Annotated in this window: 55 protein-coding genes (2 of these 55 cut by a window edge); 22 read left to right on the top strand and 33 right to left on the bottom strand. The window is 70.9% G+C overall.

Annotated features, from left to right (window positions below; all coding sequences use genetic code 11):
* The 4 genes in view from DEJ21_RS01660 to DEJ21_RS01645 are tightly spaced (at most 43 nt apart) and all read right to left on the bottom strand, a layout consistent with a single transcriptional unit that may run on beyond the window.
* Positions 1 to 63 carry the 5' end (the start) of a zf-HC2 domain-containing protein gene (locus DEJ21_RS01660; protein ID WP_071404492.1) on the bottom strand. The gene continues 645 nt to the left of window position 1, outside the view, so 63 of the gene's 708 nt are visible here — the first part of the coding sequence; the start codon lies at positions 61 to 63; its stop codon lies beyond the left edge, outside the window.
* Positions 60 to 575 carry a sigma-70 family RNA polymerase sigma factor gene (locus DEJ21_RS01655; protein WP_071404491.1) on the bottom strand — a complete coding sequence of 172 codons (516 nt, stop codon included), beginning with the start codon at positions 573 to 575 and terminating at the stop codon, positions 60 to 62. Before DEJ21_RS01655 ends, DEJ21_RS01660 begins: the two co-directional genes overlap by 4 nt.
* Positions 572 to 1261, bottom strand: a complete 690-nt coding sequence (locus tag DEJ21_RS01650) for a YceI family protein (RefSeq protein WP_111057259.1) — start codon at positions 1259 to 1261, stop codon at positions 572 to 574. The genes DEJ21_RS01655 and DEJ21_RS01650 overlap by 4 nt, the downstream gene beginning before the upstream one ends.
* Positions 1262 to 1304: 43 nt before the next feature.
* Positions 1305 to 2366 carry a TerC family protein gene (locus tag DEJ21_RS01645; RefSeq protein WP_110863587.1) on the bottom strand — a complete coding sequence of 354 codons (1062 nt, stop codon included), beginning with the start codon at positions 2364 to 2366 and terminating at the stop codon, positions 1305 to 1307.
* A gap of 163 nt (positions 2367 to 2529) precedes the next feature.
* On the opposite strand from DEJ21_RS01645, the gene DEJ21_RS01640 reads away from it, so the two are divergent.
* Positions 2530 to 3201, top strand: coding sequence for an HAD family hydrolase (locus DEJ21_RS01640; RefSeq protein WP_111223501.1), 672 nt, complete (start codon positions 2530 to 2532; stop codon positions 3199 to 3201).
* On the opposite strand, the gene DEJ21_RS01635 is transcribed toward DEJ21_RS01640, so the two are convergent.
* The 3 genes from DEJ21_RS01635 to DEJ21_RS01625 all read right to left on the bottom strand — a co-directional run bounded on the left by DEJ21_RS01635 (position 3190) and on the right by DEJ21_RS01625 (position 5568).
* On the bottom strand, positions 3190 to 3717 hold the full coding sequence (locus DEJ21_RS01635; RefSeq protein ID WP_111028743.1) for an AAA family ATPase: 528 nt from the start codon (positions 3715 to 3717) through the stop codon (positions 3190 to 3192). The two genes, DEJ21_RS01640 and DEJ21_RS01635, sit on opposite strands and share 12 nt — an antisense overlap.
* A gap of 101 nt (positions 3718 to 3818) precedes the next feature.
* A complete protein-coding gene (locus tag DEJ21_RS01630; RefSeq protein WP_111223500.1) occupies positions 3819 to 5183 on the bottom strand; it encodes a hypothetical protein in 1365 nt (454 codons plus the stop codon).
* A 52-nt stretch (positions 5184 to 5235) separates the two neighbouring features.
* Complete coding sequence (locus DEJ21_RS01625; protein WP_111028745.1) at positions 5236 to 5568, bottom strand: hypothetical protein; 333 nt, start codon at positions 5566 to 5568, stop codon at positions 5236 to 5238.
* 72 nt (positions 5569 to 5640) lie between these two features.
* Between DEJ21_RS01625 and DEJ21_RS01620 the strand changes: the two genes are divergently transcribed.
* The gene (locus DEJ21_RS01620) at positions 5641 to 6498 is read left to right on the top strand and encodes an NAD-dependent epimerase/dehydratase family protein (protein WP_111223499.1); all 858 of its coding nucleotides are present in this window, start codon (positions 5641 to 5643) and stop codon (positions 6496 to 6498) included.
* Between the two features lie 20 nt (positions 6499 to 6518).
* On the opposite strand, the gene DEJ21_RS01615 is transcribed toward DEJ21_RS01620, so the two are convergent.
* Positions 6519 to 7484, bottom strand: coding sequence for a DNA-3-methyladenine glycosylase (locus DEJ21_RS01615; protein WP_111223498.1), 966 nt, complete (start codon positions 7482 to 7484; stop codon positions 6519 to 6521).
* A 73-nt stretch (positions 7485 to 7557) separates the two neighbouring features.
* Here DEJ21_RS01615 and DEJ21_RS01610 point away from each other — a divergent pair, with 73 nt between their 5' ends.
* The 6 genes from DEJ21_RS01610 (at position 7558) to DEJ21_RS01585 (ending at position 13652) form a co-directional block, all read left to right on the top strand.
* Positions 7558 to 8586 carry a 6-phosphofructokinase gene (locus tag DEJ21_RS01610; protein ID WP_027467034.1) on the top strand — a complete coding sequence of 343 codons (1029 nt, stop codon included), beginning with the start codon at positions 7558 to 7560 and terminating at the stop codon, positions 8584 to 8586.
* A 427-nt stretch (positions 8587 to 9013) separates the two neighbouring features.
* A complete protein-coding gene (locus tag DEJ21_RS01605; RefSeq protein ID WP_111223497.1) occupies positions 9014 to 9991 on the top strand; it encodes an MDR family oxidoreductase in 978 nt (325 codons plus the stop codon).
* 92 nt (positions 9992 to 10083) lie between these two features.
* Positions 10084 to 10752, top strand: coding sequence for a GntR family transcriptional regulator (locus DEJ21_RS18075; protein ID WP_111022391.1), 669 nt, complete (start codon positions 10084 to 10086; stop codon positions 10750 to 10752).
* 3 nt (positions 10753 to 10755) lie between these two features.
* Complete coding sequence (locus tag DEJ21_RS01595) at positions 10756 to 12078, top strand: hypothetical protein (RefSeq protein WP_111223496.1); 1323 nt, start codon at positions 10756 to 10758, stop codon at positions 12076 to 12078.
* Positions 12075 to 12872 carry an ABC transporter ATP-binding protein gene (locus tag DEJ21_RS01590; protein WP_111223495.1) on the top strand — a complete coding sequence of 266 codons (798 nt, stop codon included), beginning with the start codon at positions 12075 to 12077 and terminating at the stop codon, positions 12870 to 12872. The genes DEJ21_RS01595 and DEJ21_RS01590 overlap by 4 nt, the downstream gene beginning before the upstream one ends.
* A 99-nt stretch (positions 12873 to 12971) precedes the next feature.
* The gene (locus DEJ21_RS01585; protein WP_111223494.1) at positions 12972 to 13652 is read left to right on the top strand and encodes a hypothetical protein; all 681 of its coding nucleotides are present in this window, start codon (positions 12972 to 12974) and stop codon (positions 13650 to 13652) included.
* Between the two features lie 48 nt (positions 13653 to 13700).
* On the opposite strand, the gene hemL is transcribed toward DEJ21_RS01585, so the two are convergent.
* The 11 genes from hemL to hemE form a co-directional block, all read right to left on the bottom strand.
* A complete protein-coding gene (gene hemL, locus DEJ21_RS01580) occupies positions 13701 to 15032 on the bottom strand; it encodes a glutamate-1-semialdehyde 2,1-aminomutase (RefSeq protein ID WP_111223493.1) in 1332 nt (443 codons plus the stop codon).
* Positions 15029 to 16084, bottom strand: a complete 1056-nt coding sequence (hemB, locus tag DEJ21_RS01575) for a porphobilinogen synthase (protein ID WP_258374827.1) — start codon at positions 16082 to 16084, stop codon at positions 15029 to 15031. Before hemB ends, hemL begins: the two co-directional genes overlap by 4 nt.
* Positions 16081 to 16662 carry a uroporphyrinogen-III synthase gene (locus tag DEJ21_RS01570; RefSeq protein WP_258374826.1) on the bottom strand — a complete coding sequence of 194 codons (582 nt, stop codon included), beginning with the start codon at positions 16660 to 16662 and terminating at the stop codon, positions 16081 to 16083. The genes hemB and DEJ21_RS01570 overlap by 4 nt, the downstream gene beginning before the upstream one ends.
* A gap of 258 nt (positions 16663 to 16920) precedes the next feature.
* On the bottom strand, positions 16921 to 17973 hold the full coding sequence (hemC, locus tag DEJ21_RS01565) for a hydroxymethylbilane synthase (RefSeq protein ID WP_258374824.1): 1053 nt from the start codon (positions 17971 to 17973) through the stop codon (positions 16921 to 16923).
* On the bottom strand, positions 17970 to 19202 hold the full coding sequence (locus DEJ21_RS01560) for a ferrochelatase (protein ID WP_110863600.1): 1233 nt from the start codon (positions 19200 to 19202) through the stop codon (positions 17970 to 17972). The genes hemC and DEJ21_RS01560 overlap by 4 nt, the downstream gene beginning before the upstream one ends.
* The gene (hemQ, locus tag DEJ21_RS01555; RefSeq protein ID WP_175330816.1) at positions 19199 to 19966 is read right to left on the bottom strand and encodes a hydrogen peroxide-dependent heme synthase; all 768 of its coding nucleotides are present in this window, start codon (positions 19964 to 19966) and stop codon (positions 19199 to 19201) included. Before hemQ ends, DEJ21_RS01560 begins: the two co-directional genes overlap by 4 nt.
* A gap of 68 nt (positions 19967 to 20034) precedes the next feature.
* Positions 20035 to 20265 carry a DUF3618 domain-containing protein gene (locus DEJ21_RS01550; protein ID WP_027467026.1) on the bottom strand — a complete coding sequence of 77 codons (231 nt, stop codon included), beginning with the start codon at positions 20263 to 20265 and terminating at the stop codon, positions 20035 to 20037.
* Positions 20266 to 20306: 41 nt separating this feature from the next.
* Positions 20307 to 20765, bottom strand: coding sequence for a phage holin family protein (locus tag DEJ21_RS01545; protein ID WP_111223491.1), 459 nt, complete (start codon positions 20763 to 20765; stop codon positions 20307 to 20309).
* A complete protein-coding gene (locus tag DEJ21_RS01540) occupies positions 20762 to 21016 on the bottom strand; it encodes a hypothetical protein (RefSeq protein WP_017887727.1) in 255 nt (84 codons plus the stop codon). The genes DEJ21_RS01545 and DEJ21_RS01540 overlap by 4 nt, the downstream gene beginning before the upstream one ends.
* 100 nt (positions 21017 to 21116) lie before the next feature.
* Complete coding sequence (locus tag DEJ21_RS01535; protein ID WP_220036544.1) at positions 21117 to 22433, bottom strand: NAD(P)/FAD-dependent oxidoreductase; 1317 nt, start codon at positions 22431 to 22433, stop codon at positions 21117 to 21119.
* A complete protein-coding gene (gene hemE, locus DEJ21_RS01530) occupies positions 22430 to 23566 on the bottom strand; it encodes a uroporphyrinogen decarboxylase (RefSeq protein ID WP_111028758.1) in 1137 nt (378 codons plus the stop codon). The genes DEJ21_RS01535 and hemE overlap by 4 nt, the downstream gene beginning before the upstream one ends.
* Before the next feature lie 38 nt (positions 23567 to 23604).
* Between hemE and DEJ21_RS01525 the strand changes: the two genes are divergently transcribed.
* Together DEJ21_RS01525 and DEJ21_RS01520 are read left to right on the top strand one after the other, a co-directional pair.
* Entirely contained in the window at positions 23605 to 24927 is a 1323-nt protein-coding gene (locus tag DEJ21_RS01525) for a glutamyl-tRNA reductase (protein WP_110863603.1), read from the top strand.
* A gap of 35 nt (positions 24928 to 24962) precedes the next feature.
* Entirely contained in the window at positions 24963 to 25361 is a 399-nt protein-coding gene (locus tag DEJ21_RS01520; RefSeq protein WP_083404464.1) for an NUDIX domain-containing protein, read from the top strand.
* Between the two features lie 3 nt (positions 25362 to 25364).
* Here DEJ21_RS01520 and DEJ21_RS01515 read toward each other — a convergent pair whose 3' ends face one another.
* Both DEJ21_RS01515 and DEJ21_RS01510 read right to left on the bottom strand, forming a co-directional pair.
* Complete coding sequence (locus DEJ21_RS01515) at positions 25365 to 26633, bottom strand: Fic family protein (protein ID WP_220036543.1); 1269 nt, start codon at positions 26631 to 26633, stop codon at positions 25365 to 25367.
* Between the two features lie 69 nt (positions 26634 to 26702).
* On the bottom strand, positions 26703 to 26978 hold the full coding sequence (locus DEJ21_RS01510; RefSeq protein ID WP_111022401.1) for a hypothetical protein: 276 nt from the start codon (positions 26976 to 26978) through the stop codon (positions 26703 to 26705).
* 99 nt (positions 26979 to 27077) lie between these two features.
* On the opposite strand from DEJ21_RS01510, the gene DEJ21_RS01505 reads away from it, so the two are divergent.
* Genes DEJ21_RS01505 through DEJ21_RS01495 form a run of 3 tightly spaced genes read left to right on the top strand, consistent with a single transcriptional unit; the run spans position 27078 to position 29606 of the window.
* Complete coding sequence (locus DEJ21_RS01505) at positions 27078 to 27764, top strand: DUF4232 domain-containing protein (protein WP_111223490.1); 687 nt, start codon at positions 27078 to 27080, stop codon at positions 27762 to 27764.
* Positions 27765 to 27776: 12 nt separating this feature from the next.
* Positions 27777 to 28205 carry a GNAT family N-acetyltransferase gene (locus DEJ21_RS01500; protein ID WP_181435748.1) on the top strand — a complete coding sequence of 143 codons (429 nt, stop codon included), beginning with the start codon at positions 27777 to 27779 and terminating at the stop codon, positions 28203 to 28205.
* Between the two features lie 60 nt (positions 28206 to 28265).
* Positions 28266 to 29606, top strand: a complete 1341-nt coding sequence (locus tag DEJ21_RS01495) for a hypothetical protein (RefSeq protein WP_146247679.1) — start codon at positions 28266 to 28268, stop codon at positions 29604 to 29606.
* 41 nt (positions 29607 to 29647) lie between these two features.
* Here DEJ21_RS01495 and DEJ21_RS01490 read toward each other — a convergent pair whose 3' ends face one another.
* Both DEJ21_RS01490 and DEJ21_RS01485 read right to left on the bottom strand, forming a co-directional pair.
* A complete protein-coding gene (locus DEJ21_RS01490; protein WP_111223488.1) occupies positions 29648 to 30586 on the bottom strand; it encodes a serine hydrolase in 939 nt (312 codons plus the stop codon).
* Positions 30586 to 32550, bottom strand: a complete 1965-nt coding sequence (locus DEJ21_RS01485; protein WP_111223574.1) for a M13 family metallopeptidase — start codon at positions 32548 to 32550, stop codon at positions 30586 to 30588. The genes DEJ21_RS01490 and DEJ21_RS01485 overlap by 1 nt, the downstream gene beginning before the upstream one ends.
* Before the next feature lie 81 nt (positions 32551 to 32631).
* On the opposite strand from DEJ21_RS01485, the gene DEJ21_RS01480 reads away from it, so the two are divergent.
* The gene (locus tag DEJ21_RS01480; RefSeq protein WP_111223487.1) at positions 32632 to 33969 is read left to right on the top strand and encodes a uracil-xanthine permease family protein; all 1338 of its coding nucleotides are present in this window, start codon (positions 32632 to 32634) and stop codon (positions 33967 to 33969) included.
* Positions 33970 to 34154: 185 nt separating this feature from the next.
* Here the strand turns inward: DEJ21_RS01480 and DEJ21_RS01475 are convergent, their stop codons facing one another.
* From DEJ21_RS01475 to DEJ21_RS01465, 3 genes are all read right to left on the bottom strand, one after another.
* Positions 34155 to 35051, bottom strand: a complete 897-nt coding sequence (locus tag DEJ21_RS01475) for an exonuclease domain-containing protein (protein WP_111223486.1) — start codon at positions 35049 to 35051, stop codon at positions 34155 to 34157.
* A 107-nt stretch (positions 35052 to 35158) separates the two neighbouring features.
* The gene (locus DEJ21_RS01470) at positions 35159 to 35566 is read right to left on the bottom strand and encodes a hypothetical protein (RefSeq protein ID WP_111223485.1); all 408 of its coding nucleotides are present in this window, start codon (positions 35564 to 35566) and stop codon (positions 35159 to 35161) included.
* A gap of 85 nt (positions 35567 to 35651) precedes the next feature.
* Positions 35652 to 36242, bottom strand: coding sequence for a hypothetical protein (locus DEJ21_RS01465; RefSeq protein WP_110893820.1), 591 nt, complete (start codon positions 36240 to 36242; stop codon positions 35652 to 35654).
* A gap of 160 nt (positions 36243 to 36402) precedes the next feature.
* Here DEJ21_RS01465 and DEJ21_RS01460 point away from each other — a divergent pair, with 160 nt between their 5' ends.
* From DEJ21_RS01460 to DEJ21_RS17910, 4 genes are all read left to right on the top strand, one after another.
* Positions 36403 to 37713: an MATE family efflux transporter gene (locus DEJ21_RS01460; RefSeq protein ID WP_111032456.1), complete on the top strand. Its 1311-nt coding sequence runs from the start codon at positions 36403 to 36405 to the stop codon at positions 37711 to 37713.
* Between the two features lie 83 nt (positions 37714 to 37796).
* Positions 37797 to 39008, top strand: coding sequence for a lipopolysaccharide biosynthesis protein (locus tag DEJ21_RS01455; protein ID WP_146247678.1), 1212 nt, complete (start codon positions 37797 to 37799; stop codon positions 39006 to 39008).
* A 260-nt stretch (positions 39009 to 39268) separates the two neighbouring features.
* The gene (locus DEJ21_RS17915) at positions 39269 to 40618 is read left to right on the top strand and encodes a hypothetical protein (protein WP_146247677.1); all 1350 of its coding nucleotides are present in this window, start codon (positions 39269 to 39271) and stop codon (positions 40616 to 40618) included.
* Positions 40619 to 40620: 2 nt separating this feature from the next.
* A complete protein-coding gene (locus DEJ21_RS17910) occupies positions 40621 to 43128 on the top strand; it encodes a hypothetical protein (protein WP_146247676.1) in 2508 nt (835 codons plus the stop codon).
* On the opposite strand, the gene DEJ21_RS01450 is transcribed toward DEJ21_RS17910, so the two are convergent.
* A complete protein-coding gene (locus DEJ21_RS01450; RefSeq protein ID WP_111223483.1) occupies positions 43079 to 44200 on the bottom strand; it encodes a substrate-binding domain-containing protein in 1122 nt (373 codons plus the stop codon). The genes DEJ21_RS17910 and DEJ21_RS01450 overlap by 50 nt on opposite strands.
* Before the next feature lie 115 nt (positions 44201 to 44315).
* On the opposite strand from DEJ21_RS01450, the gene DEJ21_RS01445 reads away from it, so the two are divergent.
* Entirely contained in the window at positions 44316 to 45614 is a 1299-nt protein-coding gene (locus DEJ21_RS01445; RefSeq protein ID WP_111223482.1) for an MFS transporter, read from the top strand.
* 12 nt (positions 45615 to 45626) lie between these two features.
* Here the strand turns inward: DEJ21_RS01445 and DEJ21_RS01440 are convergent, their stop codons facing one another.
* The 6 genes from DEJ21_RS01440 to DEJ21_RS01415 form a co-directional block, all read right to left on the bottom strand.
* Positions 45627 to 47150, bottom strand: a complete 1524-nt coding sequence (locus tag DEJ21_RS01440) for a helix-turn-helix domain-containing protein (RefSeq protein WP_111223481.1) — start codon at positions 47148 to 47150, stop codon at positions 45627 to 45629.
* Positions 47147 to 48241, bottom strand: a complete 1095-nt coding sequence (locus DEJ21_RS01435) for a DUF917 domain-containing protein (protein ID WP_111223480.1) — start codon at positions 48239 to 48241, stop codon at positions 47147 to 47149. Before DEJ21_RS01435 ends, DEJ21_RS01440 begins: the two co-directional genes overlap by 4 nt.
* 99 nt (positions 48242 to 48340) lie before the next feature.
* Positions 48341 to 49465: a DUF917 domain-containing protein gene (locus DEJ21_RS01430; protein ID WP_111223479.1), complete on the bottom strand. Its 1125-nt coding sequence runs from the start codon at positions 49463 to 49465 to the stop codon at positions 48341 to 48343.
* Entirely contained in the window at positions 49462 to 50646 is a 1185-nt protein-coding gene (locus tag DEJ21_RS01425; RefSeq protein ID WP_258374818.1) for a DUF917 domain-containing protein, read from the bottom strand. Before DEJ21_RS01425 ends, DEJ21_RS01430 begins: the two co-directional genes overlap by 4 nt.
* A complete protein-coding gene (locus DEJ21_RS01420) occupies positions 50643 to 52199 on the bottom strand; it encodes a hydantoinase/oxoprolinase N-terminal domain-containing protein (RefSeq protein WP_111223478.1) in 1557 nt (518 codons plus the stop codon). The genes DEJ21_RS01425 and DEJ21_RS01420 overlap by 4 nt, the downstream gene beginning before the upstream one ends.
* A gap of 169 nt (positions 52200 to 52368) precedes the next feature.
* Positions 52369 to 53766 carry a cytosine permease gene (locus DEJ21_RS01415; protein WP_111223477.1) on the bottom strand — a complete coding sequence of 466 codons (1398 nt, stop codon included), beginning with the start codon at positions 53764 to 53766 and terminating at the stop codon, positions 52369 to 52371.
* 175 nt (positions 53767 to 53941) lie between these two features.
* Here DEJ21_RS01415 and nucS point away from each other — a divergent pair, with 175 nt between their 5' ends.
* From nucS to DEJ21_RS01400, 3 genes are all read left to right on the top strand, one after another.
* The gene (gene nucS / locus DEJ21_RS01410) at positions 53942 to 54637 is read left to right on the top strand and encodes an endonuclease NucS (RefSeq protein WP_017887754.1); all 696 of its coding nucleotides are present in this window, start codon (positions 53942 to 53944) and stop codon (positions 54635 to 54637) included.
* Positions 54638 to 54753: 116 nt separating this feature from the next.
* On the top strand, positions 54754 to 55428 hold the full coding sequence (locus tag DEJ21_RS01405; RefSeq protein WP_111223476.1) for an HAD hydrolase-like protein: 675 nt from the start codon (positions 54754 to 54756) through the stop codon (positions 55426 to 55428).
* Positions 55425 to 56147, top strand: the 5' portion of a protein-coding gene (locus tag DEJ21_RS01400) for a CynX/NimT family MFS transporter (protein ID WP_110863619.1). 558 nt of this gene lie beyond the right edge of the window; 723 of the gene's 1281 nt are visible here — the first part of the coding sequence; its start codon is at positions 55425 to 55427; its stop codon lies beyond the right edge, outside the window. The genes DEJ21_RS01405 and DEJ21_RS01400 overlap by 4 nt, the downstream gene beginning before the upstream one ends.

Raw genomic sequence — 56147 nt, 5'->3', positions numbered from 1 at the left:
GCCGGCCGGGAGCGACCCCAGGACGTACGCCGCATCCCACTCCGCGTACTTGTCGTCGCTCATCGGGTCACTCCTCGTTCCTGCAGTGCGAGCCGCAGGGCTCGCAGCCCGTAGTGCAGCCGCGACTTGGCGGTGCCCTCCGGGATGTCGTGTCGTCGTGCGATCTCCGGCACCGTGTGCCCGAGCCAGTACGCGTCCACCACCACGCGACGGTGGTCCGGGCTCAGCGACGCGAGTGCGTCGGCGACCACGATCCGGTCCAGCACGGCGTCCGTGCTGTCCGACTCGATCCGTTCGACCTGGTGCTCGGTGCCGTGCTCACGGCGGTTGCGGGCCGACCGTGCGTCGTCGACCACCAGGTTGCGCGCCACCGTGAAGAGCCACGCCCGTGCGCTGTCAGGTGCCCGTTCGAGCACGGCCGGGCGCTGCCAGGCGCGGACCATCGTCTCCTGCACGACGTCCTCGACCGTCGAGCCGTCCCGCGTGAGGTGCCGGACGTACCGCGTGAGCGCGTCACCGTGCTCGCGGTACAGCGTCGCGAGCAGCTCGTCCGCGGAACGACTCGTCACGGTCACTTCCCGAGGTCGAGGGAGAACTCGACGGAGCCCTTCCCGTCCACGGTGACGAAGCCGAGCGACGGGGCCTTCACGCCGTAGTCGGCGAAGGTGATCGGCACGGTGCCGGCGACCTGGACGGTCCCGCCCTTGCCGACCGCGACCTGGGCGTCGGCCGTGACCGGCTTCTCGACGCCGTGCAGGTCCATCGTGCCGGTCAGGGTGACGTCCTGCGTGGAGCCGTCGAGCGCCTTCGTGACGTCGACGGGCTTCGTCAGCTCGAACGTCGCCGTCGGGTACTTGTCGGTCTGCAGCGCGGTGGAGCGGAAGTACTCGTCGCGAGCGGCTTCGGGGGTGCTGATCTTGCCGACCTGGACGGTGACGGTCGCCTTGGTGAGGGAGCCGCCGTCGACGACGGCGGTGCCCTTGACGTCCTTCGTGCGACCGACCACGTTCACATCATTCCCCTGCAGGACCTCGTGCACCCGGTACCCGGCGTACGAGCTGCTCTTGCTGGTCCAGGTGCCGTCGGCGTCCTTCGCGTCGAGGGTGCCGGACGAGGACGCCGACAGCGAGGGTGCTGCGGCGGCCTGGCCGTTGACGGTGTTCGCGTAGATGACCGGGCCGGCGATGACGGCTGCTGCCGCCACGACGACGACGCCGGCGGAGATCCCGATGATGACCTTGGTGCGTTTGCGGAGTGCCATACCCAGACGACGAGGCAGCCGGGCGGATCGTTCAAACGGGTTTTCAGTCGGAGGTGCGGGCGCGGTCCTGGTCGGCGCGGTCCTGGTCGGATCGGTCGTCGTCCGCCGCTGTGTCGTCCGCGGTCACGGCGTCGGCGGGGGTCTCCCCGCGCATCCGGACGAGGCTCGCCAACGTCGACACCGCCATCGCGGCGACGATCACCAGCAGGGACACCCACGTGTTGATCTCCGGCGCCCACTCGATGTGGTGGCCGCCGTTCAGGAACGGCAGCTCGTTGTCGTGCAGCGCGTGCAGGACGAGCTTCACGCCGATGAAGGCCAGGATCACGGCGATGCCGTACTTCAGGTAGACCAGGCGCTCGAGCAGTCCGCCCAACAGGAAGTAGAGCTGGCGCAGACCCATCAGCGCGAAGACGTTCGCGGTGAACACGATGAAGGGGCTCTCGGTGATGCCGAAGATCGCCGGGATCGAGTCGAGCGCGAACAGCAGGTCCGTGGTGCCGATCGCGATGAGCACGATGAGCAGCGGCGTGAAGTGCCGGACACCGTCGTGGTGGGTGCGGAACTTCATGCCGTCGTACGTGTCGGTGAGACGGACCCGGCGGCGGAGCAGCCGGACGATGAAGGTGTCCTTCTGGTCGTCCTCGTCCTCGCCGCGGAGCTGCTGGATCGCCGTCCAGATCAGCCAGGCGCCGAAGATGTAGAAGATCCACGAGAAGTTCTCGATGAGCTGCGCGCCGACCAGGATGAAGATGCCGCGGAGCACGAGCGCGATGATGATGCCGAGCAGCAGCACCTCCTGCTGGATCTTCTTCGGCACCGAGAAGCGCGCCATGATGATGACGAACACGAACAGGTTGTCGATGCTCAGGCTGTACTCGGTGAGCCAGCCCGCCAGGAACTGCCCGGCGGAGTCGCCACCGGCGAAGACCAGCATGAGCACCGCGAAGACCAGTGCCAGCCCGACGTAGATGCCCACCCAGATGCCGGATTCGCGCAGCGTCGGCACGTGCGGGCGGCGCGCGACGATGAGCAGGTCGGCGAGCAGGATCGCGACCAGGGCGATCATCGAGCCGACTTCGAACACGACGGGGAGCTCGGGCATGCGGAGCCTTCCTTGCTGGTGGTGGGGCGGGCAGCTTCGTGAGCGACCCGCACCAGTCTCCGGCATGATCCGGGCGGTGGCGAACCCGGGGGCTGCGTGCGGCGGACAGACCCGTTTCGCTCGGTGCCCGTCGCGCCGTCCGGACGCGCCGTAGCCTGGGCGCGTGGCGACTCCGCGAGCGATCTGCTTCGACCTGGACGGGACGCTGTTCGACCACCACGGGTCCGCTCGGGTGGGCGTGACCCGGTTCCTGCAGGGCTTCGGCGTCGAGGTCACCGAGGCAGCGATCGGCGCCTGGTTCACGGCCGAGGACGAGCAGTTCGAGCGCTGGCGGTCCGGGGCGATCAGCTTCCGGGAACAGCGACGCGCACGACTCCGCACGGTCCTGCCGCAACTGGGCGTCCGGGTGCCCGGCGACGGACCCGGCCTAGACGCGGTGTTCGACGACTACCTGCGTGCGTACCGGGAGGCCTGGCGGCTCTTCCCCCAGAGCCTGCCGCTGCTGCACGAGCTGCGCGCAAACGGACACCGCCTCGGTCTCTTGACGAACGGCACGGAGAGCCAGCAGCTCGACAAGCTCGCTCGGACCGGCCTGGCCGACGCGTTCGACGTCGTCTGCGTCTCGGAACGCATCGGGTTCCAGAAGCCGGACGTCCGCGCGTTCCACACCCTTGCGGGGCAGCTCGGCCTCGACCCGACGGACTGTCTCTTCGTCGGTGACGACCCCGAGCGTGATGTGGCCGGTGCCCGGGCAGCCGGGATGCGGGCGGTGCTGGTCGACCACGCGCAGCCGGAGACCCCTGGTCTCCGCGCACTCGTACTGTCAGCGCGCTGACGTCACCGCGTCCGCGACGGCCCGGGCGACCTCGGTGGCGGGGACCTCGGTCGCGTCGATGACCTCTGCCTCGGCGTGCAGCCAGCCGCGAGCCGCCTCGGCGTAGGCGTCGACGTACGCGAACCGGAACGTGGACGGCCCCACGATCGGGTCGTTCTGGATCCGGTCGCGGAGCGTCGACTCGTCCACGTGCAGCACGAAGTGCCGGACCGGGATCCCGTGGTCCGCGAGCCCCGCGGCGATCTCACGCCAGTACGCCTCGACCAGCACCGTCATCGGCATGATGAGCGGCCCGCCCACGTAATCGTGCACCCGGCGAGCGGTCTCGACCACGAGCGGTCGCCACGGGTCCCAGTGCTGGAAGTTGTCGCTCTCCGGCAGCCCCGGCGTCACGTCCATCAGCACCTCGCCGACCTTCTCGGCATCGAGGATCCGCGAGCCGGGCAGCAGCGGCTGGAGCAGTCGGCTCGTCGTGGTCTTGCCCGCCCCGTGGGTTCCGTTCAACCAGACGATCACACCAGGACCCTAGCCGCCGACCACCCCGAGGGGCGGTCGGCGGCTGGGGTCGGCCGAGTAGTCAACGGACCGGCCGGCCGGTCGGCCGGCCGGCCGGTCGGTCAGCGACCGGTGAGGTCGTACGGCGCCACCGTCGAGTCGACCGTCGTCAGGTACCCACCCCCGGCGAGCGCCGTGGGCAGCGTGATGGTGCGGAGCACGGAGGGCTTCGCACCGGTGGTGTCGATCTGGGTGATCTTCCCCTCGTCGCCCCGCGTCACGAACACGCTGCGGCCGTCGTCGGTCGCTGCGGTGAACCGCACCGACGCCCCGGTGGCCGGCTGTCCGGCGACGGGCCCCTTGCGGAGCGGCGTGAGCGCGACCGAGGTCGTCGGGCCGGAGTAGACACCGTCGGCCTGCTTCCGCACCAGGACGAGCGAGTCCCCGGTGCCCGATGTCAGCGCGACGGCGGCGAACCGGGCGGTGACGGCGACGCGGGTGAAGGACCCGGTGCCGAGGTCGACGCTGCTGATCCTGCTGGACGACGTCGACGAGGTGGTCAGGTACGCGGGGACGGCGTTCCACGGGGTGCCCGCGGCCGTGCTGCCGGCCTGGGTGCCGACCGCGGTCGTGCCGTCCGGTGCCATGCGGGGCCGGTAGCTCTGCACGCTCGGCTTCGGGTACGCAACGGATCGGGAGCCCGTGAAGCCGGTCCGCGTCACCCGCACGGTCTGCACGCCGGCGGCGAGGTCGGAGCCGATCACCGTCCCGGTGGCGTTGACGATCGGGCCGTGCGGGTACGCGCCGAGGGGCGTGGTCGCGACGGGGCGCGGGTGCGTCGCACCGCGCATGATCGCGGAGACGGAGTAGGCGTCGAGGCGTCCGCCCGCGGTGACGACCAGGCGCAGGGGGCTGCCGACCAGGAACGTCTCGACCTCTTCGGTGCCGCGCTTGCCCGTCGTGGCGAGCTGCACCGCCGAGGTGTCGATCCGGGCGGTGCGCTCCGTCTTCCGTCGGAGGTCGATGACGGTGACCCGCTGCCGCTCGGAGCCGTCGAAGTCGGAGCCGACCGCCAGGTGCCGGCGCGCGGTGTCGGTCGACAGCCAGCCGGCACGCTCCCAGCGCTGGTCGGCGTTGGGGATCGCGTAGTGCTGCGCGATCCGAGCCGTGCCGCGGGGGCCGATGGCGAGGACGTCGAGCTGCGGCTTCGACTCGTCCATGAACGCGATCTGCCCGTGGCCGAGCTGCACGGAGCCCGCGTGGGTGCCGAACTCGATCCCGCTCAGGGTGGCGGTGCGCCGACCGGTCACGGCGTCGTTGACGTACACGCGCTTCGCCGTCGGGTCAGCCGTGACGAGCCAGCTGTGGTGGGCGGTCCGCGTCACGGCGGGTGCAGCCGACGCGGGGACGGCGATCGCGGTGGCGACGAGGGGGACGAGCCCCGCGAGGACGAGGGCGGGGAGGAGACGTGGAGGTCGAGCGGACATGGGGCTCCTGGGGTGCAGTGTCGGATGACGGTCGTCTAGACGATAACCGTTCTCATCTAGACGAGACGCTCCAGAACTGTACGAAGACGCTCAGCATCCCGACGAAGGGGATGGCCCCCACGGCCACCGACAGGGCAGCGAAGCAGATCGCCGGTGTCCTGGCCTCGAGTCCGCGGAGCCGCACCGCCGCGACGAGCGCGCCGACCGCGAACGGGAACGTCACGAGGACGGCGTACAGCGGCCACGACAACGGCGCCCACGACTCCGCGCTCTCCCCCTCGGCTCCGACGGAGACGATCGAGCCGGCGACGACGAGCACGATCTCGACGACCGGGGGCAGGGCGATCGCCACGTCACGCACCACCCGTCGCCGCTGCCGCCCCATGCGCCGACCCTAGTGATCCGTGATGTGCGCGCTTCCCCGCCTTCCACCAACCGGGCGTGCCAGGGTCGAGCCGTGCAGAACTCCACGACAGTCGTCATCGCCGGATGCGGCGACCTCGGGACCGAAGCCGGCCTGCGCTTCGCCGACCAGGGCCACCGTGTGATCGGACTCCGCCGCCGTGCCGAGCTGGTCCCCGCACCGATCACCGGCCGCAGCGTCGACCTGCGCCACGAGGTCCCCGAGATCCCCGCCGACACGAGCGTCGTCGTCGTGGCCTTCGCCGCCGGTAGCCGCGACGTCGACGAGTACCGGGCCACCTACGTCGACGGGCTGCGCAACGTGCTCGACGGCATCGACGCTTCGGAGGCCGACCCCCGGGTGCTCGTCGTGTCCTCGACCGCCGTGTACGACGTCTCGGACGGCAGCGAAGTCACCGAGGAGACCCCGGCGCGCGGTGCGACCCCGACCGCCGAGGTCCTGGTCGAGGCGGAGGTCCTGCTGCGCGAGCGCGCTCCCGGCGCCGTGCTGGTCCGGCTGTCGGGCGTTTACGGCCCCGGCCGCGAGCGACTGATCGACCAGGTCCGGTCCGGTGCCGCACGGCTGGCACCGGGGACCTCACCGCACACCAACCGCATCCACCGCGACGACGCCGCCGCCGCACTCGTGCACCTGGCGGCGCCGCCGGACCCGGCACCGCTCTACCTGGGGACGGACGACGAGCCGAGCCGGCTGGACGACGTGCTGCGGTTCCTGGCCGACGAACTCGACGTCGCCGAGCCGTCGACGGGTGACGGTGACGCGCGGCAGGCCGGCGGCGACAAGCGCCTGTCGAACGCGCTCCTCCGGTCGACGGGATGGGCACCCCAGTACCCGACGTTCCGCGAGGGCTACCGCGCCGTGCTGGCCGGCGAGGGCACCCGCCACCCCTGACACCCTGCGGACCACCGCGCTCAGTGGCCGCGGTGGTCCTGGATCGTGATCCGCGGCCCGAACGACGGCTTCCGGAACCCGGAGCCACCGATCAACCGCACGACACGCTCCCGGTGCCCGCGCCAGGGTTCGAGCAGCTCGAGCATCCCGTCGTCGTCGACCGGGGCCCCGGTGAGCGCCCACCCGACGAGCGCCGGCACGTGGAAGTCCCCCACGCTCGGTGAGTCCGGGTCACCGTGGGAGCGCTGGGCGGTCTCGGCGGCGGTCCACTGACCGACCCCGGGGATCGACTGCAGCTTCGTGGAGACGACCTCGCCACCGCGCCCGTGCGCCAGGGTCCGTTCGAGTGCCGGCGCGAGCTTCACGGCGCGCATCACGGTGGCCGAGCGCCCCGGTTCGATGCCCGCCCGGTGCCACTCCCAGCTCGGGATCCGCGCCCACGTCCGAGCGTCCGGCGGCACCATCATGCCCGCGGGTGCCGGACCGGGCGCCGGGGTGCCGTGCCGACGGAGCAGGTACCGCCACGCGCCCCACGCCTGGCGCGAGGTCACCTTCTGCTCCATGATCGCCGGCACGAGCATCGCGACGACGGTGTTCGTGCGGAGCAGCCGGAGCCCGGGCTGCCGGTGTCGTGCCGCGGCGAGGAACTCGTTGCCGGAGACGTCGAACGACGACCAGTCGTCGCCGCGTCCGAGCAGATCGGGGGCGTGCTCGACCGCCCACGACGCACCGCTCCCCCACGCCGACACCGCGATGGTGTCGCCGGCCCGCCGGATCGCCACGGAAGCGGGGCCGGAGGGCGTGCGCAGCGCGAGCCACACGACACCGCCGACCACCTGGAAGGCCGGGTCGCCGGAGCCACGCTGCAGGGGCCGCAGGGTCGACGCGACGTCCACCGCGCCTCCAGGCCGGTACACCGTGTCGACGCGAGACGCGTCACCGGACGCACCAGCGGCGTCGACGGCGGCGGAAGCGAGCAGGGACACACGGGGATGGTAATGCGGAACCACCGTCAGTCATGATGGGCACTGATCCCCACCCCCCGACGACGGAGTTCCCATGCGCATCGGCATCCTCACCTCCGGAGGCGACTGCCCCGGCCTGAACGCGGTCATCCGCGCGATCGTCCTGAAGGGCATCGCCATCTACGGACACGACTTCGTCGGCTTCCGCGACGGGTGGCGCGGGGTGGTCGACGGCGACATCGTCCCGCTCGGCCGCAAGGACATCCAGGGCATCGCGAAGCAGGGCGGCACGATCCTCGGCACCAGCCGCACGAACCCGTTCGAGGGCCCCAACGGCGGGGTCGAGAACATCTCCGCGACCCTGCAGCGGCACGGCATCGACGCGATCGTCGCGATCGGCGGCGAGGGCACCCTGGCCGCCGCGAAGCGCCTGACCGACGCCGGCCTGAAGATCGTCGGCGTGCCGAAGACGGTCGACAACGACCTGGGCGCGACCGACTACACGTTCGGCTTCGACACCGCCGTCGCCATCGCGACCGAGGCGATGGACCGCCTGCGCACCACCGGTGAGTCGCACTCGCGCTGCATGGTCGCCGAGGTGATGGGCCGGCACGTGGGCTGGATCGCGCTGCACTCCGGCATGGCCGCGGGCGCGCACGCGATCCTCATCCCGGAGCAGAAGACGAGCATGGAACAGATCGCGAAGTGGGTGCGTGCCGCCTACGACCGCGGGCGCGCTCCGCTCGTGGTGGTGGCCGAGGGCTTCGTCCCCGACCACGAGGACACGGCGCACACCGAGCGCGGCCTCGACGCCTTCGGGCGCCCGCGGCTCGGTGGCATCGGCGAGCGCCTCGCGCCGCTCATCGAGGAGATGACGGGCATCGAGACGCGGGCCACGACCCTGGGGCACATCCAGCGCGGTGGCACGCCGACCGCGTACGACCGGGTGCTCTCGACCCGGCTCGGGCTGGCGGCGATCGACTCGGTCGTCGAGGAGCGCTGGGGCCGGATGGTGGCGCTGCGGGGCACCGAGATCGAGCACGTCTCGTTCGAGGAGGCGCTCGGGGAGCTCAAGACCGTGCCGCAGGCGCGGTTCGACGAGGCCGCCATCATGTTCGGCTGAGTGGGGCGTGCGGCTGGGCTGTTTCGGGCGTACCTGGTCGAATCGGGCGTACCTGGTCGGTTCTTCTGGCCAGGTACGCCCGAATCCACCAGGCATCGCGCGCGTTCTGGGAAAGAACGGACACGCCGCCGAGCCCGCCGAGTCTGCGCCGGGTCGAATCGGGCGTACCCGGTCAGATCGGGCGTACCTGGTCGGTTGTTCTGCCCCGGTACGCCCGAATCCACCAGGCATCGCAACGCGTTCTGGGAAAGAACGGGCACGCCGACGAGCCCGCCGAGTCTGCGCCGGGTCAGATCGGGCGTACCTGGTCGAATCGGGCATACCTCGACGGTTCTTCGGACCCGGTACGCCCGAATCCACCAGGCATCGCGCACGTTCTGGGAAAGAACGGACCGACGGCCGGGAGGCCCGGGGTAGCGTCCGGCGCATGACCCGCGCCGTCCTCGTGTCCAGTACAGCCCCGCCCACCGTCACCGACATCGACCTGCCGGATCCGGCCGAGGGCGAGGCCCTCGTCGACGTCACGTACTCGAGCGTCAACTACAAGGACGGCCTGGCCCTCGCGCGGAACCCCGGTGTCGCCCGGCTCGACCCACTGGTGCCGGGGATCGACGTCGTCGGCACGGTGTCGGGGCTCGGACCGGGCGTGCACGAGGTCGCGATCGGTGACCGGGTGGTGTTGAACGGCGCCGGCCTGGGTGAGAGCCGGCACGGGGGCTGGGCAACGCATGCGGTGGTGCCGTCCGGGTCGCTCGTCGTGCTGCCCGAGGCGATCGACGACTCGTTCGCGGCGGCCATCGGTACAGCGGGGTTCACGGCGATGCTCAGTGTGCTGGCGCTCGAGCGCTTCGTCGCGCCGGACGACGGGCCGGTGCTGGTGACCGGTGCGTCCGGCGGGGTCGGCACCGTGGCGATTGCGCTCCTCGCGGCCCGCGGGTACCGGGTGACGGCGTCGACCGGTCGCGCGGCCAACACGGACTCGCTCCGCCGACTCGGGGCGACCGAGGTGGTCGACCGCAGCACCCTGTCCGAGCCGGGCAAGCCGATGCAGCGTGCCACCTGGGCCGGTGCGGTGGACAGCGTCGGCGGGCCCACGCTGGCGAACGTCCTGGCCTCGACCCGGTGGGGTGGTGCCGTCACGGCGTGTGGGCTGGCGCAGGACTCCGCACTGCCGACGACCGTGCTGCCGTTCATCCTTCGGTCGGTGTCGCTGCTCGGGATCAACTCCGTCGACGCCCCGCTCGAGCTCCGACGTCGGGCGTGGAACCGCCTGGCGACCGACCTCGACGCGGCGCTCCTGGCCGACGTCACCCGCACGGTGACGCCCGAGCAGGCCATCGCGGTGGGCGCCGAGGTCGTCGAGGGACGGGTGCACGGACGAACGGTCGTCGCCGTCACGGGCTGATCCGGCGTGCTTTCCGGGCGATTCTTTTAGCAAACGTTTGCATATTGACACGCTAGGATTTCGAGTGTCGATTTCGTCCTCGAGGAGATGACATGCCGGTCCCCAAGTCCACCGTGGAGAGCTCTCCCCGGAAGCTCCTGCGCGACGTCGTGTACGACAAGATGCTCGCGGCCCTCCGCGACGGCACACTGCAGCACGGCGAGCGCCTGAACGACGACGAGCTGGTCCAGTGGCTGGGTGTGAGTCGCACCCCGATCCGCGAGGCGATCGCGAAGCTCGTCGACATCGGCCTGGTCGAGATGGAGGCGAACCGGTACACCCGCGTCGCCACCCCGACCTTCGAGGACTGGGTCACCGCGACCCGCGCGACCGCCGGGTTCTTCGAGCTCAGCCTGCGCTGGGGTGTCCCCGAGTACAGCGACGAGGACGTCGAAGCCCTCACTGCGCTGCTCGACAAGGCCGACCGCATGCGCAAGGTGCGGGACTACGGCTTCAGCGGCGCCCTCAACGAGATCATCGAGTTCGCCGTCGAGCACTCCGGCAACCCGCTGGTGCAGAACGCCGCGGTCGGTGCCATGGAGCGGGTCCGCTTCACGCTCAACCCCACGCCGGCGTTCGAGCAGTACGGGTCCGAGGCGTTCTTCTCGATCCTGCGCGAAGCGCTCACCGAGCGCGACGGCGAAGGCGCCGCCGAGGCCGGACGCGCGCTCACCCGCAACTTCGAACAGCACATCGAGGCGGTCCGCGCCGACCGCGGCTGACCCATGAGCGTCGGCGAGTGGGGTGACGCCGACCCGTGGGCGGCCGTGCACGACGACGCCTACGCGTCCCTGCTCGCCCACGTCCGCGCCGGCCCCCGCGGACCGGTGTCCGTCGACCTCGACGCACTGAGCTGGGAGTGGGGCGCCGCTCGTGGTGACGTCCGCGCAGCGGCGGCCCGGCTCGAGGACCTCGGCATCCTCGTCCGCCGGCCGGACGGCACGTGGCAGTACGAGGAGCTCTCCGACGCCGACCTGTCCGACGCGCTCGACTTCTGGGTCGCGCTCGTCGGCCCGGCCATCCGGGCCACCATCCCGGCCCTCTCCCCGGGGCTGCGCGCCGAGCTCGACCGCCGGACCGCGCGGGCCCGCACCGCCGCCGCGCTGCGCCTGACGGAGTACCCGACGGCGTTCTCGGCCACCTGCCAGTTCTGGTTCGAGCACTCCCCGAACACCCTCGTGCGCGACCTGGGGTTGCGGGCGTTCGAACGGATGCGGTGGTCGCGCGTCCCGACGAGACCGTGGTCGGTCCACGAGGTCCGACCTTGGTTCGCCGCGATCACCCGAGCGGTGGACACCGGCGACCCGGCCGTGGCGACCGACGCGACCGAGATCATCGACGGCCTGTTCGAGGCCCACCGGCAGAACATCGGGATCCGCCGCACGGACCGGCCGGCCACCGACGCCTCCGATCGACGTGCGGGTGCGGTGCACCGTGCGCTGCTCCGCGACCTCCGCTCTGGGGCGTTGCCCATCGGGTCGACGCACTCGCTCGAGGGCCTGGTGGTCCGGACCGGAGCCCCGATCCAGGCGGTCCTCGAGGCTGTCCGATGGCTGCACGACCTGGGCCTGGTCGAGAGCGACGGAGATCGGTACCGCGTCGTCGAACCGTCGCTCGCGACCTGGCGGGACACGATGGAACTGCTCACCGGGGTCTTCGCCCACGCGTCCGTCCACGTGCTGCCCGGGCTCCACGGACCCGAGCTCGACGAGTTCCGGCGACTGGTGGAACGAGCACGCGCGGACGGCCAGGTCCGCGACCACCGCTACACCGAGAGCGCGTTCGCCGTCACGCGGTTCCTGTCCGAACAGTCGGGCAACCGGTGGACCCGGGAGGCCCTGCGCCTCGCGATGGCCCGGCTCGCCTACGCGCTGCCCGAGGCCCCGGCGTTCCGGCAGTGGGACGCCGAGGCACTCTGGCTCACGCTCGACACGGCGGCCGGCAGCGGCGACGTCGGTGCCGCCCGGGCCGCTGCCCGCCGGTTCGTCGACGTCGCACGGGCGCACGTGGACGACGTCACGGCCCGGTGGGGCACGATGGGGTCATGACCGACGCGCGCGACGACGTCCTGATCCACGCCACCGGGGTCCGCGTCACGCGCTCCGGCCGCGACCTGCTGCACGGCATCGACCTGACCGTCCGCCGCGGCGAGCACTGGGCGCTGCTCGGACCGAACGGTGCCGGCAAGTCCACGCTGCTGGCCGTCCTCGGCGCGACCGGCCACCCCACCGCGGGCACGGTCGAGGTCCTCGGCCGCCGACTCGGACGCGTCGACGTCCGCGAACTCCGGGAGCACATCGGCCACGTCGACCCCCGGCACCGGATGCTCTCGCCCCTCACGGTGCTCGAGACGGTGCTCACCGGGCTGACCGGCACGACGGACCTCATGATGCGGTGGGACCCCTCGGCCGAGCAGGTCGCGCTCGCCGAGCAGCACATCGCCGACGTCGGGCTCTCGGCACGACGGGACGCCCGCTGGCCGGTGCTGTCGCAGGGTGAGCGGGGCCGCGCCCTCATCGCCCGGGCCCTGATGTCCGAACCCCAGCTGCTGCTGCTCGACGAGCCGGCGACCGGGCTCGACGTCGCCGCACGGGAACACCTGCTCGAGACCGTCGACACGCTGCGGCACCGGCACCCCGAGCTGGGCAGCGTCATGGTCACCCACCACCTGGAGGACCTGCCGGCCTCGACGTCGCACGCGATGCTGCTCCGCGACGGTGCCGTCGTGGCCCAGGGCACCTCGGACGAGGTCATCACGTCGTCGGCGGTGTCGCACGCGTTCGACTTCCCGCTCGCGATCCTGCGGTCGGAAGGGCGCTGGGCGGCACGCCGATCCGCCTGACGCGTGCTTGAATGGCCGTCCAGTGTCCGCGGCCCGTGTCGGGGAGGGACCCGGCACCGCACCACGGTGTCACGCCGCGGACCGTCACCAGGGGGAACCATGACGAACACGCCGCCGCCCTACCCGGGGTCCGAGCCGCAGCCGAACGACGGGCAGCCGAACGCCGGCCAGCCGAACGGCCAGCAGTACCCGCAGCAGCCCGCAGGCCAGCCCCAGCAGCAGCCCGCAAGCCAGCCGTACGCGCAGCAGCAGCCCGTCGGCCAGCCCTACACGCAGCAGCAGCAGCCCGCCGGCCAGCCGTACGCCCAGGCCGCCCCCGCCGGCGCCGCGCCCTACGCACCCCCGCCCACGTCGTCGGCCTCCCGGGGCAAGCGCGTCCTGATCTCGGTGCTCGGCGTCGTCGTGGCCGTGGTGGTGGCGTTCCTCGTCCGCCAGGGCCTCAACGCGGCCTTCAGCGACTCCACGGAAGAGAAGGTCTCGAAGGCCGTCGAGCAGATCCGCGAGCAGAGCGACCTGCCCAAGCAGGTCGACTCCGTCACGACGTGGACCGGGATCGAGGCCGAGGGCGCCGCGATCCACTACGACTACACGGTGTCGTCGAACGTCGATCCGGCCTCGATCACCGAGGGGGCCATCCGCGACGCCGTCGGGCCGAACCTCTGCTCGAACAGCGAGACGAAGAAGCTCCTCGACGAGGACGTCGACATGCGCTACACGTACAAGTTCGAGGGCTCGTCGAAGACCGTCGACACGACCTTCACGAAGGCCGACTGCTCCTGAGCCCCGACGCCCGTCACGCGGGCGCGGCGGCAGCAGCCTCCGCGCCCGTCACACGGTCGCGGCGGCAGCAGCCTTCGCAGCCGCGGGCAGGGCGTCGAGGATCCGTCCGACGGCGCGGTCGTCGTGTGCGGCCGTGACGAACCACGCCTCGAAGACGCTCGGCGGCAGGGTCACCCCGGCGTCGAGCATCGCGTGGAAGAACGGCGCGTAGCGGAACACGTCCTGCGCCCGCACGTCGTCGTAGTTCCGCGGTGCCTGCTCGGTGAACGCGAACGAGAACAGGTTGCCGGCGCGCTGCACGGTGTGGGCGACGCCCTCGGCCGACAGGGCCTCGGACGTGGCCGCGGAGATGACCGACGCGGTGCCGTTCAGCGACTCGTACACCGACGGCGTCGCGGCCCGCAGCGTCGCGATGCCGGCGGCGACGGCCAACGGGTTCCCCGACAGGGTGCCCGCCTGGTACACCGGCCCGAGCGGGGCGAGGAAGTCCATGACCTCCCGCCGACCGCCGAGTGCGGCGAGCGGCATACCGCCACCGATGACCTTGCCGAACGTGATGAGGTCAGGCTTCCACCCGGCACCGTCCGGCACGACCTTGGACGCCTCGAGGCCCCACCAGCCGGCAGCGCCGACGCGGAACCCGGTCAGGACCTCGTCGACGATGAGCAGCGCGCCGTGCGACCGGGTGATCTGCGCCAGTGCACGGTTGAAGCCGCGCTCCGGTGCCAGGACGCCCATGTTCGCGGCGGCCGACTCGACGATGACGGCGGCGATGCGCTCGGAGTGCTCGTCGAAGGCCCGGCGGACGGCGTCGAGGTCGTTGTACGGCAGCACGAGGGTCTGCGCGGCGGTCTCGGCGGTGATGCCCGCGCTGCCCGGCATGGCCAGGGTCGCGACGCCCGAGCCGGCCTCGGCCAGCAGGGAGTCCGAGTGCCCGTGGTAGTGCCCGGCGAACTTCACGAGCAGGTCGCGACCGGTGTAGCCGCGGGCCAGCCGGATCGCGGTCATCGTGGCCTCGGTGCCGGTCGACACCATGCGGAGCTTCTCGATGGGGCCGTCGCCGTCCACCGACACCCGCTGCTTCACGAGTTCGGCCAGCTCGGTCTCCCCCGGGGTCGACGCCCCGAACGACAGTCCGCGCGCGGCGGCCTGCTGCACGGCCTCGACCGTGCCGGGGTGGGCGTGCCCGAGGATCGCGGGGCCCCACGACGCGACGAGGTCGACGTACTCGCGACCCTCGGCGTCGGTGACGTAGGCGCCCTTCGCGGACACCAGGAACCGCGGGGTGCCGCCGACCGACCCGTAGGCGCGGACCGGGGAGTTCACGCCGCCCGGGATCGCGTTCTTGGCACGGCCGAAGAGCTGGTCGTTCGTGGTCATTCGGGGGCCTTCCCGGTCGAGGCGATGCCGGCGACGTCCGCGGTGCTGCCCGAGGTGCGGAGGCCCGCTTCCTCGTTGAGCTTCCGCGCGATGTCGACGGCGAAGTAGGTCAGGATCGCGTCGGCACCGGCGCGCTTGATGCCGACGAGCGACTCCATCGCGGCGGCGTCGCGGTCGATCCACCCGTTCTGCGCTGCTGCGGTGATCATCGCGTACTCGCCCGAGATCTGGTACGCCCAGACCGGGACCGGCGAGGTCGCAGCGGTCTCGGCGAGCACGTCGAGGTAGCTCATCGCGGGCTTCACCATCACGATGTCGGCGCCCTCGTCGACGTCGAGCGCGACCTCGCGGAGCCCCTGCCGACCGTTCGCGGCGTCGATCTGGTACGTCCGGCGGTCACCGACGAGTGACGACGACACGGCCTCGCGGAAGGGACCGTAGAACGCCGAGGCGTACTTGGCGGCGTAGGCGAGCAGCGCGGTCCCGCTGTGTCCGGCACCGTCGAGGGCGTCACGCGCGGCGGCGATCTGGCCGTCCATCATGCCGCTCATGCAGACGAGCTCGGCACCGGCCTCGGCCTGCGCCACCGCCATGTCGCGGTAGCGCAACAGGGTGGCGTCGTTGTCGACGGAGCCGTCGGCGGCCAGCACACCGCAGTGTCCGTGGTCGGTGAACTCGTCGAGGCACAGGTCGGACTGCACCACGAGGGCATCCCCCACCTCTTCGCGAGCGACGCGGATCGCCACGTTGAGGATGCCGTCCGGGTCGGTCGCGCCGGAGCCCTCCGCGTCCTTCGTGGTCGGGACGCCGAACAGGTTCACGCCACCCACACCGACCGACGCGGCGTCGACGAGCGCGCGGCGGAACGAGTCGAGGGAGTGCTGCTGCACACCCGGCATGCTCGAGATGTCCACGGCGTCGGTCGCGCCTTCGCGGATGAACATCGGCAGCACGAGCTCGGCGGGGTGGAGCCGGGTCTCGGCCACGAGTCGTCGCATCGCGGGGGTGGCGCGGAGCCGACGGGGGCGGACCTGGGGGAAGCGTCCAGTCACGGGTGACCTTCCTGGTGGGGGGTGGTTGGGTTCAGTGCCTCGACGACGGCGTCGAGCAGGGCTTCTGCGGACCGGGTGCGTCCGACGGCGTGCACGGGCAGTCCGGCCGCACGGGCGTCGGTCGCGGTCCCGGGGCCGATGCAGGCCACGATGGTGCGGGGGTCGAGCGGGGTCATCCGGCGGGCGATCTCGCGGGCGACGCTGCCGCTCGTCACGAGCACCGCAGCGGGCGCCGTCTCGAGGGTGATCGGCTCGTCGCCGGTCCCCACGGTACGGTACGCGACCACGTCGTCCACGTCGATGCCGCGGGCGCGGAGGCCGTCGACGAGCGTCGGTGCTGCGATCTCGGAGCGGGGGAACAGCACGGTGCCGTCGGTGTCCGGCAACTCCTGCACCAGGCCGGCTGCGGACGTCTGGTCCGGCACCAGGTCGACGACCCAGCCCGCAGCGCGCGCGGCACGGGCGGTCGGCTCGCCGACCGCGGCGACGCGTACCCCGGCCGGGAGGCCCGCCACGCGTTCCGACAGGACCGTCACGGCCGTCGCACTGGTCACCACCACCCATGCGTAACCAGCCACAGGGGTCCGGTCACCGACGGTATCCGGTGATCCGGGCCTCCCAGCCGCTCCGGAGGCGACCAGGCGGCGGACCGCAGCGTCGAGCGCGGCGGGGTCGGACGGCGGAGCGTCCGTAATGAGGGGGACGACGACGGGCGCGAGCCCTCGGGCCCTGGCCTCGGCGGCGACCCGGTCCCCCCACGCACCGCCACGCGGGACGAGGACGACCGGGGGTCGCGCCTCGTCCGTCGCGGTGGTGGAGGGTTCCGTGGTGACCGCCTACTCGGCCGGCGTCGCGAGGCCGGGGCCCGCGGTGTACGGCCCGTCCGTGGTGTCCTCGGCGACGGTGGTCGCCAGGTCGGCGAGGTCAGCGGCGCCGTTCTCGAGCAGCTCGGTCGCCACACGGCCACCGACCGCGAGTGCTTCGTCGAGACGCTCCTGCGCCGAGCCGTCGAGCACGGCCGCGTGCGACGCGGTGCGGTACTCGGTGCCGTCGGGGCGGTAGACGGTCGCGGACACGAGCAGCAGCTCGGCGTCCACGACGGCCGTCGCACCGATCGGAGCGGAGCAGCCGGCCTCGAGCTTGGCGAGCACCTCGCGCTCGGCCGTCACCGTCAGGCGGGTGGGGGCGTGCTCGATCTTGCGGAGTGCGGCGAGCAGCCCACGATCGGTCTCGTCCGAGCGGATCTCCACCGCGAGCGCGCCCTGTCCGGGAGCACTCGGCCAGAAGCCGAGGTCGAGCAGTTCCGTGGCGGCCGACAGGCGGTCGATGCGCCCGAGGCCGGCGGCGGCGAGCACCACGGCGTCGAGGTCGTCGTCCACCCGGCCGAGGCGGGTGTCGATGTTGCCGCGGATGTCGATCACGTCGAGGTCGGGGCGCTGCGCACGGAGCTGCGCGGCACGGCGGGGCGAACCGGTGCCGACCTTCGCGCCCTCGGGCAGGGTGTCGACGGTGGCGCCGTTCCGGGCGACGAGGACGTCACGAGCGTCCGCACGCTTCGGCACGGCACCGATCGTCAGGCCCGGGTACGGCGCGGTCGGCAGGTCCTTGAGCGAGTGCACGAGGACGTCGACCTCGCCCGCGACGAGCGCTTCACGCAGGGCACTGGCGAAGACACCGGTGCCGCCGAGCGACGCCAGGGAGGCACGGTTCGTGTCGCCCTCGCTCGTGACGGTGACGAGTTCGACGGGCCGACCGGCCGCCTTCGCGAGGCGGTCGGCGACGTCCTGCGACTGCGCGACCGCGAGCCGGCTGGCACGGGTGCCGAGCCGGATCGGGGTCGGGCCGTCGGGCGCTGTGGCGCTGGGGTCGTTCACGGTCGTGTCGGTCACGGAGCGACGCCCGCGGCGGCGGGCTTGAACCCCGCTCGCACGTTCTCGCAGCACCCCGGACGGCACACGTCGTACCAGGGGCCGATGTCGGTCATGTGCGGACGCTCGGCCTTGGGCGTGCCGTTGACGCGCTCGAGCACCAGGTCGACCAGACCGGAGACGTAGGCCGGGTCGATGCCGGGGGTCTGCGTGCGGAGCGACCAGAAGCCGAGCTCACCGGCGGTCTCGGTGGCTTCCTCGTCGAGGTCCCACATGACCTCCATGTGGTCGCTGACGAAGCCGAGCGGGACGATCAGCACGGCACGGGTCGGGCCGCCCTTGAGGTCCTCGTTCATGTAGTCGTTGATGTCGGGCTCGAGCCACGGCTGCGTCGGTGGGCCGGAGCGCGACTGGTAGACGAGCTTCCAGGCGGGCTTCGACGTGCCCTGCAGGTGGGCGTGCTCGGGCTGCTCGAGGAGCTCGGCCCAGGCCTGGTCGAGGACGACCTCGCCGACGGCCAGGTGCTGCGCCTCGTACGCGCCGTGCTCGTCGAACCCGCGGTAGTCGGGGCCCGAGCGGGCGGCGTCGGTCGAGGGGATCGAGTGCGTCGAGAAGAGCACCTGCAGCTCGGTCGCGACGTCCAGGCCCTCGTTCTCGGCGATCGCGCGGGCCATGCCGTCGCGGACGCCGTCGATGAACGGGCGGACGAAGCCCGGGTGGTCGAAGAACTGGCGGACCTTGTCGATCTGGATGGTGTCGATCAGACCGGTCTCGTTGAGCACGCGGGCGTAGTCCTCGCGGTACTGCCGGCAGCTCGAGAACGACGAGTACGCGCTCGTGGCGATGGCGACGAGCTTCGTGTAGCCCTTGTCCGCCGCCTCGGTGAACGCCTGCTCCAGGTAGGGCTCCCAGTTGCGGTTGCCCCACAGGACCGGCATGTCGATGCCGCGCGACGCCAGCTCGGCCTCGAGCGCGGCCTTGAGCGCACGGTTCTGCGCGTTGATCGGGCTCACGCCGCCGAAGTGGCGGTAGTGGTGCGCCACTTCCTCAAGGCGCTCGTCCGGGATCCCGCGGCCACGGGTGACGTTCCGGAGGAAGGGGATGACGTCGTCCTGGCCCTCGGGGCCGCCGAAGCCGGCCAGCAGGATCGCGTCGTAGGCGGTCGGGGTCTCGACGTGCTCGGGACCGGACGCCGCCGCGGGGGTGGCGGCGAGGACCTGGCCGTTCGTGATCATGCTGGTGTCGGTCATGACAGCACCTCCGGGAGTTCGGCGGTCGTCACACGACGACCCGTGAAGAAGGGGACCTCTTCGCGCACGTGCATGCGCGCTTCGGTGTAGCGGAGATCGCGCATCAGGTCGACGAGGTCGACGAGGTCCGGGCTCTCGAGCGGCAGGATCCACTCGTAGTCGCTCAGGGCGAAGGTCGCGATGGTGTTCGTGAGCACGCGACGGTACTTCGCGCCGGCGATGCCGTGGTCGCGGAGCATCTTCGAGCGCTCCTCTTCCGGCAGCAGGTACCACTCGTAGGAGCGGACGAACGGGTACACCGTGATCCACGCCTCGGGGTCCTTGCCGCGCAGGAACGCGGGGGTGTGCCGCTTGTTGAACTCGGCCTCGCGGTGCATGGCCATGACGTGCCAGACCGGCTCGGCGTCCTGGAACAGGCCGGTGCGACGGATCTCGCGCAGCACGGCCTGGATCGCCTGTGCGTCGTCGCCGTGCAGCCAGACCATGACGTCGGCGTCGGCACGGAAGGCCGAGACGTCGTAGAAGCCACGGATCGTGACCCCGCGCTCGGCGGCGCTGGCGATCACGGTGTCGAGTTCGGCCACGGCGTCGTCGCCGACGCGGTGGACCGGACCGAGGGGCCGGCGGAACACTGCCCAGAGGGCGTAGGCCGTCAGCAGGTTCGGGTCGATCCCGGAGTCCGGCTGACCGGTCTCGGCGGGTTCCGTGTGGGGGTGGTCGTGCGCGGGCACGGGCCCGGTGTTCGTGGGCGCGTCGGAGCTCATGGATCCATTGTCCTATCGGTTGCCAGGGTGTTGGCCGCCCCGCATCCGGTGGACCGCGCTCGGGCGGTCTACCGCCGTCGGAGCACCATCACGACGATACCCCCGACCACCGCTACGCCGGCTGCGAGACCGGCCAGGTAGGGCACCGGCTTCTCGTCGAGGCCGCGCTTGAACTTCGACGCCGCGATCCCGATCTGCTTCGGGACGTTGAGCTTGTCCTCGATCGCGTCGAGGGTGTCGAACAGCTGGGCGCGGGTCGCGGCGACGCGAGCAGCGAGATCGTCGTGCGGGTCGGTCACGGTTCCTCCGTCGGTGGTGCGGCTGTCGAGGCTGTCGGCGCTCAGGAGCGGCCGTCGACGTCCGGCTTGCGGCTGCCGTACTGCGTCGGCGGGGTCGGCTTCTTGCCGAGGCCCTTGACCGCGTTGATGTCGTCCTTGACGCTGGCGATCGTGCGCTTCGGCGTGATCGGCAGGCCCTTCTTCAGGCGCTTCCAGCCGATCAGGCCGAGGATCGCGGCGATGACCAGCATCACCACGGCCACCACCAGTGCGGCCAGCCACGCCGGCATCACGGTCGCGAGGCCCATCACGGCTGCGGTCAGCAGGACGCCGATCGCGTAGAGCACGACGACGAGCGCCCCGACCAGCAGGCCGGCTGCGAGACCGAAGATCTTCGCCTTCGCGAGCATCTCGGCCTTGAGCAGGTCGATCTCGCCCTTGACCAGGCCCTTGACGAGCTTCGGGACGTCGCCGACCAGGCCGAACAGCGAACGCGACTTGCGATCGCGGGTGTCGGTCATGAGGTGGTGGTGTCCTTCTTCTGGCCGACCTTGCGGACGGCCTTCTTGGTCGTCTCACCGATGAACTCGGCGACGTCCGGGGTCTTGTCGGCGATGAAGTCCTCGGCGACGTGCACGCCCTTCTGGACGCCGTTGCTGTTCCAGACCTTGCCGCTGACGGTCTTGATCTGCTCGTACCGCGCCCGTCCGGCTCGCGATCCCAGGACGTACCCGAGTGCGGCGCCGGCGACGAACAGGAGCTTTCCGCGCATGTGCGATTCCTCCGTGCATTGGTTGTGCGGTGGTCATGCACCGAACGGAATACGTCCGGCGGTCTCACCAACAGTAGCCCTCAGGGGCTGCGCGGTCCGCTCAGGAACCGAGGATCTGGCCGGCTGCCTTCCGAGCGGCGGCGATGATGCCCGCCAGGCCGCGTCCGGTCGAGGCCTCGCCGATCCCGACGACGCCCTCGGCCAGCCCGGACGCGGTGAGGTCCGGTCCGTACCAGCCGACGCGTGCGGCGCCGCTGACGCGGTCGGCCGTGATCGGCACACCGAGCAGCGTGGACGCGTCCTGCAGGGCACGGCTGCCGACGGGGTCGGTCGGGTCGACCGGGAGGCTCGTGGCCACGCCCGCAGGGTCCGTCGCGGTGGTCGCGTAGCTGAGCCGCAGGACGTGGCGTCCGTCCGCCACGTCGGCCAGCCACGGCCACTTCACCGTCGCGTGCGTGAGGGCCTTCGCCGACACGGCCTGCGCGTCCGGGTGCACGAGCATCCCGGTGCCACGCGGGGCGGCGTCGAGCTCGGGCTGGTCGACGACGAGTGTGACGAGCTGGATGCCCGTCCGGTCGGGCGCAGCGGTGCGCTCCGGGTCGGCGACGGAGGACAGGGTGTGCTGGGCCGGCAGCCGTTCGGTCGTGCCGTCGGCGCCGACGATCTCGACCGCGTGCGCCTCGATGCGGGTCGCCCGGGTGTGCAGCCGGACGTCGACCCCGTAGGTCGCCATGTCGGCGACGAGCTCGTCCACCAGGCGCACCGTCCCCCCGCGGATCCCCTGCACCGGGGTGCCGGCGGCCGCGCGTGCCCGCAGCGACAGGACGGCCCGGGCGAGCGACCCCTCGCGCAGTAGTGCGGCGCGCAGGCCCGGGGCCACCCGGTCGGGGTCGAGCTGGTCGGGGTGGGTGGAGTGCACGCCACCGGCGATCGGCACCACGAGGTCGTCGAGCACCCGCTCCCCCATGCGCCGGCGGACGAGTTCGCCGAGCGAGGAGGCCTTGGCGCCCACCGGTGCCGGCAGCAGCGAGTCCATCTGGGCGCGCAGGCCGCCCTTCTGCCCGACCACGGCCAGCACGTCGGCGGCCATCGGGGTGCTCGGGATGCCGAGGAGTCCGGTCGCCGGGATCGGGGAGGTCCGGCCGTCGCGGGTCATCAGCCAGGCGCCGCGCGGGTCGGGGGCGACGACGTCGTTGCCGAGCCCGAGCTCGATCGCCAGGCGGCCGACGGCGTCCGTGCGGGTGGCGAAGGAGTCCGCCGCCATGTCGAGGTCGATCCCGCCGACGGTGTGCCGACGGATCATGCCGCCGAGCTCACCCGAGGACTCGACGAGCACCACGTGGGCGCCGCCCTTGGCGAGGTCACGGGCGGTGACGAGCCCGGCGATCCCGCCGCCGACCACGACGACGTCGGTCACGCGCCGGCTCCGTCCTGCGCTGCACCGTCGTCCGCGCGGCCGTCGCCGAGCGAGTGGACCAGCTCGACCACGCGGGTCAGGACGTCCGGGTCGGTCTCGGGCGGGACCCCGTGGCCGAGGTTCACGACGTGGGCCCGTGCGGCGCCGCCCCGACGGACGACGTCGCGGACGTGCGCTTCGAGGACATCCCACGGCGCCGAGAGCATCGCCGGGTCGATGTTGCCCTGCACGCTGACCCCGGTGCCGACGCGCTGGACCGCCTGGTCGAGCGGCAGGCGCCAGTCGACCCCGACCGCGTCGACGCCGACGGTGTCCGTGCCGAAGGTCGTCATGTCGGCCAGGACCTCGCCGCTGCCGACGCCGAAGTGGATGCGCGGCACCCCGAGCTCGGCGACGTGCGACATCGCCTGCGCGGAGTGCGGCGCGACGGACCGGACGTAGTCGGCCCGGGAGAGCGACCCGACCCACGAGTCGAAGAGCTGCGCGGCCGAGGCCCCGGCGAGCACCTGTGCCCGGAGGAACATCCCGGACACCTCGGCGGCCCACGCGAGCAGCCGCGACCAGGTCTCGGGGTCGGCGTGCATGAGCGTGCGGGCGCGGATGTGGTCCTTGGACGGGCCACCCTCGACCAGGTAGGCGGCGAGGGTGAACGGCGCCCCCGCGAAGCCGATCAGCGGGGTGTCGCCGAGCTGCTCGACCGTGCGGCGGACGGCCTGCTCGATCGGGGCGAGGGCCGCGGGGTCGAGCTGCTCCAGGGCGTCGACGTCGGCGGGAGTCCGGATCGGCGACGAGAGCACCGGGCCACGACCGGGGACGATCTCGACGTCCACACCGGCGAGCTTGATCGGCACGACGATGTCGCTGAAGAAGATGCCCGCGTCGACCCCGTGCCGGCGGACCGGCTGCAGGGTGATCTCCGACGCCATCTCCGGGTCGAGACACGCGTCGAGCATGGCTGTGCCGATCCGAAGCTCGCGGTACTCCGGCAGGGACCGTCCGGCCTGCCGCATGAACCACACCGGGAGCGTCTCCGGACGGTCACCCCGCAGGGCCCGTACCAGGCGGGAACCACTCGTCCGCCCTGATGCCAGGGGGTGGGAGTCGGGGAGGGATGTGGTCGTCGCTTCGGTCACCGGATGATTCTCCCATCGAGCGCGTTACCATTGACTACGTGCTCATCTGTCTCACGGCGTCGCATCGCAACGCCAGCTTCGATCTCCTGGAGCGACTGAGCATCGGTGCACCCGCGGCAGCCAGCCGACTCGTCACGGATGCCGGCGTCCTGGACGGTGCAGTGGTCCTCGCGACCTGCAACCGCTTCGAGGCGTACCTCGACATCGCGGGCGACGAGAGCGACTCCGCCGTCTCCGCCACCGTGCAGGCCGTGGCCGCCGCGAGCGACCTGGACGCCACCGAGGTCCTGGACTCCGTCAACGTGCTGGACGGCAAGGACGTCGTGCAGCACCTGTTCGCCGTGTCGAGCGGTCTCGAGTCCGTCGTCGTCGGCGAGACCGAGATCTCCGGCCAGGTCCGTCGCTCGCTCGAGGACGCCCGGTCGAACGGCACCACCACCTCGGACCTCGAGCGCCTGTTCCAAGAGGCTGCGCACACCTCGCGCGGCGTCAAGACCCGCACCCGCATCGGTGCCGCCGGCCGGTCCCTCGTGCGCCTCGGCCTCGAACTCGCCTCGTCGCGGGTCACCGACTGGGCCCGCACCCGCGTGCTGCTCGTCGGCACCGGCAGCTACGCGGCCACCACCATCGCCGCCCTGCGTGACCGCGGCGCCACGAACATCCAGGTGTTCTCGCCCTCGGGCCGGGCGCCCTGGTTCGCCGCCAAGCACGACCTCGTCGCCGCCCGTGACCTGCGCCAGGCCATCGGCGAGAGCGACGTCCTGATCACCTGCACCTCGAGCGAGGTCCCGGTCGTCGCACCGGCCGACCTCGACGACGGGGTCCGCCGCATCGTCATCGACCTCGGGCTCCCCCGCAACGTCGACCCCGCGGCCGCCGGCGTCGACGGCGTCGAACTGCTCGACCTCGAGACGATCAGCATCCACGCCCCGATCTCCGAACTGAACGCCGAGTCCGAGGCCCGCGCGATGGTCGACGACGCCGTGTCCCGGTTCCGCGCGCAGGCGATGGAGCAGTCGACGACCCCGGCGCTCGTGGCGTTCCGCAAGCACGTGTTCGACATCCTCGACGACGAGATCGAGCGGGCCAAGCGCCGCGCGGACGCCGACGGCGAGTCCGTCGAGCACACCGAGCGGGCGCTCCGGCACCTGGTCGGGGTCCTGCTGCACCGTCCCTCGGTCCGCGCTCGTGAGCTCGGACGCGCCGGTCGCGGCGAGGAGTTCGTCGGGGCGATCGACTCCCTGTACGGCGTCCGGCCGGAGGCCGAGCCGGAGCTGCCGTCGCCCGTCGTCCCGCTGGCCGACCGCACGGCACTGGACCCGACCGCCTCGGATCGCGACGACCAGGCGGACGCGAGCTGAGCCTCCAGACAGGCTCGCAACCACCCACGCTGCGCGTGAGTGCGCTGCTGCTGGTGCGTGACCGACGTGTCCTGATGGTGCGCGCCCGGGCGCGCGACGTGCTCTACCTGCCCGGCGGCAAGGCGGAGCCGCACGAGACCGACGTCGAGGCCGCCGTGCGCGAGGCCTACGAGGAGACCGGCCTGCGGCTCACCGCCGACGACGTCGACCCGTTCGGCGTCGTGCTCGAGCCCGCCCACGGGCAGGCTCCGGGGACCATGGTCGCGATGACGCTGTTCCTGGTCCGGCCGGGAGGCCCGCTGGACTCCGCCACGCCCGTCGCCTCCGCCGAGGTGGACGAGGTCGAGTGGGTCACCTCCGCCGACGCGGACCGCTGCCCGCCTGCTGGCGTGGAGACGCTCCGCCGCCTGGTGGCGGCGGAGCTCATCGACTGACCGTCAGGCTCGCGGCGGAGCTGCCGGCACGTGCCTGGTCGGCGGCACGACGCCGGTGTCACCAGCCGGAGAGGCGAGACGGCGTTCCAGCAGTGCCAGCGCGCCGATCACGGCGTCTGCCTCGAAGACGCGGTTCCGCCGTCCCGCCGATCGTTGTGTCAGGACGCCACGATCAACGAGGACCCCCAAGGCCGTGTTCGCGGCTTGCTCGCTCCGGCCCGTCGCGGCGGCGAACGTCTGCGCGGTGAGCACCGGCATGCGGGGCGCGAGTTCGAGCGCCGACCACGCAGAGGAGTCAGAGCGGACTCCGGCGAGCGCAGATCGCCAGGACTCCTTGATCCGGACTAGCTCGTGCTCGAACTGCGTCATCCGGTCCACGACCTCGGCCATCGCCTCGGCGAAGAGCCGGACGAACTGCCCGACGGCTCGCTGCGCTGGCTCCGATGCCGGCGGATCGGTGGACCGGAACCGCTGGAGCCCCGCTTCGTAGTCGACAGCACGGGTCGCCAGGACCAGGGACACCGGTGGAGACGACTCCACGGTCAGACCCCGTGACCGCAGGACAGCGTGGATCAGTGCGCGTCCGATGCGACCGTTGCCGTCGGCGAACGGGTGGATCGTCTCGAACTGTGCGTGTGCAATGGCGGCGATGGCGATCGTCGGCAGCGTGCTCGAGTTCACGAACGCCAGCAGGTCGTCGAGGAGTCCTGGCACCCGCTCCGGCACGGGAGGGACGAACGCCGCTGCGGCAGGCGTCGGTCCACCGATCCAGTTCTGGACCGCTCGGACCGTGCCCCCGACCTCGGGGGTCGCCGAGGCCTCCATCAGGCGCCGGTGCGCCTCGAGGAGCAGGTCGAGGGTCACCGGGGAACCCGGACCGACCGACTCGGTGAGGAAGGTCATGGCGTCGATGTTGCCGAGGACCTCGGTTGCGGTGCTCCACTGCCCGAGCGGGCTCCGTCCGCGCGCCTCTTCTTCGAGCAGCTTCCGCGGGGAGACCTCGAGGCCCTCGATCATCGACGACCCGACCGCTTCGGCTCGGAGGAGCATCCGGCCCAGAGCGTCTCCGCTGCCGAGCAGGGTGGATCTCGTCTCGGCTTCCGTCACCGCAGCGGTGGCCTCGAGTACGGCCGCTTGTTCGGCCGGTCCGAGTTCGACCGTTCGGCCCTGCAGCGGATCCGGCACGTAGGCGCCGAAGACCATCGGCATCCGGAAGGCGCGTGTCGCGGCTGCCGGATCGCCAGTGCGTCGGATCGTCTCGTACGAAGCCATACATGGATCATCCCATGATCAAGGATGACTGCCTATCCTTGATCATGGGATGCGTTCCACTCGGGTTCGTCAGGCCTTGTCGGTGTCGGTGTACTCCCCGACCTCGCCGTTCTGGGCCGGCTCGGCCTCGCCGGGGATGTCCGAGTCGACGTACTCGCCGTCGGGTCCGGTTCCGGTCGGACGCGTCTCGCCGGGGATGTCGCTCGAGACGAACTCGCCGACGGGCTCCGTCGACTCGACGTGCTCGTCGCCCGGGATCTCGCTGTCCGTGAAGGCTCCGGCCCGGGGCTCGACCCCGTCCGCGCGACCCTCGTCGCCTCGTGCCTGTTCGTGCTTGCCCGTCATGTCCGACCTCCGCTGCTCGGGTTGCTTGCCTCGGAGTGTGCTCGGGGTCCCTGGACGCCGACCGAACCGGATGCGGCGTTCGGTGGTTGCCTGTGCACCATGCAACGCAGCAGCCGATCGAAGTTCCTGCTCGTCGTGACCGGGCTCGTCGCCGTCGGGACACTGGCGGGGTGCGCCTCGGACGGGCAGCCCGCAGCCACCGAGACCGTCACGGCGCCCGCGCCGTCGCCGTCCGCGTCGACGTCCACGCCGCAGTCGTCCGAGGAGTCCGCCTCGGCGGCACCGTCGGCCGGGTCCGGTTCTGGGCCGTCCACGGGATCCGGTGCCACCGGTTCGTCTGCCGGCGACCGGTGCGCGGCATCGTCGCTCGCCGGACGCATCGAGGCCGGCAGCGGTGGTGCCGCCGGCAGCGTCATCGTGCACCTGGTGCTCGAGAACACCGGGTCGACGACCTGCACCGTGCAGGGGTGGCCCGGAGTCTCGTTCGTCGGGGGTGGCACCGGCAAGCAGATCGGAGCGGCGGCCGTCGCGGAGAAGAGTTCCCCGCACCCGACCGTCACACTCGCTCCCGGCAAGACCGCCGTCGCACCGCTGAAGATCGTCCGGGCCGAGAACTACTCGGCGGGCGACTGCTCGCCCAAGACCCCGGACGGCTTCCGCGTGTACCCGCCCGGGTCGAAGCAGTCCCTATTCGTGAAGGACACCGACTTCCAGGCGTGTGCGTCGGCCGATGCCTCACTGTTGTCCGTCCAGGCGTTCGTGCCGGAGGGGCAGGCGACCTCCTAGGAGTCGGCCACGATGAGCACCGTGACCACCACGATCAGCGACGAACGACCGGGCACCGACGAACTGGTGGCGCTGTACGACGCCGTCGGGTGGACCGCGTACACGCAGGACCCCGCAGCCCTGACCGCGGCGATCGCCGGCTCCCACACCGTGCTGACGGCCCGCGACGACGACGGGCACCTGCTCGGCCTGGTCCGCACGGTCTCCGACGGGGTGACGATCGTGTACGTGCAGGACGTGCTCGTGCTGCCGTCCGCGCACCGGTCCGGCATCGGCGGTGCACTGCTCGACGCGGTCCTGCAGCGGTACGCCGGCGTTCGCCAGACGGTCCTGCTCACCGACGACGAGCCGGGGCAGCGAGCGTTCTACGAGTCACGAGGCTTCGTGGAGGCCCACGACGTCGAACCGCACCCGCTGCGTTCCTTCGTGCTCCTGCGCTGAGCACGGATGGGTCTCGCGACCGATTCCACGCGCCAGCAGGGCGTTCCTAGACTCGGACGCATGGGGGCTCGCGCACGGACACGTTCAGCGGCAGCCCTCGCAACCGCGCTCGGCGTCGTGCTCGCCCTCGCCGCGTGCACGTTGTCACTACCACCGCCGACCGGGTCGGAATCGGCGCTCGCGAAGCTCATCACCCGGATCGAACGACTGCCCGGCGTCGACACGGCCGACGGCGAGGTCCGTCCGGTCGACGTGAAGGACGACCCGACGCACTGGATCGCGTCGCTCGAGGTCACGACCGACACCACCGACCTCGCCGTCGCCGAACGGATCCGCCACACGGCAGCGCGGGGTGTCACCGGGACGACGCTGACGGTGAGCGTGGACGTGCCGCGCGGGCGAGCGTCGGCTCCGGTCATCATCGACCCGATGGACGCCGACGTCGTCGACCTGGCCGGTCGGTTGCGTACGGAGCCCTTCGTGCGTCGGCTGTGGCTGACGCCGTCCAAGGCGACGATCCGGCTCGTGCAGGGCATCAGCTTCAGCGACGCCGTCGAGCGGGCCCGGCCGATCGTCGATGATCACCCGGCCTCCCTGATCCGTGGTGACGTGTCCGTGGGCATCACGGCGACGCAGCCCGGCCGAGCACTCCTGCGCACGATCGACGGATTCGTCGGCGACGGTGACCACGGCGTCGAGCAGTTGTACTACTCACCGGGCACGACCTACGCTGACGCGGCGCAGGCCCCGGCTGACGCGGCGCAAGCCCCCACCGACACAACCGCCGATGCCGAACGCCCGTACCTGTCGATCTCCGGCGAACGACTCGGTGCCGTCGCCGACGTCCTCGTGCGGACGAAGGACGAAGCCGCCGATGCACACCGCGCTCCGCGCACCGCGTTCTCCGTCGGCCTCGACGGGACGAGCGGCTGGCTCGGACTCCCCCTCGACGCCGAGGAGCCGCAGGACGCCACTGCCCCGGGCACCCCGACGACGGGCCCCACGCCGGCCCCGTGGGTGCCCGCTGACGTCAGCGACCACGCTGCGACGCTCCGGGCGTTCCTCGAGCGCTCGGCCGAGGCCGCCGGAGTCCCGGCGACCGTGACCACGGGCACCGAACAGTGCGCGCCGCCCGGATCGACCTGGTCACCCGATGCGACCGGCACCCGCGCGACGGCGTTCAGCATCGTGCCCGTGTTCCAGATCGTCGACGACGCGCAGGGGCCGTTCGACGCCGTGACCGCGCTGTGGACGTCAGAGGGCCTCGAGGTCAGCGGCCGGGCGATGGGGCGGGACTACTGGTCGTCGTCAACGGATGCGGATCCTGCCACGGCGAGCATCCGGGGCACGGTCGACGGCCTGAGCCTGCGCGCGGAGTCGGTCTGCGTCCCGCGCCCCTGACCCGGCGACACGGCACCCGCGACGAACAGCACCAAGCGCCGTCAGCGACGAGCCGGCGCGTGCACCGCCTCGAGCACCTCGGTCCCCATGGTCCGCAGCGCCTCGACCACGGCCAACCGCCGCTGCAACGAAGCGTCGTCGAACGTGACGGTCACGGCGTAGCTGACCGACGACCCTGGCCCCCGCAAGATCCCCGCCTCCGCCCGCACGCCCGTGCTCGACCCGGTGACCGCGACGACCTGCAGCCCGTGGTCGAGCGCACGGTGCGCCAGGGGGTCGAGCCCGAAGGAACCGGCGACCAGGTTCAGGTCACTCGCCAAGGACAACCAGCCCAGCACCCGGTTCGACACCGCCTCGTCGACGACCTCGCCGAGCGCCAGTCCGCGCATCACCCACGACAGCTCCCCGGTCGGTGCGACGGAGGCGTCGGGGGCATCATCCGGGCCGCGGCGGTCCCGCACCCGGTCGATCAACGCGGTGCGCTCGATGCCCAGGGACTCCGCACGCTCCCGGACGGCGTCGATGCCGACGGTCGACAGCAGAGCGTTCATGGCCCAGGCGTCGGCGGTCGCCCCGACCAGGGTCGCCAGGTCGGGCACCTGCATGGTCGGCTCCTGCAGGAACTGCCACAGGCCGGCACCGGTCGCGGTGTCGCGCGCCATGCGCTGCAGGCGGTCGCCGTGCAGGCGGCCGTCCTCGAGCTGGGCGGCGACCTCGATGAGCAGCAGGACGCGGCCCAGGCTCGCGACCGGCTGCACCAGGGTGTCGTCGATCGCGAGCAGGGCCTTGCCGCTCGAGGTGTCGATCACCGAGGCGCTGACCCCGGCGCCCTCGAGCGCGAGGGCGCCGATGGCCTCGGTGGTGGCGGTGAAGCGGTCGTCGGTCCGGCCGCTGTGCCGCCCACGACCGCGGCCGCCACCTGCTGGGCGGTCGTCCGGTCGCCGGCGGCGCGACGACCGGGCCGCGTCCGGCTCCGTCATCACCAGATCGCGACGCGCTCGGCGGGGTCGAGGTACATCGCGTCCTGCTCGGTCACGCCGAAGGTGTCGTACCAGACGTCGATGTTCCGCACGACCTGGTTGCAGCGGAACTCGTTGGGCGAGTGCGGGTCGATGCTCAGCAGACGAGCCGCCTCTTCCGGGCGGATCGCCATGCGCCAGGCCTGGGCCCAGCTCAGGAAGAAGCGCTCGGCACCGGTGAGTCCGTCGACGACCGGGGGCTCCTGGCCGTCGAGCGACAGCAGGTACGCCTTCCACGCGATCGACAGGCCACCGAGGTCACCGATGTTCTCGCCGATCGTCAGGGCACCGTTCACGTGGCTGTCGGGCACCTCGGTCGGTACCAGGGCGTCGTACTGGGCGATGAGGGCCTTCGTACGCTCCTCGAACGCCGCGCGGTCGGCCTCGGTCCACCAGTTCTCGAGCTTGCCGTCGCCGTCGTACTGCGACCCCTGGTCGTCGAAGCCGTGGCCGATCTCGTGCCCGATGACGGCACCGATCGCGCCGTAGTTCGCGGCGGCGTCGCGGTCTGCGTCGAAGAACGGGAACTGCAGGATCGCCGCCGGGAACACGATCTCGTTGAAGCCGGGGTTGTAGTACGCGTTGATCGTCTGCGGGGTCATGAACCACTCGTCGCGGTCGATCGGCTTGCCGATCTTGCCGAGCTCGCGGTCGACCTGGAACGAGGCGACGGCGCGGACGTTCGCGACCAGGTCGTCGGAGAGGACGGGCAGCGCCGAGTAGTCGCGCCACTTCACCGGGTAGCCGATCTTCGGCGTGAACTTGTCGAGCTTGTCGAGCGCACGGGCACGGGTCTCGTCGGTCATCCAGTCGAGCGCGGTGATGCTCTGCCGGTACGCCTCGACCAGGTTGGCGACGAGGTCGTCCATCTTGGCCTTCGAGGTCTCGTCGAAGTGCTCCTGCACGTAGATGCGGCCGACGGCCTCGCCCATCGCGCCCTCGACCAGCGAGACGCCACGCTTCCAGCGCTCGCGCTGCTTGGGCGCACCGGTCAGTGCGGTGCCGTAGAACGAGAAGTTCGTGGCCGAGAACGCGCTCGTCAGGTACGCCGCGGAACCACGGATGACCTGCCAGCGCAGCCAGTCCTTCCAGACCTCGAGCGGCTGGTCGTTCAGCAGGTCGGCCAGGCCGGTGATGAACGAGGGCTCGCGCACCACGACGGTCTCGAACGCACCGGCGGGGGCGTCGATGGCCTGCCACCAGGTCTGCAGGTCGACGCCCTTCGCGAGCGCGGCGACCTCGGCCCAGGGCAGCTTGTTGTAGGTCTTCTGGCTGTCGCGGGTCGTGACGTTGTCCCAGTGCTGGGCGGCGAGCGCCGTCTCGAGCGCGATGACGTGCTCGGTGCGGGCGCCGCCGTCGTCGAACCCGGCGAGCGGGAACATCGCCGCGACGAACTCGCGGTACTTCTCGCGGATGTCGGCGAAGCGCTCTTCGCGGTAGTACGACTCGTCGGGCAGCCCGAGGCCGGACTGCTCCAGGAACACGACGTAGGACTCGGGGTCGCCCGGGTCGTTGTCGACGAAGAGCTGCAGGAAGCTCGGCAGGCCGATGCGCTCGAAGCGGCCGACGGCGGCGATGACCTCGGGCACGGACTCGATGGCGGTGATCTCGGCGAGCAGGTGCTCGATCGGTGCGGTGCCGAGCTCCTCGAGCCGGGCTTCGTCGGTGAACGAGGTGAAGAGGTCGCCGACCTTGCGCTCCTGGGTGCCGGGGGCGGCCTGCTGCGAGCGCTCGATGATGTCGCGCACGGCGATCTCGGCGGCTTCGGCCAGCACCGTGAAGGAGCCGTACCGGGCCTTGTCGTCGGGGATCGGCGTCGCCTCGATCCAGGTCCCGTTCACGTGGCGGTACAGGTCGTCCTGGGGGCGCACCGCGGGGTCGAGTTCGTCAGTGTGGATGCCGGAGGCACGTGCGACGTCGGTCATGCGGTCCACGATAGCCACCGACCCCATGGGGCAGGTCGATCCGGGTCGTCACCGGCACACGGCTGCCGGTACGGTCATCGCATGGGACTTCCGTGGAAGCTGCACGGCGACGGCAAGACCGTCTCCGCGACGACGATCGTGGCACCCGACGAACGGCTCACCTGGCCCCGGACCATCGGCCTCGGCGTGCAGCACGTCGTCGCGATGTTCGGCGCCACGTTCCTGGTGCCCCTGATCACCGGGTTCCCGCCGTCGACGACGCTGCTGTTCAGCGGCATCGGCACGATCCTGTTCCTGCTCATCACGGGCAACCGCCTGCCGAGCTACCTCGGTTCGTCGTTCGCCTTCATCGCCCCGATCGGTGCGGCGACCAAGATCGGTGGCATCCCGCTCGCCCTGTCCGGCATCGTCGTCGTCGGCGCGCTGCTCGCGATCGTCGGGCTCGTCGTGCACCTGGCCGGCGCCGGGTGGATCGACCGACTGATGCCCCCGGTGGTCTCCGGCGCGATCGTCGCCCTGATCGGCTTCAACCTGGCTCCGTCGGCCCGGGACAACTTCACGGAAGCCCCGGTCATCGCGGTCATCACCCTCGCGACGATCATCCTGGTCACCGTCCTGTTCAGGGGCCTGATCGGCCGCCTGTCGATCGTCATCGGCGTGCTCGTCGGGTACGTCGCCGCGCTCATCGGCGGTCAGGTCGACTTCTCGAAGGTCGGCGACAAGCCGTGGATCGGTCTGCCGGACTTCACCGCTCCCGCCTTCGACCCGTCCCAGCTCCCGATCTACCTGGCGTTCGTACCGGTCGTGCTGGCGCTGGTCGCCGAGAACGTCGGCCACGTCAAGGGCGTCGGGCAGCTGACCGGCCGTGACCTCACCCCGCTCACCGGTCGCGCGCTCTTCGCCGACGGCATCTCGACCGTGCTGGCCGGCATCGGTGGCGGCTCCGCCACCACCACCTACGGCGAGAACATCGGCGTCATGGCCGCCACCCGCGTCTTCTCGACCGCCGCCTACTGGGTCGCCGCGATCGCGGCCGTCCTGCTCGGACTGTCGCCGAGGATCGGCGCCGTCATCTCCTCGGTGCCCGCCGGCGTGCTCGGTGGCGCCACCACTGCGCTCTACGGCCTGATCGGCATCATCGGCATCCGGATCTGGGTCGAGAACCGCGTCGACTTCTCGAAGCCGAAGAACCAGCTGACGGCTGGCATCGCCCTGATCATCGGCATCGCGAACTTCACGTTCACGTTCGGCCAGGCGAGCTTCGGCGGCATCATCGTGGGCACCATCGCCGCGATCGTCGTCTACCACGTGATGGACGTCATCGGCCGGGCTCGCGGCACCGACGAGCCCTCGACCGAGGCCGCCGACCCCGCACACGCCGCCACCGGCGCCGTCCCCGCGGAACCGCGCGCCGACTGACGCGAGTGGTCGGCCGGAACGCGCGTCCGGCCTGACGACGTGGGACCACCGGACTGGAGGCCCGTGGCAGCGCCGCCACGGGCCTCCAGTCCGTCACGGGGTCAGCCGCGGACGGAGACCGTGTCCTGCGCGTCCGGACCGGAAACCCGCTCGATCCAATGCCCCCGAGCTCGCCGGAGCTCGGCCTACGCGACGGCGACGATCTCGAGGAACGTCTGCTCCGTGACGATCTCGATGATCTGCCCCGTGGCGGCGAGGTCCTTTGCTCGTTGGACCTTCCCACTGAGGGTCGTTCCGGGGCGAAGCGTGGCGGGGTCGAAGCCACCCATCACGACCAGCGTGGTCTTCTTGGTCACGTTGCCCGAGACGACCGCTCCGAACGAAGCGACGAGCGTCTGCGCCTCGGCGCGGGTGTAACTGTCGAGGTCGCCAGAGAAGCACACGACCTCTCCGAACAGGGGATGAGCCGGATCCGCCTCAGTGGCCGGTTGAGGAAGGTCGGCCTTGCGCTGGTACACACGGCCAGCTCGGTTGGTGCCCTTCGACCGGGTTGGTACGGCAGCCCAGAGTTCGTCGACGCTGTCGATTTGCTGCTCCTCGGCGATGCGCAGGATGATCAGCGCGCAGGCGAGCGAGTCAGCGCCGGCTTCGTGGTGATGGAAGTCCGGCAACGCAAAGTGTTCGACGACCAGCGGAAGACGGTGGCTGGGCAGTTTGCAGTGGTGCCGGACCACGGCAAGAGCGTCGAGGAAGTCCAGTTGCGGGTCGGGCGCTCCTGTGAGCGCGTTGGCCGCGTTGTAGACGCCCTTGTCGAAGGGACTGTAGGCGACGACCGGAAGTCCGTTCGTGACGGTGCGCAGCTGCTGGAGGGTCTCAGGCCAGGTCGGGGCGCCCTCGACGTCGTCCGGCCCGATGCCGTGGAGGTACGTGTTGGTGAAGTCCAGCCCGGTGGGCGGTTCGACGTACCAGGACGTCGTGGACTGGACAGCCCCGTCGATGACCGTGGTGAGGCCAACGGCACAAACCGATGCACGATCGAAGTTGGCCGTCTCGAAGTCGAGGGCGACGAAGCTCAGCGTCATGCTGGCAGTTTACGTGAGGACGGCTCGTTCTTCGCTCCATCTGCCCCTCGACTGGAGTGTCCGGTCATCGCTCGAGGGTCACCGACAGTTGGGTGAGTGCAGAGTGATCAGCGTCGGCTGCGCAACGGGATGTGGCCCCACCAGCCCAGGCCAGCGGCGTCGAAATCGAGGATGTCGAGGTAAGCGCCAAGGGGTTCACCGATGTTGAAGTCCGCGACCTCCTGTCCGAACTCCTCTGGAGTCGGCTGGTCGCCGGTTGTGTAGGCGTCCGTGCGGTCGATCGTCGTCCACCGGTCGCGGATGATCCCGACGCGAGGACCTTGCCACGGGGAGTCGTAGACGACGCGGAACTCGTCAGCCGTGGCCCAGGCGTCGTGCACGACGACGCTTGCCGCCTCGGTCGGGCCGCCGTCGCGGAGCTTTCGGAGACATGCGAGCAGAGCGCGCGGACCCCATTCCTCGGCACGAGACACCTCGAGCTCTGCGATCAGCTCAGCATGTCGAACGCTCTCCATGTGGCGAACGTATCAAGCGAATCGTCCGACGACGGACCTGGCCTCGATCGGTGCGGCGATGCTTCCGAAAGGTGCGCCGACGGAATCAGGCGTCCGCCCAAACTGGACGGTTCAAGAGCCAAGGGTGCCCCTCTGGGAGTCCGACGCGATCGCCGAAGGCGAGGTCTTCGAACCGCGCGGGCAACATGACCGGCACAGCAGCAGTCGGCTGGGCGAGCAGGTCCCACCGGGCCTCGTACCCGCTCCACACGCTGATGTGCACGCGAGACTTGTCGACACCCGCGTTCCGGGTTCCCGGAACCGCGTCGGGGTCCGTTCGCCAATCTTCGTGCGCGATGAAGGCTGCAGCCGCAACGTGGTCTCGGGGAACGATGAACGAACGGGGCGCCGAGACGTAGTCGGACTGTTCCGGCAGGCTCACGAAGACGAACCACTCTCGATCCGAGCGCGCCGTCTGCTGCGAGTTCAAGCCGAGTGGGTAGTTCACATTGGAGGCTGCTCGAGCCGCTTTGACCTGCACCTCGATCGCGGGGCGCGAGAGGTCCTCGGTGTGCACGGCGAGGATGTCCGTCCGCGCGAGCCCATCGCGCGTCAGCGCGGCACCCCAACCCTGCCGAGCGAGCATCGAACACACCCAGTGTTCCCCAGCGGACTTCGTCATCTTGTTGTCGGCCATCAGTGCTTCCCTTCGATGTGGACGGGCCTATCGACAACACACGGCGGCATGTTAGGGATTCTCACTTTCCAAGAGCCTCGGGATCCGAGCTGGGCTACGAAACGCGCGCACTCGGCATCGCCGACAGAATGGGTCGGTGCACCGACCGACGCGACCCGCTGTGACCGCTGAGCGGCGCGCGGTCGACCGCGACATCGTGCGGCTGGCGGTGCCGGCGCTCGGAGCGCTCGTGGTCGAGCCGCTGTTCCTGCTGACCGACACCGCGCTCGTCGGGCACCTCGGGGCGACGCCGCTGGCGGCCGTCGGGCTCGCGAGTGCCGTGCTGTCGACGGTGACCGGGCTGCTGGTGTTCCTGGCGTACTCGACGACCCCGGCCGTGGCACGGGCGCTCGGTGGTGGCGACCGTCGCGGAGCCGTGCACGCGGGCATCGACGGGATGTGGCTCGCGCTCGTGCTGGGGGTGGTGCTGGCGCTGGTCGGGTGGCCGCTCGCCGGGCCGCTCGTCGACCTGTTCGGCGCCTCGGCCGAAGTGTCGGCCGCCGCGACCGCGTACCTGACCATCTCGCTGATCGGGCTGCCCGGCATCCTGGTCGTCACCGCTTCGACCGGACTGCTGCGTGGGCTGCAGGACACGAAGACCCCGCTCGTCGTCGCGACCATCGGGTTCGTCGCGAACGGGCTGCTCAACGCCGTCCTGATCTACGGCGCGGGCTGGGGCGTCGAGGGATCCGCCGCCGGCACCGTCATCGTGCAGTGGGCGATGGCCGTCGTCTACGTGCGCATCGCGGTGCGGGCCGCTCGGTCGTCGGGGGCGCCGCTGCGACCCGGCGCCTCCGGCGTCGCCCGGGCCCTCCGGTCGGGGGCCTGGCTGTTCCTGCGGACCGCGTCGCTGCGGATCGCGATGCTCGCGACCGTCGGGGCCGCTGCCGGGCTGGGGACCACCGGGCTGGCGACGACGCAGGTCGGGCTCACTGTCTTCTCGACGCTGGCGTTCGCACTCGACGCCCTGGCGATCGCCGGGCAGGCGCTGGTCGGACACGGACTCGGCGGACGTGACCCGGAGCGGGTGCGACTGGTGACGCGACGGCTCGTGCTGCTCGGGATCGCCGGTGGTGTGCTGCTCGGGGTGCTGACCCTGGCGGTGAGCGGCGTGCTCGGGCCGGTGTTCTCGGACTCGCAGGCGGTGCGGGACGCCCTGCCCGTCGTGCTGGTGCTCATCGCCGTCGGGATGCCCGTCGCCGGGTACGTCTTCGTGCTCGACGGAGTGCTGATCGGTGCCGGTGATGCGCGGTACCTGGCCATCGCCGGCGGTGTGAACCTCGTCGTGTACCTGCCGCTGCTCTGGTGGGCCGGCGGGACGCTCGCGGGGCTGTGGGCGGCCTTCGCCCTCGGGTACATCGGGGTCCGGGCGGTGACGCTCGGGGTGCGGGCGCACCGGCGCGGCTGGGTGGAACAGGCGTTGGCGCGGTGAGCGGGTCTTCTTCGACTGGGCCTGCTTCGTCCGCCTCGTCTGCTGAGCCTGCGGCCCCGTCGTCTTCCGTGGCGTCGTCGGCCGTGCTCGCCACGGTCGGCATCGGGGTGCAGGGCGTCGCGAAGCTGCTCGTGACCGTCGTCGTCGGTCGGGTGTTCGGCACCGAGACCCTCGGGCAGACCACGGCGCTGCTGTCGCTCTCGGTGTTCGTCGCCCTGCTCTGGCCGAACGCCGCGGGCAACACCGCGTCGCGGTTCCTGGCGATCGCACTGCGGGGTCGACGGTCGGACGCCGCGGTGAACCGGCTGCTCGGGGTGTCGATGCTGGTGTCGAGCGTGGTGCTCGCGGCGGTCACCGTGCCGATCATGCTGGCCTGGGGCAACGGCCCCGGCATGGTGCTCGGTGGTGCCGCGGTCGTCGTCGTCTACGGCCTCTACTGCTACGCCCGAGGCGCGCAGCTCGGCTACGACCGGGCACCACGGGTCGCGCTGTGGGACTCCGTGACGAGCGTCCTGGCGCTCGGGTTGCTCGTGATGGCGTGCGTCGCCCGCCTCGAGCCCTTCGTGCTGCTGCCCCTGGCCATCGGGTACACGGTGTTCGCGATCGCGTGCTGGCCGCGGGGGAACGGCTTCGCGCCGGCTTCGCGCGAGCCCGCTGCCGGGGTGCTCGGGTTCGCAGCGTGGAACGTGCTGGCGGTGGTGACCTCGAACGGGTTGCTGCAGCTGACGATGATCTCGGCGCAGGTCACGTCCTCGGCACACGACGCCGGTGTCTACGCGGCCGGCTTCACCCTGGCGACGCCGGCGTCGATGCTGGGGCAGGCGTTGGGGCAGGTCCTCGTGCCGGCGTTCGCGCACCGGACCGATGGTGGATCGCTGCGCTCTCGCGGGGCGCTGCTGCTCGTCGTCGGGTTCGCTGCTGCCTCCGCCGTCGTCTTCGGCCTGGTCGCACTGCTCGCCGGGTGGTTCCTGCCGATCGTCTACCCCGCCGAGGGCGCAGCTGCCGTCGCGGACCTGCGGTACCTGATGGTCGCGGTGTGGGTGTTCACCGTCGGTCTCGTGCCGGCAGCGTTGCTGCTCGCCGCTGGACGCTCACGCCAGGTCGCCCTGGCCTCGGTCGCGGGGTTCGTCGTCGGCGCTGGGCTCATGGCCGTGCTCGGGCCCGTCGCAGGAGTCGCGGGTGGGACCACGGGCTTCTTGGTGGGAAGTGCGGTGAACCTAGTTGCGGTGGTGGGGATCGGCATAGCGCGGCGGCCAGAGAACATCATCACTCGTTCCAAGGCGCTCCCTCACTGAACCCCGTCGACGCGTACTTCCGCTGGTTACGACCGTTGTAAGCCGACACGACGGCGCTTCACCGAGCGACCAAAGAGACAAATCTACTTCTCGCGCAGCAGCAACATCGGACCAGAATGCTAGAGCGAGTCCGTCACCGGACGTCCGGCACGATGGGAGCGACCGGTTGCGACACCGCCGAAGAAGGGGCAATATTACGCCGAGGCGCAACCCGCCGTAACCGCATGAGGCGGTCCTCATCCCCGAAGGAGTGGCTGCGCTTGGCGAACATTGACGTCGTCCTCGAAAGAGGCGCCACCCGCCAGAAGGTCCGCGATGCCCTGGCAGCTCTTGAAGGCGTCGGACCCGCTGACCAAGCACGCCTACACCTGCCTCCGTCATCCGGCGGGAAAAGTCCGCTCGACGACGGCCGTTTGATGCAGGCCATCATCTCCTGGGGCCGCTCCAACGGGACGCCAGTTCTCGTGGCCGGAGAAGTAGCCGAACGGGCTCACTTTTCAGCGAGACTAGCGAAAGACGACGCGTTTCTGCTCGCCGCCGGACTGTCCTCCGAAATATTAGACGAAGCGGGTGTAAGCCATCCGGACCTGACGGCCTTCGTTCTTTCAGAACTAGGGCGGCGCAATTCCTTCTCAGCTGAGACAGATTTACCCGGCGCGGTCCTCCTTGCTCGACACATCCCTCGTCTGAATCGCAGCATAAATCTGCATACCCCCGAGCACGGCGAATGGGCAGTCGGCGAAAACGCTCGAACGCTTTATCATCGGATTTGGGCAGACCCAATGCGTCCAGCTTCCCTGCGTCGGCCTCACGTCCCTCTCGGAGAAACGATCTTCCGGTCTGCGGACGGTTCGTATTTGAGTCGTGTCACGCCTGACGGTGAAGCCATTCGCACGCTCGGCGAACGCTTGTACTCGCCGTCGAAAGCGGCGCTTGACCTCGTCCGCCGTTCGAAGATTTCGAATCGACGCGTGGAAGATGAGGTCGGAGAAGTTCTCTACGAGCTGGTACAAAACACCGAGTGGCACGCGAAGCAGCTTGCTCCAGGTAAAACCGGCAAGGGCTTTCGAGTGCTCAGCGGGGGGATACACGTCATTCGCTCCAGCCGCATCGAAGCCGCGACCAACGACGACCCACCCCTCGGACGATACGTACGAAACGTGTTCGACCTCGCGGGGGCGAGCCAAGCAGGAGGCAGCGAGGCAAAATTCGCGTCCATCACTCTCCTAGATAGCGGTATCGGCCTCGCTCGGTCCGCAGCGATCGCTCTCGGACAGGAACACCTCTACGGGCCGCTCACACAGGTCAATTACCTCGCAAGCGCCCTCGAAAAGACAGTGCGGGTAAGCCACCGCCAAATGGGAAATATAGGACTACCCCGCGTTCAGACGTTGATGTCCAATCTGGGGGGATTCATTTCCATTCGAACAGGCAGCCTAGAGATACATCGAGACTTCATAGCCCATCCATTGGTCCCGTCAACCGTCGACCGAACGAGCGCTCCGCGTTTCATCGACTGGGTCCCGGAAAATTTCGATGAGTTCGAAGTGGGCCTACATGCAGGCACGGCAGTGACGATCGTCCTCCCGGTTGACTTGAAGGTGAGTTAGGTTTGCGCACCTACACTGACCAGAAGAAGTTTCTTTTTTCCACCGATATTCGGACGGATCGGCGATCCGTAGTCGTCGTTCTTTGGACTGCGTTCCCGATGGATTCCCTCTCCGACTATCTCCCCGATCTAGGATCCTTTCTCGAGGTTCGACCGGAGGCGACGGAAGTCTGGTTCCTCGGACCGCGTGATGCTATTGACAAAATGCTCGACCTTCGCTCTGAGGAGTACCGATCACGCACCTCGGAGCTCGCGGGCCTTGCGTTTCGTTATATCGCCGTCGACGGCGACGGATCGTGGCTTGAGGACGAAGATGCCCTGCAACCTGGCGACGGCGAGCTCGTCGAGATCAGCGCGGCGGTCTCCAAGTCCGTCCACGAAGATGGGATGCGACAAGCCTTCCGCGACACGAATTCGCTTGTTGCAGCAAGTGCGGGGTACCATTTCGAACGCCCGGGTCGAGGACATTCGGAGTACTTCATCCGGTCGTCTCAGGCCCTCGCTCGCGCTCAACATGCTTTTTTCGTAGCTGCTGCGCTTCTACCGATGTTCTCGTTAGAAAGCGGAGCACGGCTGTTCGCTGACACCGCCGGTATATTGCCAGTCCTTCACGCCTTCAAAGAACTAAAAGCGAGATTACGAGGTTGGGTCGCCGATGTCGTGGTCGACACCTTCGGCGGCTACGACGGCATCGCGCAGAACCTAGATGACGTCCAGGCACAGGACTTAATCGTCATCTCCGGATCAACGTCTGGATCGTTGGCCCGAGCAATCAGGCAACTAGGTGTCTCGGAGGATGCGATCTTCACGCTCTATTACTTGAGCGCAACATCTCCAGAACCAGAAAACGGCCGCGTGCTCTGCGATCTGAGCAATCGAGACCAGGTCGTAGTCGAATCGGTCCGCGACGCCCGGCGCGTCCCGTACCCGTCCTACCCCTCAAACGAGACAGCTATCTGCGAGTTATGCGCGGAGGGCAGCCGACCAATTGTTCTGTCCGGTGACGAATTCTTTCCGGAGCCAGCCGGACTGAGTCTTCGCATGCTTTCTTTGGCCGATCGTCCCTTGCATGGGAAACGCGGTCGGAGCAACGGGGAATCAGGCAGGAACTTCGACGGCGAGGATTACTTCGAGAGCTTCTTCGGCACGGGGGTGATCACTACTCGAGCGAACGCGTTCGCTCGGGCCACGGGCGGTCCTGGTTTGCACCGTCAGGGAATCAGCACTCGGGTAGACCGAATTTTTGAAGGCGAAGCGTCGGCGAGGGGACTGGTTAGCAAGGTTGACGCTGCGTTTTCCCGCCTGAACGTCGACGACGTCGATTTTGGCGCTGTCGTGGCGCTACCAGATAAAGACTCTCGAGCCGCCGGTGCCCATATCGCCGCGCAACTGTGGCCGGATGCCAACGTTGAGTTCGACAGCACCTGGGCGCCGATCAGCGAGAAATCCTTCAATAGTAAGTCAGATATCCTTGCCAACCTCAGCAAGGAATCGACAGTTCTCGTCTGCGCCGGCGTCCTCGCCTCAGGGCGAGCACTTCTCGGGCTGAGCAGGGAGTTGCGAAAGCTTCCTTCCGGCGTTGGCGTCAGCTACCTGGTGATAGTGATGCACCCTGAATCAGCAACCGCCCGTGAAGTGTTCGAACGGACTCTCGGAGTGCGCGGCACCCAAGACCGCTCGTCCTACGAGGTTGTCTGGACTTTGCCGCGTGAACCGGGGACGCCTGGCGTCGGCAATCCCTGGGATCGCGAACGTTCCATTCTCGGCGATGTAGAAGATTGGCTCGGCCAAGCGCATCCCGACTCCGACGCCCACCAAGCCGTACTAGCGCGGATGGAGGTCCTGGGTGCGCTGACTGACGAGCACCTTTTTGTGGATCCACATTTTTCCTCCCAGGACAGGAAAATTATGACGCCCATCAACGCTAAGTTTGCGCTTTGGCCATTTGAGTGGAGCGAGCATAGTCGAGCAGTTTCCGATGGTGTGAAGCCTACCCAGACAGAGGTGTTTTCGACCGTAGCGCATTTGATGTACTCATCTCGAAGAACAGCAATCGCTCTCGATAAGCACATGTTCGCGGTAAGGCGTCACGGATACGTGATCAATCCAGCGGTCTTCGACCGGTTCAACGATCCGCAGATTCAATCTGCAATCTTGAGAGCGTCTGAGGCAGGAGAATTTGATTACCATCCCGACCCCGACGCGAGCAGAGCGGCGCTCGATGTCTTAAAATTCTCTTTAGTGAATGTTGACTCTGAAGCGGGTGCCGCGTCATACGAGATGCTTCTGGCCTTGTGCGCTGGGGGGTTGCTCAAGGGCGGTCATGGCATGCGGCTTACGGACCCCGATCTCGCCCTGTTGATGCAACTGTGTGAGCAGCTCGAGTTGCCGCCTCTTCTGGAAGCTTTGGCTCGCTTCCTCCGGCGGCCGGGTGCTTTGTCTGAGGATGGACTCGGGCTGCCTATGGCGGCGGCGGCCCCGTCGTGTCCCCCACCCGCAACTCCGACGTGAACGACGCCGGTTGGGGTTCCGCACCCTCGAGCATGGCCAGGGCGGCACGGGCGGCGGCTTGGCCCTTCTGCACGAAGGGCTGCACCAGGGTGGTCAGGTGCCGGATCGGGGTGCGGTGGAGCAGGCTGTCGTCCACCGTGATGCCGTCGAAGCCGACGACGCTGACGTCCTCTGGGACACGGAGACCGGCGTCGAGTGCGGCCGAGATCACCCCGACGGCGATCAGGTCGCTCTGGGCGATGACGGCGGTGGGGCGGGGGCCGTCCGGCGCGAAGAGCTCGGTGCCGGCGAGACGCCCCTCTTCCACCGAGCTGCCGGCGGTCTCGATCGCGACGGCGTCCGGGTAGACCTGGCGCACACCACGCAGGCGTTCGAGCGTGGTGAAGGCGATGCCCTCGGCCTGCCGGGCTGCGTCGATCGGGCCACGGCGGCGTGCGGCATCGAGGGGCAGGGTCACGACGGTCACGTCCTGGTGGCCGAGCTCCTGCAGGTACTCCGCAGCACGACGTGAGGCATCGCGGTTGTCGAGCTGGACGGGGACAGCGCCCTCGATCTCGTCCGCCTCGATCGCGACGACGGGGATCTGCCGACGGCGCAGCACGGCGACGGCGGGGTCGATCCGGACGTTGCACCCGACGAGCACGACCGCGTCCATCGGGGCATCGACCAGCGGGCCGGCGCCCTGCCCGTCGTCGAGCGGACTCCGCACGAGCAACAGCGAGGCACCGGCGGCACCCGCCACCTCGGCGATGCCGTCGAGCGTCAGGACGTTGACCGGGTCACGGAAGGCATCGCTCAGGCGCTCGTCCATCACGACACCGATGACGCCGGAACGACCGCGGCGCAGCGAACGGGCACGGGGATCGGGGCCGCCGTAACCGAGGTCGGCGGCGGCGGCGAGCACGCGGGCCTTGGCGTCCTCGGACACCGGGCCGAGACCGCTGAAGGCGAGCGAGGCCGTCGACGGCGCGACACCGGCAACACGGGCGACCGCGGCCAGCGTCGGGCGCGACGAACGGGTGACGCCGCCGCGGGAAGGCGACGCGCCGGGTCCTGTTGCCGGTTCGTCCATCGCCCGTTAGCGTAGCCGGAACGAGCAGTCGAATCGATTCGACAGCTGTAAGACCAGCACCGACACGCACCAGAACGCGCATCACCCCGCGCGCCGCAGCACGATGGGAACCACCATGACGACGCCGTCCACCCGCACCGTCCCGACCACCAAGGCCTGGATCATCGCGGTGTTCGTGGTGTTCACCCTGTCCGGGCTCGACATCGCGACGTGGCTGGGGCGGATCCCGAGCGTCCGCGACTCACTCGGGGCGAGCACGTTCGAGATGGGCCTGCTCGTGCTCGGCATGGCTGTGGGTTCCATCGGCGGTCTGACCTTCGCCGGCCACATCGTCGCGAAGCTCGGTGCCCGGCGGGGCGTGCAGGTGGCTGCGGCGTGCCTGGCGGTCGGGATGATCTTCGCGGGGGTCGCGGTCACGCTCGGGTGGGGCTTCGCCGCCATCTGGATCGCGCTCATCGCGTTCGGCTTCGGCAACGGCCTGTGCGACGTGTCGATGAACGTCTCCGGCGCCGCCGCCGAGAAGGCCGGCGGACGCACGATCATGCCGCTGTTCCACGCCGCGTTCAGCCTCGGCACGCTCGCGGGTGCAGGCCTCGGTGCGCTGGCCGAGAAGCTCGAGATCCCGGTGTCGTGGCACTTCATCGTGCTCGTCGTCATCACGAGCGCCGCCATGCTCGTCGCCGTCACGAAGTTCCAGGACGAGCACCGCTTCGAGCAGCCGGTGTCGACCGACACCAGCCCGGTCGCGACCCCGCTCACCCGCTGGCAGGTCTGGGCGCAGCCCTCCACGCTGCTCATCGGCGTGATCGTGCTCGGCATGGCGCTGGCCGAGGGGTCCGCGAACGACTGGCTGCCCCTCGCGATGATCGACGGCCACGGGCTCGACAACGCCGGCGGTGCTGCCGTGCTGACGGTCTTCCTGGCCGCGATGACCGCCGGCCGCGTCGCCGGCAGCCCGCTGATCGACAAGTTCGGCCGCGTGCCGATCCTGCGCATCAGCGCCGCCGTCGCGGTGGCCGGCCTGGGCATGCTCATCTTCATCGACAACGTGCCGCTCGCGATCGTCGGCGTCGTGCTCTGGGGCCTCGGTGCCAGCCTCGGCTTCCCGATGGGCATGTCCGCCGCGGCCGACGACCCCCGCACCGCGGCCGCCAAGGTCAGCGCCGTCGCGACGATCGGCTACGTGGCGTTCCTGGCCGGGCCGCCGCTGATCGGGTTCCTCGGCGAGGAGATCGGCTTGCTCGGTGCACTGCTGATCGTCTTCGTGTTCATCATCGCGGCCGGCCTGGCCTCGGGTGCAGCGCGCGAGACCGGTGCCGCCGCCCGGCCCGCCCGCGGGACCGACAAGAGCACGACCGAGCACGAGCACGACACCGCGACCAGCGAGACCGAGCGAGCCAGCGACCGCAGCTGACGCAGCGCGCCCTCAGCCGCCGTCGCCCGCCCGCGCCCGCGTCGCCAGGTGCAGGGCGAGCCGGGTCTCCGGGTCGGACAGGTCCACCCCGAGCAGCCGCTCCACCCGCGCGATGCGGTCGGACACGGTGTTCCGGTGGACCCCGAGCACCGCGGCGGTCTCGGCGATCGACGACTCCGCGTCCAGGTAGGCGGCGAGCGTCGTCAGGAGCGCGCCGCCACCGCGCTCGAGCGGTGCGAGCAGCTGCCGCGAGGCCGGCAGGAACGTGTCCGTCTGCGTCCACGCGAGCAGCAGCTGCGCGAGCCCGAGCCGGTCGACGTGCACGAAGTGCCCCGACTCCGGACGGCTGGCGGCCAGACGGGCGGCGTCGCCGGCCTCGCCGAGCGTCCGGACCAGCCCGGCAGGGCCCGCCTGCAGACTGCCGACGCCCACGTTGGTCTCCACGGTGGTGCGGAGCGTGTTCTGCGCGCGCCGCAGCCGACCCGCGATGTCGGCCACTGCCTCCCGGCCGGGTTCGTCGGGTTCCGACAGCCACAGCACCCAGCCGTCCGCCTGTTCGACGACGACCGCGTCGAGTCCCTCGACGCGCACCGCGGCGTCGACCTGCTGGCGGAGCGCGACCAGGTCGACACCCTGCCGCGCGACCACGCGCGCACCGACGTGCCAGGCGTCCAGCCGCCACCCGGCGGCGATGGTCCGCTGCACGAGCTGCGGGGCGGGCGCCCCGTCGGCCGCACGAAGCTCGTCGAGCATCGCCATCCGGTAGCGGGCGTCGCGCTCGTCGTCGAGCCGGGTGAGCAGCAGCCGGTGCCCGACGGCGACGGCGGCGACCCGGAGTGCACTCGCGACCACCTGCTGTTCGGCGGCGATCGGGACGGGCAGGCCGACGGCCAGCCAGGCGCGCGGTCCGATGCCGGTGCCGACCGGGATCGCCACGAGCGTCTCGTCGACGCCCTCGGCGGTCAGCACGTCGCTCGTGCCGGCGCGGCGGACGAGCACGGTGCGGGCCGCGTCGTCGATCGCGGCTCCGCGGAGTGCCAGGCCCGAGGCGTCGAGGAAGCGCACCGGGTGGCCGAGCGACCGGTCGAGCCGGGTGAACAGGTCGTCGAGTTCGGGGCCGGCGTCGAGGGCGACGCGGGAGGCGTCGAGGGCGGCCCGGGCCGCCGGGCCCATCCCGGTGCCGATGAGTTCGTGCAGGCGGACCGAGGTCGCCCACGGGTCCGGGGTGGCGAGCACGGCGACGCCGAGCCGGTCGGCGAGCGTCGCGGTGCCGGGGCCGAGTTCCAGTGCCCCGTCGACGACGAGCAGGGTGGTGCCGGCCGCGGACGCCCGGCGCAGCAGCACGTCGAAGCGTGCGTCGGCACGTTCGACGGGGGTGAGCAGCACGACGACGTCGTCGCCCTGCGACAGGGACCGGCCGACCTGGTCGGGGGTCCCCACCACCCCGCGGACGCTGCGGACCGCGGTGCTGCCGGGGCCGACGAGCAGGCGGGTGCCGGGCGGCAGGAGCGGGAGCAGGTCGCCGACGGCGTTCACGCGAGCACCTGGCCCACGGCCTCGGGCACGACGTCGGCGTCGATGCCGAACGCCCGCGGCCCCATGCGCGCGGTCCGGTCGGGGTCCGCCCACCACCACGGCGCCGACGGCAGCACGAGCACCGCGAGCTCGTTGCCGACCCGCGTGCGGTCGGTCGCCACCGGCGCGAGCGACCGCGCGTCGACGACGGTGATGACGCTCGGGGTGCTGGCGACCGGCAGGCCGTCGACCAGGCAGTGCACGTACTCGCTGCCCGCCTCGACCCGGGCGACCGCACCGGTGCCGGCGTCGCGGATGGCCAGGCTGCTGCGCACGAACGCGAGCGCGTCCCCCTCGCGCTGCACGTCGATGACCCGGCCCTGCGCGACGACCCGACCACCGGTGAGTGCGGCGAGTTCCGCCGCGTCGCGCGCACCGCCAGCGGCGCGTCCGATCCGGAGCGCGCGCTGCACGCTGCCGACGACGGCCCGTTCGCGCAGCAGCGCCACCGGGACCGGGCCGATCGCGAAGGCCGCCCAGCCGCCGCTGTGCGAGACGGCTTCGCGCCACACCGTCTCGACGTCGTGGGGGTGCCGGGCGTCGACGACGATCCGCAGACCGCTCGTGGTGGCCGCGGCGGCCGTGACCGTCGTGGTCGGGCCGACGAAGACCGACAGCTGGTCGATGCGCGGGACCGCGCGGCCGACCAGGTCCGCGTCGACGAGCGGCAGTCCGGCGGCGTGTGCGGTGAGGGCCGCGGCCGGTCCGGTCACGCCGCCGATCTGCGCGGCGACGACGGCGTCGGCACGGGTGCCCGTCCAGCGCTCGACCGCCGCGAGCGCGGCCGGCAGCTCCTCGCCGCTCGGCATCTTCTCCTCGAGCACGGTCGTCGACCCGATCAGCCCGACGGCCACCACCGAGCCGAGTGCGGGGTCGTCGAGGTCGACGACCGGCACGCTGCGGTCGCCGAGCGCGAAGCGGAGCGCGCTGACCATGTGGTCGACGCGGCCGCCACCACCGCAGCCGAGCAGGGCGGTGCCGCGTCCGAAGACGGTCGCGTCGTCGGCCTGGAGGCCCGCCACACCGCCGCCCCGCCGCTCACCCTGGTCCATGGGTCCATTCTGCTGCCGTGGTCGGGTTCCGGGGCTGGAGCCCGGGACCGGGGGGTCGGGTGCACGGGCCGGGCGCCGGGGTCGGCGCGCGGCCGTTCGTCAGCCGACCGCCGGGGCGGCCGGGCGGACGTGCTCGTGCAGGTCCTCGACCGGGACGAACGGTTCGTCGAGCCCGAAGCACGACGGCCCGAACACGGCGAGCGCCTCCGAGGTTCGCATCAGGTCGGGGGTCGAGATGCCGATCACCCGGACGCGCTGCCCGAACCGCAAGCGTTCGGTGGTGATCGGCTCGGCGGTCTCGGCGTCGAGGACGCAGATCAGGTCGGGCACGACGGCGACGAGGCGGCCGTCACGCCGGGCGACGAGGTTCTCGTTCTGGAACCGGAGTTCGAGCTCGGAGCCGTCGGTCCCCTGCACGGTGGCGCGACCGCGGGCGAACCCGTCGACCGTGCGGCGCTCGACGTCGACGACCTTGCCGTCGAACAGCTCACGCAGGTGCGTGTAGATCGTCGTGCCGAGGGACTCGGCGAGCGCGTCGATGGGGTCGCGGTGGGCTTCGCGGGCGACCCGGATGGCCCGACCGACGGCGAGCGCGAGGGAGAGCGTGCGCGGGACGGCGGTCTCGCGCACCTGGCGGCCGGACATGGCGTACTCGGCGATGTAGGCGACGCCGCCGAGCCGGATGGTGACCCCGCGGGCGAGCCACTCCATCTTCTTGTTGTCCGTGCCGGTCTCGATGATGACGCCGTGGCCGTTCTCGTCGCTGATCGCGAGCGGGCTGCCGGGGACCCCGTAGACCGAGAACGTCTCCATCTGCAGCTCGGGGAACGCGCGGCCCATGCCGTCCGCGTCGACCACGGGCAGGCCGCCGGTGGCGCCGACGAGCAGCGGGATCATCGAGTTGATGCCGCCGCACTCGATGGGCATCGTCGCGGTCGCCGTCCGGCCCAGGTGGGCTTCGAGCCGACGGAGGGCGCCGAGGGGTTCCGGTCCGGCGGGGATGCGTTCGAGCACCACGGTCGGTGCGCCCATCTGCGCGGTGGGGATGACGAGGGCGTCGTCGGGCACCTCGGACGGGTCGAGGATCGTGACCGGGCCGTGCTGTTCGATCGCGGCACGGACCAGGAGCATCCCGATGGTGGGGTCGCCCCCGCCGCCGGTGCCGAGCAGCGCGGCGCCGCGGGCCAGGTCGGGCAGGTCGTCGACGTCGAGGATCCAGCTCATCGGTTCTCTCCCGTGCTCAGTTCCCCCGCGCTCGTGGTGCCGTCGTGGCGGACCGCGGGGGTGTCGTAGCCGAAGTACCGCGGGCCGGCCAGGCGCAGACCGTCCGGGGAGTGCCAGCGCTCGTCGGCCGGTGCCGTGACGATCCGGATGCGGGCGCCGAAGCGCAGGGCCTCGGTGGTGATCGGCTCGCCGGTCTCGGCGTCCAACGTGATGATGAGGTCGGGAGCCGTGGTGCGGACCTGGCCGGCCACCTCGACCAGCAGGTGCTCGTTCTGGAACCGGAGCACCGCCTCCAGGCCGGTGTCGCTGCCGGAACCGGCGATGCGGGCCGTGCCACGGGCGAACCCGGTGACGGTCTTGCGCTCGATGTCGGCGACCTTGCCCTCGAACACGACCGTGCCGCCGAGCACCTCGGTGACCGCCGCGACGGGGTCCGCGTTCTCGCTGCGTGCGCGGACCAGCGTCTCGCCGAGCCGGACGCTCAGCGACAGGCTGCCCCGGACGAACGACTCCTTCACCTGCGCGCCGGACATGGCGTACTGCGCCGTGATCGCGGAGCAGCCCATCTCGACCGTCGCCGTGCGGGCGAGCCGTTCCGCCCACCGGTTGTCCACCGTGTCGAAGACGACGGTGTTGCCCTTCTCGTCGGCCAGGGCCATCGGTGTCGCGCTGACCCCGGACAGCGTCGGCAGCACCATCTGCACCTCGGGGAACGCGCGGCCCATGCCGTCGCCGTCGACCAGGGGCAGGCCGAGCTCGGCAGCGGCGACGATCGGGGTCGTCGAGTTCACGCCGCCGACCTCGATGCAGGCCAGGTGGGTCGGGGTCACGTTGAGGAACGCCGACAGGCTGCGGATGGCCTCGGCGAACTGGCCGGCGGACGGCAGCTTCTCGACCATCACCGTGGGGGCGCCGATCATCGCGACCGAGAGCACCACGGCGTCGTCGGGCAGGTCCTCGACCTGGACGATCTCGACCGGGCCGTGGGCGCGGACGGCGGCCTCGGCGAGCAGGCGGCCGATGTAGGGGTCACCGCCGCCGCCGGTGCCGAGGATCGCGGCGCCGCGGGCGAGGGCGGAGCAGTCGGCGCCGATGGCGGTGAGGTGGGGTGCTGTGGGGGCGGCTTGCGTGGCTGCGGCTTGCGCGGCTTCGGCGCGCGGCGCGGCTTGCGTGGCGCTCATCGGATCAGCGCCCCGAGTGCCAGGTCACCGACGGCCTTCGCGCGGATCCGCGTCGCGTTGCCCGGCAGGTACGGGATCGGGACCTCGTCGAAATCGACGATGTCCACCGAGCCGGGGTCGGCGCCGGCCGCGATGGCACGGTCGACGGCCTCTTGCCGGGCCTCGTCGACCACGGCGGACCGGCGGCCGTCGCTGATCGCGTAGACCTTGTCGACCTCGCCGCTGACCTGCGCGATCGCCGCACCGATGGCGTTGGCGACCGAGTAGTGCTCCGGGCGGTGCACGGTGCCGAGTCCGGGCAGGGAGTCCGGCAGCAGCACCGAGCCGCCGCCGACCGCCACGACGGGCAGCGGGTCGGACGAGGTGCGCATCCGCTCGACGATGTCGGCGACGCGCTCCGCGATGACGTCGAGCGCGCGGGCGGCGACCTCGGCCGGCACCCCGGCGACGAGCGACGGGTCCCCGATCGCACCACGGCCGCCACGGACGGCCACGTCGGTGGCGGTCAGGGTTGTGCCGCCGAAGACCAGGCCCTCCTCGGTCAGGCGGTACCCGACGGAGTCCGGGCCGACGACACTGCCGTCCTCACGGATGCGGGAGCCGCCGCCGATGCCGACGGACAGGACGTCGGGCATCCGGAAGTTCGTGCGGATGCCGGCGACGGCGACCTCGCCCGTGGCCTCACGCGGGAAGCCCGCGGTCAGGACGCCGACGTCGCTCGTCGTGCCGCCGACGTCGACGACCGCGCAGGTGTCGAAGCCGGACAGCACCGCCGCGCCACGCATCGAGTTCGTCGGGCCCGAGGCGAACGTCGCGACCGGGTAGCGCCGGGCGTACTCGACGTCCATCAGCGTGCCGTCGTTCTGGCTCAGGAAGAGCGGTGCGTCGATGCCGCTGCCCGTGACCGACCCGGACAGGCCGTCGACGATGCGGTCGGCGAGCTCACGGAGCGCCGCGTTGATGATCGTCGCGTTCTCGCGCTCGAGCAGGCCGATGCGACCGATCTCGGACGACAGCGAGAACGCCACGTCCGGCCCGAGCTCGGCGGCCATGATCTCCTGCGCGCGCTGCTCGAACTCGTCGTTGATCGGGGAGAACACCGACGAGATCGCGACGGAGCGGATGCCCGCGGCCGCGATGGCCCCGGCGTGCCGCTTGAGCTCCTCGGGGTCGAGCTCCGAGATGACGCGGCCGTCGAACTCGTGGCCGCCGTGGGCCAGGAACGGCTGGGCGTGCACGGCCGACACCAGGTGCGCGGGCCAGTCCGTGAACGGCGGCAGCGACGCCGTCGCCGGCAGGCCCAGGCGGACCGCGGCCGTCGGGGCGAGGCCGCGTGCCTCCACCAGGGCGTTGATGAAGTGGGTGGTGCCGATCATCACGCCGTCGATGTCCGTGGGGCCGAAGGCGTGCTGTTCACGCAGGCCGTCGAGCGCGGCGACGATGCCCGAGGTGACGTCGGGGGTGGTGGACCGCTTGACCGCCGCACGGACGGCGCTGCCGTCCATCAGGACGGCGTCCGTGTTGGTGCCGCCGACGTCGATGCCGATGCGCATGGGGGTTCCCTTCGGTGGTGCGGGTGCGGGTGCGGGTGCGGTGGTGCGGGTGCGGGGTGTTCGCGGGGTTTTCGCGGGAGGGGTGCTGGTTCGTGGAGTGGGGACCGGCCGCGCCGTCGCGCGGATCAGGGGTGCGGCGACGCGACCGGCCGTTCGGGGAGCGCCCGGGTCAGGCGGCGGGGGTGGCCGGTGCGGCGGGTGCTTCGGCGACCGGGGCCTCGGTGGCAGCCGGCGCGGCCTCGGTCCGACTGACACCGACGCCGCGGATCAGCCCGACCTTGCCGGCGACCACGTAGAGCACGAAGGCGATGACCACGGAGTTGATCGACGGGATGCCGACGGCGACGAAGTACCCGATGAGCGAGGCGATCGCCCAGATGACCAGGGTGGCCGGCACCCAGGTGGGCGAGGTCGCCGGGATGTTCTCGGCGTCGCTCAACTCGCGGCGCCAGCGCTTCACGACGAAGTACTCCGCCACCATGATCCCGGCGATCGGCGGGAAGACGACCCCGAGCACGGACAGGAACGGTGTCAGGGCCCCGAGGAACCCGACCGCGGCGAGCACCGAGCCGACGACGCCCATCACGAGCGTCACGAGCCCGCGGTTCACCTGCTTGCCGAACACCGCGTCGATGAAGTTCGTGACGCCGAGGCTCGAGCTGTAGATGTTCCAGTCGTTGATCTTGAACGTGCCGAGCAGGATCACGAGGATGCCGACCCAGCCGACGCTCGACGTGATCACGCGGGTGATGTCCGCGGAGCCGACGGCGTGGGCGAGCAGGACACCGGCCAGGCCGATGACGTACTCGCCGAGGGTCACACCGAGCAGCGTCTGCTTGACGACGTCGCCGACCGACCGGTTGAAGCGCGTCATGTCCGGCGTGATCACCGCACCGACGATGAACCCGCCGGCCACCAGGGTGGTGCCGGCCACGAAGCTCAGCTCCGGGCCGGCCGGGGCACGCGCGGCGAGCTCGGCGATCGAGTGCCGGCTCAGCTCGACGATGACCGCCCAGCCGACGAGCACCAGGAACAGCGGCACGGTCACGTTCGCCAGCCACTGCATCGAGTGGAACCCGCGCAGGACGATCGCGGTGACGAGCAGCCCGAACACGAGCGACCACGCCCAGGCGGGCAGGATCGGCAGGATCGAGACGAGGCCGGCCGCCGAGACGCCCGACTGGATGCCGAACCAGCCGATCAGGCTCAGCCCGATCGCCAGTCCGACCAGCGCCGAGCCGGCCTTGCCGAACCCGGTCCAGCGGGCGATGACCGAGGTGTTCAGGCCCTCCTTGACGCCGATGACGCCGACGAGGACCGAGACGATCTCCAGGATCACGGCGCCCAGGGTGATCGCCCAGAAGGCGTCCCAGAAGCTCATGCCGAAGCCGAGCGTCGCACCGAGCAGGAACTGGGACAGGGCCGAGATCTGCCCGAAGCGCTGCACGGCGACCTGGAACCAGCCGTAGCGCGCGGACATCGGGACTCGGCTGAGCGAGTAGTCGTCGACGGCGACCGACTCGGAACGGGGGGTTCGTGGTGCTGACACTGCGGTCTCGCTGGCCATCGTGGCTCCTCGGGGAGGGGTGTCGGCGTGGGCCGATCGGGGTGTCAGCCACGGTAGGACGGCATCGGATTGCGGTACATGTGCAGAACGTCGTTACGGGCATGTGAATCCGTGCGTGCTGCACAGGCCGCGCGCCCGGTCCGGCTCATCACACCACGCCGGTTAGGCTTCCGGGGTGCGTCTCGTCATCGCCCGGTGCTCCGTCGACTACGCGGGCCGGCTCTCAGCCCACCTGCCGCTCGCGACCCGCCTGCTCATGCTCAAGGCGGACGGTTCCCTGCTCGTGCACTCCGACGGCGGCAGCTACAAGCCGCTGAACTGGATGAGTCCGCCCTGCTCGATCGAGATCACCGAGCCGGACGAGGAGCAGTCGGTCGCCGGCATCACGCAGGTGTGGACGGTGACGCAGAAGAAGACGCAGGACAAGCTCATCGTCTCCCTGTACGAGGTCGTGTCCGACGAGACCCACGACCTGGGCGTCGACCCGGGCCTGGTGAAGGACGGGGTCGAGGCGCACCTGCAGCAGCTCCTGGCCGAGCAGATCGAGCTCCTCGGTGACGGCCACACCCTGGTCCGCCGCGAGTACATGACGGCGATCGGGCCGGTCGACATCCTTGCTCGTGACGACGCAGGGGCGAGCGTCGCCGTCGAGATGAAGCGCAACGCCAACATCGACGCGGTCGAGCAGCTCACCCGCTACCTCGAGCTCATGAACCGCGACCCGCACCTGCGCCCGGTGCAGGGCGTGCTGGCGGCACAGACGGTGGCACCGCAGGCACGCACCCTCGCCGAGGACCGCGGCATCCGCGTCCTCGTGCTCGACTACGACGCGATGCGCGGCATCGAGGGCGGGCACACCCGCCTGTTCTGAGCCGCGTCGGGCCGTCCAGCCGTCCGGCCGTCGGGCCTGGAGGCGCGGCTCGCCCCGCCCCGCCGCCGACGGATCCCGGATGGTCGCCGCCACGTCCCGGCTAGGGTGGACAGGACATGACCAGCCCGTTCTCCGCCATCCTGTTCGACCTCGACGGCACCATCAGCGACTCCGCGCCGGGCATCCTCGAGAGCCTGACGCACACCTTCCGCACCGTCGGCGTCCCGGTGCCGGACCACGACGCCCTGATGTCGTTCGTGGGTCCGCCGATCATGGACACGTTCCGGATCGCGATGGGCATGGACGACGAACTGGCCGACCGCACCCTCGCCGTCTACCGCGAGCACTACTTCTCGCACGGGGCGCTCGACTCCGCGATGTTCCCGGACATCGACGTCGTGCTGCGCACCCTGCACCAGGCGGGGCTGCCGATCTCGACGGCGACGAGCAAGCCGGAGACCCCGGCGACCTACATCCTCGAGCACTACGGGCTCACCGGGGACATCGACATCATCACGGGTGCGAGCGACGACGAGGTGCGGTCGAGCAAGGCCGACGTCGTCGAAGAGGCACTGCGACGCCTCGAGGCCCACGGCTTCGACACCAGCCGCCCGGTGCTGATCGGCGACCGGAAGCACGACGTCGAGGGCGCGACCGTGCACGGCGTCCCGGTCGTCTTCGCCGAGTGGGGCTACGGCTCCCCCGACGAGGCCGAGGGCACCATCGCCCGCGCCGCCACCCCGCTCGACCTGCTGCCGATCCTGCTGCCGTCCGCGACGCCGTCCGCATGAGCGGCGACGTCGTCCGGCGGGGGCTCCGTGGTGCCGCATGGCTGCTGCCGGCGGCCATCGTCCTGATCGCCCTGAACTTCCGCGGCCCGATCGTCGCGACGGCCCCGGTCATCGGGGACGTCCGCGCCGACCTCGGCCTGACCGCGACGATCGCCGGGCTGCTGACGACGATCCCGGTGCTGTGCTTCGCCCTCGCGACGCCGTTCGCCAGCTGGGTCATCGCGAAGGCCGACCCCGAGCGCGCCGTGTCCCTGTCGCTCGTCATCGTGCTCGCCGGCACCGTCGTGCGCTCGATGCCCTCGTCGGCGGCGCTGCTGATCGGCACCGCGGTCATCGGCATCGGCATCACGATCGGCAACGTGGTGATCCCGGTGGTCATCCGGCGGGACACCTCACCGGAGCGTGTCGGCCTGGTCACCGGCGTGTACACGTCGGCGCTCAACGTCGGGTCGATGATCACGTCGCTCGGCACCGCTCCCCTGGCCGCACTGTGGGGGTGGCCGGTCGCCATCGCGATCTGGGCGGTCTTCGCACTCATCGCCGCCGCGGCCTGGACCTACACGGTCGGTGCTCGTGCCGCCTGGCGACGTCCGCTGCCGTCCGAGCGGGACGAACCGCTGCCCGTCACCGGCCCGATCGACCAGGTGCTCGACACCGGGGCGATCCGGACCGCCCGCGCCGCCGAGGCCGCACGGGTCGCCGCCGCCGAGCCCATCCGA

Source organism: Curtobacterium sp. MCSS17_006 (assembly GCF_003234215.1).
Lineage (GTDB): Bacteria > Actinomycetota > Actinomycetes > Actinomycetales > Microbacteriaceae > Curtobacterium > Curtobacterium flaccumfaciens.
This window is presented reverse-complemented; position numbering and strand designations above follow the sequence as displayed.

What these genes read in the sequence shown, in the direction of transcription:
- DEJ21_RS01650 (WP_111057259.1), bottom strand. Translation starts at nt 1,261, where the DNA reads ATGGCACTCCGCAAACGCACCAAGGTCATCATCGGGATCTCCGCCGGC.
- DEJ21_RS01510 (WP_111022401.1), bottom strand. Translation starts at nt 26,978, where the DNA reads ATGACGGGCAAGCACGAACAGGCACGAGGCGACGAGGGTCGCGCGGAC.
- DEJ21_RS18075 (WP_111022391.1), top strand. Translation starts at nt 10,084, where the DNA reads ATGCCGGTCCCCAAGTCCACCGTGGAGAGCTCTCCCCGGAAGCTCCTG.
- DEJ21_RS01485 (WP_111223574.1), bottom strand. Translation starts at nt 32,550, where the DNA reads ATGACCGACGTCGCACGTGCCTCCGGCATCCACACTGACGAACTCGAC.
- DEJ21_RS01495 (WP_146247679.1), top strand. Translation starts at nt 28,266, where the DNA reads ATGGGGGCTCGCGCACGGACACGTTCAGCGGCAGCCCTCGCAACCGCG.
- DEJ21_RS01590 (WP_111223495.1), top strand. Translation starts at nt 12,075, where the DNA reads ATGACCGACGCGCGCGACGACGTCCTGATCCACGCCACCGGGGTCCGC.
- DEJ21_RS01625 (WP_111028745.1), bottom strand. Translation starts at nt 5,568, where the DNA reads ATGGGGCGGCAGCGGCGACGGGTGGTGCGTGACGTGGCGATCGCCCTG.
- DEJ21_RS01430 (WP_111223479.1), bottom strand. Translation starts at nt 49,465, where the DNA reads ATGAGCTGGATCCTCGACGTCGACGACCTGCCCGACCTGGCCCGCGGC.
- DEJ21_RS01500 (WP_181435748.1), top strand. Translation starts at nt 27,777, where the DNA reads ATGAGCACCGTGACCACCACGATCAGCGACGAACGACCGGGCACCGAC.
- DEJ21_RS01540 (WP_017887727.1), bottom strand. Translation starts at nt 21,016, where the DNA reads ATGCGCGGAAAGCTCCTGTTCGTCGCCGGCGCCGCACTCGGGTACGTC.
- DEJ21_RS01630 (WP_111223500.1), bottom strand. Translation starts at nt 5,183, where the DNA reads ATGTCCGCTCGACCTCCACGTCTCCTCCCCGCCCTCGTCCTCGCGGGG.
- DEJ21_RS01450 (WP_111223483.1), bottom strand. Translation starts at nt 44,200, where the DNA reads ATGGACGAACCGGCAACAGGACCCGGCGCGTCGCCTTCCCGCGGCGGC.
- DEJ21_RS01435 (WP_111223480.1), bottom strand. Translation starts at nt 48,241, where the DNA reads ATGGACCAGGGTGAGCGGCGGGGCGGCGGTGTGGCGGGCCTCCAGGCC.
- DEJ21_RS01475 (WP_111223486.1), bottom strand. Translation starts at nt 35,051, where the DNA reads ATGACGCTGAGCTTCGTCGCCCTCGACTTCGAGACGGCCAACTTCGAT.
- DEJ21_RS01480 (WP_111223487.1), top strand. Translation starts at nt 32,632, where the DNA reads ATGGGACTTCCGTGGAAGCTGCACGGCGACGGCAAGACCGTCTCCGCG.
- DEJ21_RS01585 (WP_111223494.1), top strand. Translation starts at nt 12,972, where the DNA reads ATGACGAACACGCCGCCGCCCTACCCGGGGTCCGAGCCGCAGCCGAAC.
- DEJ21_RS01420 (WP_111223478.1), bottom strand. Translation starts at nt 52,199, where the DNA reads ATGCGCATCGGCATCGACGTCGGCGGCACCAACACGGACGCCGTCCTG.
- DEJ21_RS01405 (WP_111223476.1), top strand. Translation starts at nt 54,754, where the DNA reads ATGACCAGCCCGTTCTCCGCCATCCTGTTCGACCTCGACGGCACCATC.
- hemQ (WP_175330816.1), bottom strand. Translation starts at nt 19,966, where the DNA reads ATGAGCTCCGACGCGCCCACGAACACCGGGCCCGTGCCCGCGCACGAC.
- DEJ21_RS01605 (WP_111223497.1), top strand. Translation starts at nt 9,014, where the DNA reads ATGACCCGCGCCGTCCTCGTGTCCAGTACAGCCCCGCCCACCGTCACC.
- DEJ21_RS01645 (WP_110863587.1), bottom strand. Translation starts at nt 2,366, where the DNA reads ATGCCCGAGCTCCCCGTCGTGTTCGAAGTCGGCTCGATGATCGCCCTG.
- DEJ21_RS01505 (WP_111223490.1), top strand. Translation starts at nt 27,078, where the DNA reads ATGCAACGCAGCAGCCGATCGAAGTTCCTGCTCGTCGTGACCGGGCTC.
- DEJ21_RS01515 (WP_220036543.1), bottom strand. Translation starts at nt 26,633, where the DNA reads ATGGCTTCGTACGAGACGATCCGACGCACTGGCGATCCGGCAGCCGCG.
- DEJ21_RS01425 (WP_258374818.1), bottom strand. Translation starts at nt 50,646, where the DNA reads ATGAGCGCCACGCAAGCCGCGCCGCGCGCCGAAGCCGCGCAAGCCGCA.
- DEJ21_RS01595 (WP_111223496.1), top strand. Translation starts at nt 10,756, where the DNA reads ATGAGCGTCGGCGAGTGGGGTGACGCCGACCCGTGGGCGGCCGTGCAC.
- DEJ21_RS01445 (WP_111223482.1), top strand. Translation starts at nt 44,316, where the DNA reads ATGACGACGCCGTCCACCCGCACCGTCCCGACCACCAAGGCCTGGATC.
- DEJ21_RS01470 (WP_111223485.1), bottom strand. Translation starts at nt 35,566, where the DNA reads ATGGAGAGCGTTCGACATGCTGAGCTGATCGCAGAGCTCGAGGTGTCT.
- DEJ21_RS01415 (WP_111223477.1), bottom strand. Translation starts at nt 53,766, where the DNA reads ATGGCCAGCGAGACCGCAGTGTCAGCACCACGAACCCCCCGTTCCGAG.
- DEJ21_RS01545 (WP_111223491.1), bottom strand. Translation starts at nt 20,765, where the DNA reads ATGACCGACACCCGCGATCGCAAGTCGCGTTCGCTGTTCGGCCTGGTC.
- DEJ21_RS01560 (WP_110863600.1), bottom strand. Translation starts at nt 19,202, where the DNA reads ATGACCGACACCAGCATGATCACGAACGGCCAGGTCCTCGCCGCCACC.
- DEJ21_RS01465 (WP_110893820.1), bottom strand. Translation starts at nt 36,242, where the DNA reads ATGGCCGACAACAAGATGACGAAGTCCGCTGGGGAACACTGGGTGTGT.
- DEJ21_RS01490 (WP_111223488.1), bottom strand. Translation starts at nt 30,586, where the DNA reads ATGACGGAGCCGGACGCGGCCCGGTCGTCGCGCCGCCGGCGACCGGAC.
- hemL (WP_111223493.1), bottom strand. Translation starts at nt 15,032, where the DNA reads ATGACCACGAACGACCAGCTCTTCGGCCGTGCCAAGAACGCGATCCCG.
- DEJ21_RS01610 (WP_027467034.1), top strand. Translation starts at nt 7,558, where the DNA reads ATGCGCATCGGCATCCTCACCTCCGGAGGCGACTGCCCCGGCCTGAAC.